This is a genomic window from Kitasatospora sp. NPDC058478 (assembly GCF_042720345.1).
In the GTDB taxonomy this organism is placed as follows: Bacteria; Actinomycetota; Actinomycetes; order Streptomycetales; family Streptomycetaceae; genus Kitasatospora.
Genome location: NZ_JBHXML010000062.1, coordinates 1 through 55,545 on the forward strand (window position 1 = coordinate 1; position 55,545 = coordinate 55,545).

General features: G+C 72.7%; 52 protein-coding genes (1 of these 52 only partly in view). 18 read left to right on the forward strand and 34 right to left on the reverse strand.

Annotated elements, in window-relative coordinates; translation table 11 throughout:
- Positions 1-101 precede the first annotated feature (101 nt).
- Positions 102-674: a hypothetical protein gene (locus ACFWPT_RS29670; protein WP_380485503.1), complete on the forward strand. Its 573-nt coding sequence runs from the start codon at positions 102-104 to the stop codon at positions 672-674.
- Positions 675-722: 48 nt separating this feature from the next.
- Here ACFWPT_RS29670 and ACFWPT_RS29675 read toward each other — a convergent pair whose 3' ends face one another.
- Positions 723-1,628: a DMT family transporter gene (locus ACFWPT_RS29675; protein WP_380485505.1), complete on the reverse strand. Its 906-nt coding sequence runs from the start codon at positions 1,626-1,628 to the stop codon at positions 723-725.
- Between ACFWPT_RS29675 and ACFWPT_RS29680 the strand changes: the two genes are divergently transcribed.
- Positions 1,627-3,081, forward strand: coding sequence for a PLP-dependent aminotransferase family protein (locus ACFWPT_RS29680; protein WP_380375433.1), 1,455 nt, complete (start codon positions 1,627-1,629; stop codon positions 3,079-3,081). The genes ACFWPT_RS29675 and ACFWPT_RS29680 overlap by 2 nt on opposite strands.
- A 44-nt stretch (positions 3,082-3,125) precedes the next feature.
- On the opposite strand, the gene htpX is transcribed toward ACFWPT_RS29680, so the two are convergent.
- The 11 genes from htpX to ACFWPT_RS29735 form a co-directional block, all read right to left on the reverse strand.
- A complete protein-coding gene (gene htpX, locus ACFWPT_RS29685; protein WP_350876984.1) occupies positions 3,126-3,989 on the reverse strand; it encodes a zinc metalloprotease HtpX in 864 nt (287 codons plus the stop codon).
- Between the two features lie 160 nt (positions 3,990-4,149).
- The gene (locus ACFWPT_RS29690; RefSeq protein WP_380485508.1) at positions 4,150-5,745 is read right to left on the reverse strand and encodes an NADH-quinone oxidoreductase subunit N; all 1,596 of its coding nucleotides are present in this window, start codon (positions 5,743-5,745) and stop codon (positions 4,150-4,152) included.
- A 56-nt stretch (positions 5,746-5,801) separates the two neighbouring features.
- Positions 5,802-7,358 (reverse strand): NuoM family protein, encoded by a 1,557-nt coding sequence (locus tag ACFWPT_RS29695; protein WP_380375437.1) that lies wholly within the window; start codon positions 7,356-7,358, stop codon positions 5,802-5,804.
- A gap of 71 nt (positions 7,359-7,429) precedes the next feature.
- On the reverse strand, positions 7,430-9,502 hold the full coding sequence (locus ACFWPT_RS29700) for an NADH-quinone oxidoreductase subunit L (protein ID WP_380485511.1): 2,073 nt from the start codon (positions 9,500-9,502) through the stop codon (positions 7,430-7,432).
- The gene (nuoK, locus tag ACFWPT_RS29705) at positions 9,499-9,870 is read right to left on the reverse strand and encodes an NADH-quinone oxidoreductase subunit NuoK (protein WP_350876976.1); all 372 of its coding nucleotides are present in this window, start codon (positions 9,868-9,870) and stop codon (positions 9,499-9,501) included. Before nuoK ends, ACFWPT_RS29700 begins: the two co-directional genes overlap by 4 nt.
- Positions 9,870-10,649 (reverse strand): NADH-quinone oxidoreductase subunit J, encoded by a 780-nt coding sequence (locus ACFWPT_RS29710; protein ID WP_380485513.1) that lies wholly within the window; start codon positions 10,647-10,649, stop codon positions 9,870-9,872. Before ACFWPT_RS29710 ends, nuoK begins: the two co-directional genes overlap by 1 nt.
- A complete protein-coding gene (locus ACFWPT_RS29715) occupies positions 10,646-11,218 on the reverse strand; it encodes an NADH-quinone oxidoreductase subunit I (protein WP_363374963.1) in 573 nt (190 codons plus the stop codon). Before ACFWPT_RS29715 ends, ACFWPT_RS29710 begins: the two co-directional genes overlap by 4 nt.
- Positions 11,215-12,174 carry an NADH-quinone oxidoreductase subunit NuoH gene (gene nuoH / locus ACFWPT_RS29720; RefSeq protein ID WP_380375444.1) on the reverse strand — a complete coding sequence of 320 codons (960 nt, stop codon included), beginning with the start codon at positions 12,172-12,174 and terminating at the stop codon, positions 11,215-11,217. The genes ACFWPT_RS29715 and nuoH overlap by 4 nt, the downstream gene beginning before the upstream one ends.
- Complete coding sequence (locus tag ACFWPT_RS29725; RefSeq protein ID WP_380485515.1) at positions 12,171-13,424, reverse strand: NADH-quinone oxidoreductase subunit C; 1,254 nt, start codon at positions 13,422-13,424, stop codon at positions 12,171-12,173. The genes nuoH and ACFWPT_RS29725 overlap by 4 nt, the downstream gene beginning before the upstream one ends.
- Positions 13,421-14,056: an NADH-quinone oxidoreductase subunit B gene (locus tag ACFWPT_RS29730; protein ID WP_063348898.1), complete on the reverse strand. Its 636-nt coding sequence runs from the start codon at positions 14,054-14,056 to the stop codon at positions 13,421-13,423. The genes ACFWPT_RS29725 and ACFWPT_RS29730 overlap by 4 nt, the downstream gene beginning before the upstream one ends.
- Positions 14,047-14,463, reverse strand: a complete 417-nt coding sequence (locus tag ACFWPT_RS29735; RefSeq protein ID WP_063351317.1) for an NADH-quinone oxidoreductase subunit A — start codon at positions 14,461-14,463, stop codon at positions 14,047-14,049. The genes ACFWPT_RS29730 and ACFWPT_RS29735 overlap by 10 nt, the downstream gene beginning before the upstream one ends.
- Before the next feature lie 354 nt (positions 14,464-14,817).
- Here ACFWPT_RS29735 and ACFWPT_RS29740 point away from each other — a divergent pair, with 354 nt between their 5' ends.
- On the forward strand, positions 14,818-15,987 hold the full coding sequence (locus ACFWPT_RS29740) for a sensor histidine kinase (RefSeq protein WP_063351316.1): 1,170 nt from the start codon (positions 14,818-14,820) through the stop codon (positions 15,985-15,987).
- 118 nt (positions 15,988-16,105) lie between these two features.
- Here ACFWPT_RS29740 and ACFWPT_RS29745 read toward each other — a convergent pair whose 3' ends face one another.
- Positions 16,106-17,269, reverse strand: a complete 1,164-nt coding sequence (locus ACFWPT_RS29745; RefSeq protein ID WP_380375448.1) for a S1C family serine protease — start codon at positions 17,267-17,269, stop codon at positions 16,106-16,108.
- A gap of 131 nt (positions 17,270-17,400) precedes the next feature.
- Between ACFWPT_RS29745 and galE the strand changes: the two genes are divergently transcribed.
- Positions 17,401-18,387, forward strand: coding sequence for a UDP-glucose 4-epimerase GalE (gene galE, locus ACFWPT_RS29750; RefSeq protein WP_063348897.1), 987 nt, complete (start codon positions 17,401-17,403; stop codon positions 18,385-18,387).
- A 49-nt stretch (positions 18,388-18,436) separates the two neighbouring features.
- Here galE and ACFWPT_RS29755 read toward each other — a convergent pair whose 3' ends face one another.
- A complete protein-coding gene (locus ACFWPT_RS29755; protein ID WP_380485517.1) occupies positions 18,437-20,848 on the reverse strand; it encodes a PQQ-binding-like beta-propeller repeat protein in 2,412 nt (803 codons plus the stop codon).
- Between the two features lie 436 nt (positions 20,849-21,284).
- Here ACFWPT_RS29755 and ACFWPT_RS29760 point away from each other — a divergent pair, with 436 nt between their 5' ends.
- Positions 21,285-21,932, forward strand: coding sequence for a TetR family transcriptional regulator (locus ACFWPT_RS29760; RefSeq protein ID WP_063348895.1), 648 nt, complete (start codon positions 21,285-21,287; stop codon positions 21,930-21,932).
- 209 nt (positions 21,933-22,141) lie between these two features.
- Here ACFWPT_RS29760 and ACFWPT_RS29765 read toward each other — a convergent pair whose 3' ends face one another.
- The 6 genes from ACFWPT_RS29765 to ACFWPT_RS29790 form a co-directional block, all read right to left on the reverse strand.
- A complete protein-coding gene (locus ACFWPT_RS29765) occupies positions 22,142-23,086 on the reverse strand; it encodes a beta-ketoacyl-ACP synthase III (protein ID WP_063348894.1) in 945 nt (314 codons plus the stop codon).
- A gap of 263 nt (positions 23,087-23,349) precedes the next feature.
- Positions 23,350-24,552, reverse strand: coding sequence for a L,D-transpeptidase family protein (locus ACFWPT_RS29770; RefSeq protein WP_380485519.1), 1,203 nt, complete (start codon positions 24,550-24,552; stop codon positions 23,350-23,352).
- A 112-nt stretch (positions 24,553-24,664) separates the two neighbouring features.
- Positions 24,665-25,828, reverse strand: coding sequence for an aminofutalosine synthase MqnE (gene mqnE, locus ACFWPT_RS29775; protein WP_063348893.1), 1,164 nt, complete (start codon positions 25,826-25,828; stop codon positions 24,665-24,667).
- A 121-nt stretch (positions 25,829-25,949) separates the two neighbouring features.
- Positions 25,950-26,957, reverse strand: coding sequence for a threonine/serine dehydratase (locus ACFWPT_RS29780; protein WP_380375455.1), 1,008 nt, complete (start codon positions 26,955-26,957; stop codon positions 25,950-25,952).
- A gap of 3 nt (positions 26,958-26,960) precedes the next feature.
- Positions 26,961-27,419: an Lrp/AsnC family transcriptional regulator gene (locus ACFWPT_RS29785; protein ID WP_063348891.1), complete on the reverse strand. Its 459-nt coding sequence runs from the start codon at positions 27,417-27,419 to the stop codon at positions 26,961-26,963.
- Positions 27,420-27,538: 119 nt separating this feature from the next.
- Positions 27,539-28,213, reverse strand: coding sequence for a UbiX family flavin prenyltransferase (locus tag ACFWPT_RS29790; protein ID WP_363374948.1), 675 nt, complete (start codon positions 28,211-28,213; stop codon positions 27,539-27,541).
- Between the two features lie 66 nt (positions 28,214-28,279).
- On the opposite strand from ACFWPT_RS29790, the gene ACFWPT_RS29795 reads away from it, so the two are divergent.
- The 3 genes from ACFWPT_RS29795 (at position 28,280) to ACFWPT_RS29805 (ending at position 32,123) form a co-directional block, all read left to right on the forward strand.
- Positions 28,280-29,023 carry a cyclase family protein gene (locus tag ACFWPT_RS29795; protein WP_063348889.1) on the forward strand — a complete coding sequence of 248 codons (744 nt, stop codon included), beginning with the start codon at positions 28,280-28,282 and terminating at the stop codon, positions 29,021-29,023.
- A 94-nt stretch (positions 29,024-29,117) separates the two neighbouring features.
- Entirely contained in the window at positions 29,118-29,828 is a 711-nt protein-coding gene (locus ACFWPT_RS29800; RefSeq protein ID WP_380375457.1) for an MOSC domain-containing protein, read from the forward strand.
- A 249-nt stretch (positions 29,829-30,077) separates the two neighbouring features.
- Entirely contained in the window at positions 30,078-32,123 is a 2,046-nt protein-coding gene (locus tag ACFWPT_RS29805; RefSeq protein WP_380485522.1) for a hypothetical protein, read from the forward strand.
- A gap of 146 nt (positions 32,124-32,269) precedes the next feature.
- Here the strand turns inward: ACFWPT_RS29805 and ACFWPT_RS29810 are convergent, their stop codons facing one another.
- Complete coding sequence (locus tag ACFWPT_RS29810; RefSeq protein WP_063351314.1) at positions 32,270-33,043, reverse strand: TetR/AcrR family transcriptional regulator; 774 nt, start codon at positions 33,041-33,043, stop codon at positions 32,270-32,272.
- A gap of 102 nt (positions 33,044-33,145) precedes the next feature.
- On the opposite strand from ACFWPT_RS29810, the gene ACFWPT_RS29815 reads away from it, so the two are divergent.
- The 3 genes from ACFWPT_RS29815 (at position 33,146) to gcvH (ending at position 35,705) form a co-directional block, all read left to right on the forward strand.
- Positions 33,146-34,372, forward strand: coding sequence for an FAD-dependent oxidoreductase (locus ACFWPT_RS29815; RefSeq protein ID WP_380485525.1), 1,227 nt, complete (start codon positions 33,146-33,148; stop codon positions 34,370-34,372).
- Positions 34,373-34,437: 65 nt separating this feature from the next.
- Positions 34,438-35,193: an alpha/beta fold hydrolase gene (locus ACFWPT_RS29820; protein ID WP_380338149.1), complete on the forward strand. Its 756-nt coding sequence runs from the start codon at positions 34,438-34,440 to the stop codon at positions 35,191-35,193.
- 116 nt (positions 35,194-35,309) lie between these two features.
- Positions 35,310-35,705, forward strand: a complete 396-nt coding sequence (gene gcvH, locus ACFWPT_RS29825; protein ID WP_063348884.1) for a glycine cleavage system protein GcvH — start codon at positions 35,310-35,312, stop codon at positions 35,703-35,705.
- Positions 35,706-35,769: 64 nt separating this feature from the next.
- Here gcvH and ACFWPT_RS29830 read toward each other — a convergent pair whose 3' ends face one another.
- The gene (locus ACFWPT_RS29830; protein WP_380485527.1) at positions 35,770-36,621 is read right to left on the reverse strand and encodes a hypothetical protein; all 852 of its coding nucleotides are present in this window, start codon (positions 36,619-36,621) and stop codon (positions 35,770-35,772) included.
- A gap of 245 nt (positions 36,622-36,866) precedes the next feature.
- Here ACFWPT_RS29830 and ACFWPT_RS29835 point away from each other — a divergent pair, with 245 nt between their 5' ends.
- Positions 36,867-37,658, forward strand: a complete 792-nt coding sequence (locus ACFWPT_RS29835) for a hypothetical protein (RefSeq protein WP_380485529.1) — start codon at positions 36,867-36,869, stop codon at positions 37,656-37,658.
- Between the two features lie 27 nt (positions 37,659-37,685).
- On the opposite strand, the gene mqnP is transcribed toward ACFWPT_RS29835, so the two are convergent.
- Positions 37,686-38,582 carry a menaquinone biosynthesis prenyltransferase MqnP gene (mqnP, locus tag ACFWPT_RS29840; protein WP_380485531.1) on the reverse strand — a complete coding sequence of 299 codons (897 nt, stop codon included), beginning with the start codon at positions 38,580-38,582 and terminating at the stop codon, positions 37,686-37,688.
- On the reverse strand, positions 38,579-40,036 hold the full coding sequence (locus ACFWPT_RS29845; RefSeq protein ID WP_380485533.1) for a menaquinone biosynthesis decarboxylase: 1,458 nt from the start codon (positions 40,034-40,036) through the stop codon (positions 38,579-38,581). Before ACFWPT_RS29845 ends, mqnP begins: the two co-directional genes overlap by 4 nt.
- Before the next feature lie 90 nt (positions 40,037-40,126).
- Between ACFWPT_RS29845 and ACFWPT_RS29850 the strand changes: the two genes are divergently transcribed.
- The 4 genes from ACFWPT_RS29850 (at position 40,127) to ACFWPT_RS29865 (ending at position 43,724) form a co-directional block, all read left to right on the forward strand.
- Positions 40,127-40,534 carry a PLD nuclease N-terminal domain-containing protein gene (locus ACFWPT_RS29850; protein ID WP_380485535.1) on the forward strand — a complete coding sequence of 136 codons (408 nt, stop codon included), beginning with the start codon at positions 40,127-40,129 and terminating at the stop codon, positions 40,532-40,534.
- Between the two features lie 451 nt (positions 40,535-40,985).
- Positions 40,986-42,587: an acyl-CoA carboxylase subunit beta gene (locus tag ACFWPT_RS29855; RefSeq protein WP_380375468.1), complete on the forward strand. Its 1,602-nt coding sequence runs from the start codon at positions 40,986-40,988 to the stop codon at positions 42,585-42,587.
- An 83-nt stretch (positions 42,588-42,670) separates the two neighbouring features.
- A complete protein-coding gene (locus ACFWPT_RS29860; protein WP_063348879.1) occupies positions 42,671-42,880 on the forward strand; it encodes an acyl-CoA carboxylase subunit epsilon in 210 nt (69 codons plus the stop codon).
- Positions 42,881-43,106: 226 nt separating this feature from the next.
- The gene (locus ACFWPT_RS29865) at positions 43,107-43,724 is read left to right on the forward strand and encodes a ScbR family autoregulator-binding transcription factor (RefSeq protein WP_063348878.1); all 618 of its coding nucleotides are present in this window, start codon (positions 43,107-43,109) and stop codon (positions 43,722-43,724) included.
- Between the two features lie 25 nt (positions 43,725-43,749).
- On the opposite strand, the gene ACFWPT_RS29870 is transcribed toward ACFWPT_RS29865, so the two are convergent.
- On the reverse strand, positions 43,750-44,376 hold the full coding sequence (locus tag ACFWPT_RS29870; RefSeq protein WP_363374920.1) for a ScbR family autoregulator-binding transcription factor: 627 nt from the start codon (positions 44,374-44,376) through the stop codon (positions 43,750-43,752).
- Positions 44,377-44,726: 350 nt separating this feature from the next.
- Here ACFWPT_RS29870 and ACFWPT_RS29875 point away from each other — a divergent pair, with 350 nt between their 5' ends.
- Complete coding sequence (locus tag ACFWPT_RS29875) at positions 44,727-45,845, forward strand: ScbA/BarX family gamma-butyrolactone biosynthesis protein (protein WP_380375471.1); 1,119 nt, start codon at positions 44,727-44,729, stop codon at positions 45,843-45,845.
- Positions 45,846-45,911: 66 nt separating this feature from the next.
- On the opposite strand, the gene ACFWPT_RS29880 is transcribed toward ACFWPT_RS29875, so the two are convergent.
- From ACFWPT_RS29880 to hemL, 7 genes are all read right to left on the reverse strand, one after another.
- On the reverse strand, positions 45,912-46,298 hold the full coding sequence (locus tag ACFWPT_RS29880; protein ID WP_380338130.1) for a hypothetical protein: 387 nt from the start codon (positions 46,296-46,298) through the stop codon (positions 45,912-45,914).
- A 140-nt stretch (positions 46,299-46,438) separates the two neighbouring features.
- Positions 46,439-47,563, reverse strand: coding sequence for a c-type cytochrome biogenesis protein CcsB (ccsB, locus tag ACFWPT_RS29885; protein WP_063348874.1), 1,125 nt, complete (start codon positions 47,561-47,563; stop codon positions 46,439-46,441).
- Between the two features lie 3 nt (positions 47,564-47,566).
- Positions 47,567-49,306 (reverse strand): cytochrome c biogenesis protein ResB, encoded by a 1,740-nt coding sequence (locus tag ACFWPT_RS29890; protein ID WP_380485538.1) that lies wholly within the window; start codon positions 49,304-49,306, stop codon positions 47,567-47,569.
- Between the two features lie 2 nt (positions 49,307-49,308).
- Entirely contained in the window at positions 49,309-50,082 is a 774-nt protein-coding gene (locus ACFWPT_RS29895) for a cytochrome c biogenesis CcdA family protein (RefSeq protein WP_063348873.1), read from the reverse strand.
- Positions 50,079-50,684 (reverse strand): TlpA disulfide reductase family protein, encoded by a 606-nt coding sequence (locus tag ACFWPT_RS29900; protein WP_244293435.1) that lies wholly within the window; start codon positions 50,682-50,684, stop codon positions 50,079-50,081. Before ACFWPT_RS29900 ends, ACFWPT_RS29895 begins: the two co-directional genes overlap by 4 nt.
- A gap of 162 nt (positions 50,685-50,846) precedes the next feature.
- Entirely contained in the window at positions 50,847-51,494 is a 648-nt protein-coding gene (locus tag ACFWPT_RS29905) for a histidine phosphatase family protein (RefSeq protein ID WP_079136296.1), read from the reverse strand.
- Positions 51,495-51,566: 72 nt separating this feature from the next.
- Positions 51,567-52,895, reverse strand: coding sequence for a glutamate-1-semialdehyde 2,1-aminomutase (gene hemL / locus ACFWPT_RS29910; protein ID WP_380375476.1), 1,329 nt, complete (start codon positions 52,893-52,895; stop codon positions 51,567-51,569).
- Positions 52,896-53,187: 292 nt separating this feature from the next.
- Between hemL and ACFWPT_RS29915 the strand changes: the two genes are divergently transcribed.
- Positions 53,188-53,817, forward strand: a complete 630-nt coding sequence (locus ACFWPT_RS29915; RefSeq protein WP_371518320.1) for a hypothetical protein — start codon at positions 53,188-53,190, stop codon at positions 53,815-53,817.
- Between the two features lie 65 nt (positions 53,818-53,882).
- Here ACFWPT_RS29915 and ACFWPT_RS29920 read toward each other — a convergent pair whose 3' ends face one another.
- A complete protein-coding gene (locus ACFWPT_RS29920; RefSeq protein WP_063348868.1) occupies positions 53,883-54,374 on the reverse strand; it encodes a MarR family winged helix-turn-helix transcriptional regulator in 492 nt (163 codons plus the stop codon).
- 63 nt (positions 54,375-54,437) lie between these two features.
- Positions 54,438-55,545: the 3' portion of a glycosyltransferase family 39 protein gene (locus ACFWPT_RS29925; protein WP_380428453.1), read on the reverse strand. Its footprint extends 185 nt past the window's final position; only the last 1,108 of its 1,293 coding nucleotides appear in the window; its start codon lies off the right edge, out of view — the gene reads right to left on this strand; it ends in the stop codon at positions 54,438-54,440.

The window sequence follows — 55,545 nt, forward strand, 5'->3', positions numbered from 1 at the left end:
CCCGGAGAGCCGGACGGCCACTCCAGGGAAGCCACGGTCGGCAAGAACCCATCAGCCACATCCGGCCCTCCCGGGCCACCTAACACCTTACGGAGGAGTCCATGAGCAGCCCGTCGCCCGACCCCGCGCAGCCGGAGCAGCCCCCGCGCACCGGCCCCGAGCAGCCCGGGCAGCCCCGGCGCACCGGCCCCGAACAGCCCGGGCAGCCCCGACGCACCGACCCCGAACAGCCCGGGCAGACCTGGCGCACCACCCCCGGCACGCCGCAGCCGACGCCGGGCAACGAGTTCCGCGACTGGGCGCCCGGCCTGGTGATGTTCGCCGGTGTGCTGATGCTGATCAACGGCATCATGGAGGCCCTCCGGGGCATCATGGCGGTCTCCAACGACGACCTCTTCGTCCACACCCCCCGCTACGTCTTCCGGTTCGACCTCACCGGCTGGGGCTGGGTCCACATCGTCGTCGGCGTGCTGGTCGCGGTGACCGGCGCGTTCCTGCTCAAGGGCGCCGCCTGGGCCCGCTACGCCGGTATCTTCCTCACCTCGCTGAGTGCCCTCGACAGCTTCCTGGTCCTGCCGTACTTCCCGCTCTGGTCGCTCGTGGTGATCGCGCTGGACGTCTTCATCATCTGTGCGCTCTGCGTCTACCGCCCCCAGGAGGGCACCACGCTCTGACGCCCCGGTGGCCCGCGCGCCCGGACCCGCCTCAGGTCCGGGCCCGCCTCAGGTCCGGGCCCGCTGGGTGACCGCGATGCAGACCAGCACCACCACCGCCGTGACGGGTGCGGCCGCCGGCAGGTCCTCGCCCAGCAGCAGCACCGACCAGACCAGCGTCAACAGCGGCTGCGCGAGCTGCAGTTGGCTGGCCCGCGGCACCCCGATCTCCGCCATCCCCCGGTACCAGAGCACGAACCCGCCGAACTGCGACACCGCCGCCGTGTACGCCAGCCCGGTCAGCGCCTTCGCCCCGAGGTGGACCGGCTCGGCGGGCAGCGCGAGGGCCGCGGTCAGCAGCGTCACCGGCAGCGCGGCCACCACCGCCCAGGCGATCACCTGGGCTCCCGGCAGGTCCCGGGAGAGCCGCCCGCCCTCCGCGTACCCGGCCGCGCAGATCGCCACCCCGACGAACAGGAGCAGGTCCGCGACGGTCGGCCGACCGTGGCTCTGCAGCAGGGTGAAGCCGAGGACGGCCGCCGCCCCCGCCACCGCCGCCGCCCAGAACGCCCGGGACGGCCGACGGCCGGTGCGCAGCGCCGCGCACACCGCGGTGGCCAGCGGCAGGACGCCGATGACCACCGCCGAGTGGGCCGTCGAGGAGGTCCGCAGGGCGAGCGTGGTCAGCAGCGGGAAACCCAGCACGCAGCCGCCCGACACCACCAGCAGGGCGGGCCAGTGCCGCCGCTTCGGCAGCGGGGCGCCGACGGCCACCAGGTAGAGCGCGGCCAGCACTCCCGCCAGGGCGCCGCGCAGCCCGGTCGCGGTCCACGGGCCGAAGCCTTCCAGGGCCCACGCGGTGGCGGGGAAGCTGAGGGAGAAGGAGGCCACCCCGAGGGCGGCCAGGGCGGTGCCGGAGGCGGGGCTTCGCGGTGCTACCGCCGACGGGTGGGTAGCGCTATCTTGTGCCGTCATGAACGAGCGTAGCAGTGTGACCGAACTCGCCGACAGGCTGCGGCGGGAGGTCGAGCGCTACCCGGAGGGGCGAAAGCTGCCCTCCAGCCGGGTGCTGGTGGAGCGCCATCAGGTCAGCCCGGTGACGGTCTCCCGGGCCATCGCGGTCCTCGCGGCCGAGGGCCTGGTGGTCTCCCGGCCGGGCGCCGGGGTGTTCCGGGCGGCGGCCTTCGCCGGGCGCCCGGCCGGCACCGCCGCGCCCGCCGCCCGTCCCGGCGACCTCTCCTGGCAGGAGGTCGCGCTCAGCGCCGACTCCGACCCCCGCGACCTGCTGGCCGCCCCGGTGTTCGCCACCCTCCGCGTGCCCCCGCCCGACGTCATCGACCTCAACAGCGGCTACCCGCACGCCTCGCTGCTGCCCGAACGCCTGCTGGCCACCGCCCTCGCCCGGGCCGGACGGCGCCCGGGCGCCTGGAACCGGCCGCCCACCGACGGCCTCACCGAGCTGCGCGGCTGGTTCGCCCGCGACATCGGCGGCACCGGCGGGCCGATCGGCGCCGGGGACGTCCTGATCACCTCCGGCGGGCAGGGCGGGCTCACCGTGGCCATGCGCTCGCTCGCCGCGCCCGGCGCGCCCGTCCTGGTGGAGTCGCCGACCTACTCGGGCATCCTGGCGGTCGTCCGCGCGGCCGGGCTGCGGCCCGTCCCCGTCCCGGTCGACGCCGACGGCGTGCGCACCGACCTGCTGGCCGACGCCTTCGAGGCCACCCGGGCGCGGGTCTTCGTCTGCCAGCCGCTGTTCCAGAACCCGACCGGCGCGGTGCTCTCACCCACCCGGCGCTCCGAGGTGCTGCGGATCGCCCGGGCGGCCGGCGCGTTCGTCGTCGAGGACGACTTCGCCCGCCTGCTCGTCCACGCGGACGCCCCCGCGCTGCCGCGCCCGCTCGCCGCCGACGACCAGGACGGGGTCGTGGTGCATCTGCGGTCGCTGACCAAGGCCGCCTCGCCCAACCTGCGGGTCGGTGCGCTCACCGCGCGCGGCCCGGCCCTGGCCCGGCTCCGGGCCACCCAGGTGGTGGACAGCTTCTTCGTGCCCCGGCCGCTCCAGGAGGCGACGCTGGAGCTGGTCGCCGACCCCGGCTGGGCCCGCCACCTGCGCGCCCTCGGGGCGGAACTGCGGACCCGCCGCACCGCCACCGTCGCCGCCCTGCACCGCGAACTCCCCGGCCTGCTCGGCGTCTACCGGCCCGGCGGCTACCACCTGTGGCTGCGGCTCCCGGACGGCGTCGACGACGCCGCCCTCACCGCCGCCGCCCTGCGCGCCGGCGTCCAGGTCACCCCCGGCCGCCCGTACCACGCCGCCGAACCCCCGGCCCCGCACCTGCGCCTCAGCTACGCCGCCGCCGAGAGCTCCGCGCACGCCGTCGAGGGGATCCACCGCCTCCGCCGGGCCTACGAGGACCTGCCGGCCTGACCTCCGGCCCCGCGCGGAGCAGGCCTCAGCGCCCGGAGCAGGCCTCAGCGCCCGTAGCCCGCCATCCGCTCCAGCCGGGCGATGCGCTCCGCCATCGGCGGGTGGGTGGAGAAGAGCCGGGCGCCGGCCTCGCCGGGGCGGAACGGGCTGGCGATCATCATGTGGCTGGCGGTCTGGATCTGCGGCTCCGGCGGGAGGGGCAGCCTGCGGGTGCCGGCGTCGAGCTTGCGCAGGGCGCCGGCCAGGGCGAGCGGGTCGCCGGTGATCCGGGCGCCGTCGGCATCGGCCTGGTACTCGCGGGAGCGGCTGACGGCCAGCTGGATGAGCCCGGCCGCCAGCGGGCCGAGGATCATGATGGCGAGCATGCCGAAGAGGCCGGGCCCGTCGTCGTCGTCGCTGCGGCCGAAGGGAATCAGCCAGGCGAAGTTCACCAGGAACATCACCACCGAGGCGAGCGCCCCGGCGACCGAGGAGATCAGGATGTCCCGGTTGTAGACGTGGCTCAGCTCGTGCCCGAGCACGCCCCGCAGCTCGCGTTCGTCCAGCAGCTGCAGGATGCCGTCGGTGCAGCAGACGGCCGCGTTGCGCGGGTTGCGGCCGGTGGCGAAGGCGTTCGGCGCGGGGGTCGGGGAGATGTAGAGGCGCGGCATCGGCTGGCGGGCCGCGGTGGAGAGCTCGCGGACGATCCGGTAGAGCCGCGGCGCCTCGATCTCGCTGACCGGCCGGGCCCGCATGGCCCGCAGCGCGAGCTTGTCGCTGTTCCAGTAGGCGTAGGCGTTGGTGCCGAGGGCGACCAGCAGGGCGATCACCAAGCCGGTTCGGCCGAAGAATCCGCCGATCACCAAGATGAGCGCCGAGAGGCCGCCGAGCAGGACGGCGGTCCTCAGTCCGTTGTGCCGGCGGTGCACGTCAGGCCCTCCAATGGTGCGGTGGGGAAGCCCTTTCTGCCTCGTCCCTCTTGCCCGGTCAACGGGTGGGGGCCCGGGCCTTGTTCCCTTGTGACCGGCGTGACACCGCCGCGGCACCCCGCCGGGCCGGACCGCGACGGCCGGCCGGGCGGGTGCGCGCTCAGAACAGGCTTCCGCCGGCGACCTGGAGGACCAGCTGCGGAGCGAAGGAGAGGACCACGGCCACCGAGGCGGTGAGCCCCAGCGTGGCGGTCAGGGTGGCCGGCAGCCGGCCTTCGGCCCCGGCCTCGCCGACCGGTGCGGCGCCCGGTGCGGCACCTTCCTCGGCACCCGGCGCCGGGGCGAACAGCCGGGTCGTCCAGAGCAGGTAGTAGTACAGCGCGACGACCACGTTGGCGGCCATCACGACGGCCAGCCAGCCCAGCCCCGCGTCGACGGCCGCGCGGAACACCACGACCTTGCCGAACAGGCCGATCACGCCCGGGGGCAGCCCGGCCAGGCAGAGCAGGAAGAAGGCGAGCGCGAGGGCCGTCCAGCGGCGCCGGGCGAACAGGCCGCGGAAGTCGTCCACGCTGGTCCCGGCCCGGCGGCCGACCGCCGCGACCACGCCGAACGCGCCGAGGTTCACCACGCCGTAGATCAGCGCGTACGCGGCGGTGGCACCGAGCGGGTCGACCCCGGTGGGCGCGTAGCCGGCGGCGGCGAGCGGCACCAGCAGGTAGCCGGCCTGGCCGACGGACGACCAGGCGAGCAGCCGCACCGCGCTGTAGCGGGTGTCGAAGCGCTGGCGCAGCGCGCCGACGTTGCCCACCGTCATGGTGACGGCGGCCAGCACGGCGAGCGCCAGGCCCCAGGTGTGCGCGTACGGGCGGAAGGCGATGGTGGTGGCGAGCGCGAGGCCGGACAGGCCGGCCGCCTTGCCGACCACCGAGAGGTAGCCGGCCACCGGCAGCGGGGCGCCGATGTAGGTGTCGGGCACCCAGAAGTGGAACGGGACGGCGGCGACCTTGAAGGCGAACCCGACCAGGGTCAGCACGGCGCCCGCCTCGGCCAGCGGCTTGAGCTGCCCGGGGGCGTGTTCCAGGCCCTGGGCGACGGCGCCGAGGTGCAGGCTGCCGCTGGCCGCGTAGACGAAGCCGACGCCGAGCAGCATCACGGCCGTGGCGGTGACGGAGGAGACGAAGAACTTGAGCGCGGCCTCGGCGCCCCGGCCGTCCCGGCGCAGCGCGACCAGGGCGAAGGCGGGCAGCGAGGCGACCTCCAGCGCGATCACCATGGTGGCGAGGTCGCGGGAGGCGGGCAGCAGCGCGGCGCCGGTGGCGCTGGAGAGCAGCAGGAACCAGTACTCGCCGCCGGGCAGCTTCTCCTCCTCGACGGTGTGCGCGGAGAGCAGGGCGGCGATCAGCGCGCCGCCGAGGGCGAGCAGCTGGAACACCAGGGCGAAGTGGTCGGCGACGTACGAGCAGCCTCCCGCGGCGGAGACGCTGGTCGCTGGAGTGTCAGACCCCCCTGCTACGTTCTGCACACAGAAGGTCGCCCGGGGTGATCCCCCGGTGAGGGGGAGGAGTGCGATGAGGGCGAGGGCGAGTCCGGCCGCGGCGAGGCGGCCGAGCCACTTCCGGTGCCGCTCGGGCAGGAACAGGTCGGTGAGCAGGACGGCGAGGGAGGCCACCGCGGCGATCAGCGGGGGCGCGATCGCCACCCAGTCCACGGACTGGATCAGGCTGCCCGGGTTGGCTACGGCGAGGGAGGTCACAGTGTGCTGCCCCGTGGAGTGAGGTCCGAGTGCGGCGATCTGGGCTCCGAGCACGGTCAGCCACCCCCGAGGAGGTGCTTGACGGCGGGGTCGGAGAGGCCGAGCAGGAGCGCGGGCCAGAGGCCGGCGAGCAGGGTGAGGGCGGCCAGCGGCGTCCAGCTGACGGCCTCGTACGGGCGCAGGTCGGCGACCTGGTCCACCGGGGCGGGCTGCTGGGGGTCGCCCATGCAGACGCGCTTGACCACGATCAGCAGGTAGGCGGCGGTGAGGAGGGTGCCGAGACCGGCCAGGACCATGTAGGTGACGAACGCGGGGCGCGACAGGCCGTCGGCCGGGTCGAACGCGCCGAACATGGCGAGCAGCTCGCCCCAGAAGCCGGCCAGGCCGGGCAGGCCGAGGCTGGCCACGGCGGCGAAGGCGAGCAGCGCGCCGATCCGCGGGGCGCGGCCGTACAGGGCGGCGCCGGTGGCACCGGAGAGGGTGTCGAGGTCCGCCGTGCCGTAGCGGTCCTTGAGGGCGCCGACGAGGAAGAACAGCAGACCGGTGATCAGACCGTGGGCGATGTTGGCGAACAGCGCGCCGTTGACGCCCACCGGAGTGAGGGAGGCGATGCCCAGCAGCACGAAGCCCATGTGGCCGACGGAGGAGTACGCGATCAGGCGCTTGAGGTCGCCCTTGGCGCCGGGGCGGGCCAGCGCCAGACAGGCCAGTGATCCGTAGACGATGCCGACGGCGGCGAACGCGCCCAGGTAGGGGGCGAGCGTCGCGGTGCCGTCGGGCACGACCGGGAGGAGGACGCGGACCAGACCGTACGTGCCCATCTTCAGCAGCACGCCGGCGAGCAGCACCGAGCCGACCGTCGGGGCGGCGGTGTGCGCGTCCGGGAGCCAGCTGTGCAGCGGCCAGGCGGGAGCCTTGACCGCGAGCCCGACCATGATCGCCAGGGCGGCGATCACCTGGGTGGTGTGGCTCAGGCCGTTGCCGTGCGCGGCGGCCAGGGCCTGCATGTCGAAGGTGCCGGCCTTGCTGCCGATCAGCAGGAAGCCGAGCAGCATCACGGCCGAGCCGAGCAGCGTGTACAGGATGAACCGGTTGGCGGCCGGGGCCTTCGCCCCGCTCCCCCAGCGGGCGATCAGGAAGTACATCGGGATCAGCACGATCTCGAAGGCCAGGAAGAAGAGCAGGAGGTCCAACACCGCGAAGGTGGCGAGCATGCCGACTTCGAGGAGGAGGAACAGCCCGACGAAGGCCTTCGCCGACGGCACGCCATCCCCGCCCGGCAGCCGCTTCTCCGAGTACAGCGCGCAGAGGAAGGTGAGCAGTGCGGTCAGCACGATCAGCGGCAGCGAGATGCCGTCCACGCCGAGGTGGAGGCGCACGTTGAGGGCCGGGATCCAGGACACGTCGGTGGTGGCCTGCATCCGGGCGGGCTCGTCGTGGTCGAAACCGGCCGCCAGGGCGACGGTGAGCAGCAGCACCGCGCCGGTGACGACGCTGTTCAGCCGCAACGCCCGCCGGTCGGCGGCGGCCGGCTCCCGGCCGAACACCGGCGCCAGGGTGAGCGCGGCGCCGAGCAGCGGCAGCACCAGGAGGGCGATGAGGACTGCGTTCATCGGGGGCTCCTACGGGCGGCGGTCGGAATCGGGGGAACCGGGGGAACCGGGGAGAGGGGGTACGGCATCCGCTACACCGCCACCAGGACGGCCAGCAGGACGACGCCGGCGAGCAACGCGCTGAGGTAGGTCTGCGCGTTTCCGGTCTGCGCGAGCCGGACGGCCCGGCCGAGCAGGTTGGCGCCGGCCCCGCTGCCACGCACGTAGGTCTCGACGACCTCGCGGTCGAGGAAGCGGACCAGCCGGGCTGCGGCGGTCACCGGGCGGACGAACAGCGCGTGGTACAGCCGGTCGACGCCGAAGCCGTGCCGGGCCGGGCCGAACAGCGGGCCGAGCAGGGTGCGCCCGGGGTCGGCGACGATCACCTCGGCGGCCGGGGCTCCGGCCTGCTCGGGCACCCGGCCGGCGTCGGCCGGGGCCGGGCGGCCGGTGGCCAGCCGCGCGGTCGCCGAGCGCCAGGCGCCGTACGCCGCGAGCACGCCGACCACGGCGAGCCCGGTGCCGATGACGGCGGTGACGGCCGAGGGGCGCAGCGAGCCGCCGTCCAGCAGCGCGGGCAGCCAGTCCGAGCGCAGGCCGGCGACGCCGAAGCCCATGGTCGGGATCGCCAGCACCCAGAGCGGCCAGCGCATCGCGGGCGGCTCGGCGGTGGCCGGGTCGGCCTCGTCGAGCTCGGGCGAGTACGGCGCGTCCGCCTCGTGCCCGGCCTCAGACGCCACGGCCTGAGACGCTCCGGCCTGAGACTGAGACGCTGCGCCAGCCTGCGCCCCGGCAGCCTGCGGGCTGTGGAAGCTGACCAGGAAGAGCCGGGTCGCGTACGCGGCGGTGAGCAGCGCGGTGAGTCCGGCGGAGATCAGCACGATCCACCCGGCGGCCTCCGGCACGGCCGAGGCCGGGCCGAGCCCGTTGGTGAGCGCCTCGCCGTTGGCGGCGTGCTCGGCGGCGGTCAGCACCGCCTCCTTGCTGAAGAAGCCGGAGAACGGCGGCAGCCCGACCAGGGCGACGAGCGCGATGCCCATCGTCCAGTAGGCGTCCGGGACGCGCTTGCGCAGCCCGGGAATCCGGGACATCGCGGAGATCGAGTTGGTGTGCGCGGCGTGGATCACCACGCCGGCGGCCAGGAACAGCAGCGCCTTGAAGGCGCCGTGGCTGACCAGGTGGAAGACGGAGGCCTCGCGGTCGCCGGTGGCCAGCGCCCCGGCCATGTAGCCGAGCTGGCCGACGGTGGAGTAGGCGAGCACCCGTTTGAGGTCGTCCTGGGCGAGCGCACAGAGCGCCGAGCCGATCATCGTCACGGCGGCCATCACGGCCAGCACGACCAGCGCCGCGCCCGACAGCAGGAACACCGGCAGCAGCCGGGCGACCAGGTAGATGCCGGCCGCGACCATGGTGGCGGCGTGGATCAGCGCGGAGACCGGCGTCGGGCCGGCCATGGCGTCCGGGAGCCAGGTGTGCAGCGGGAACTGCGCGCTCTTGCCGGCCACCCCGGCGAGCAGCAGCAGGGCGATCAGCGTCGGGTGGCCGAGCCGCCCGTCGGTCGCGGCGGCCAGCACGTCGGGGATCCGGAAGCTGCCGGCGTCCGCGCCGAGCAGGAAGATCCCGAACAGGAACGGCACGTCGCCGAGCTTGGTGACCAGGAAGGCCTTCAGCGAGGCCGAGCGGGCGTCCTCGGTCTCCCAGTGGTGGCCGATCAGGAAGTACGAGCAGATGCCCATGACCTCCCAGCCGACCAGCAGCACGATCAGGTCGCCCGAGTAGACCACCAGGAACATCGCCGCGGTGAACAGCGAGACCAGCGCGGCGTACGACGGGTAGCGCGGGTCCTTCCTGAGGTACGCGGTCGAGTAGACCTGCACGCAGGTGGCGACCAGGCCGACCAGCACGGAGATCAGCGAGCTGAAGCCGTCCAGGTGGAGGGCGAGCGCGATGTCCGGGCCACCGGTCGGAGTGAGCCGGGTGGCGGCGTCCAGCGCCTGGCCGGTGCCGAGCTGGAGGGCGACGACCAGGGCGAGCACGGCTGAGACGGCGACCGGCACGATGGCCAGCGGCCGGGCCAGGCCGGGCGCCTTCTTGCCGACGGCCAGGGTCGCGGCGGCCCCGAGTGCGGGCAGCGCGGGGACGAGGGCGGGCAGGGCGAGGTTCATGCGGCGGCCTGGCCCTTCAGCGCCTCGGCTCCGGCCGGCGTCTCCTCGGCGAGCGGCTCCGCCGGATCGCCGAGCGCGGTGGCCCGGTCGATGTCCGCGGTGCCCCGGGCCCGGAACAGCAGCAGGACGATGGCGAGCCCCAGCCCGATCTCGGCGGCGGCGACGGTGATGGTGAACAGGGTGAGCGCCTGGCCGGCGTGCAGCGAGTCGCGCAGCCAGGTGTCGAAGGCGACCAGGTTGAGGTTGACGGCGTTGAGCATCAGCTCGACGGACATCAGGACCAGGACGGCGTTGCGCCGGGCGAGCACGCCGTACACGCCGACGCTGAACAGCAGCGCGGCGAGGACGACGGGGTAGGCGAGGTGCATCAGCTCTCCTCCGGCGCGGACGGCGCGGACGGCGCAGCGGGCGCAGCCTCTGCGGCCTTCGGGGCCGCCGGGGCCTCTGCGTCCGCCGTGGCCTCAGGGGCCTCAGGGGCCGCCGGGTTCTCCGGCGCAGGCCGGGGCACGGTGGCGGCGACGGTCCCGTTCGAGCCCACCGGCCGGCCGGCGCGCAGCCGGCCCGCCCGGGGCGGCGGCACCCGCCGCGTCGACCCGCGCGACAGCACGATCGCGCCGACCAGCGCCGCCAGCAGCAGCACGGAGAGGGCCTCGAAGGGCAGCACCCAGTGGCGGAACAGGCTCGCCCCGGTGACGGCGGCCGAGCCGCCCCCCGCGCCGAGGTCGATCCAGGAGGTCCGGAAGGCGTCGACGACCAGCGTCACCAGCGTCCCGGCCGAGGCGAGCGCCACGACCAGGGCCACCCAGCGGTTCTTGGAGTCGGCGTCCGGCGAGCGCCCGATCGGCGCCTTGGTGAGCATCAGCCCGAACAGCACCAGGACGATCACCGAGCCGAGGTAGATCAGCACCTGCACCCAGGCGATGAACTCGGCGGTGAGCAGCAGGAACTCCACCGCCAGCCCGCCCAGCGCGACCACCAGCCAGAGCGCGGCGTGCACCAGTTGCTTGGTGCTGACGGCGACCACGGCCGAGCCGAGCACGGCGATGCCGACCAGCAGGAAGACGATCTCCACCCCGGTCGGGGACAGGAACGAACGGGCGGCCGGCTCCAGCGAGCCGGTCGCCGCGAGCAGGGTGGCGGCGCTCACTGGGCCTCCCCCTCGTCCGAGGCCGCCGAGGCGGCCGCTGCTGCCGCTGCGGCGGCGGCCAGCTTGTCCGCCGCCTTGCGCGCGGTGGTGATCTCCTTGGGCTCCTCGGCCGCCGGGTCCAGCGCCGGCGGCGCCGGGACGGTCCACATCCACTCGCGGAGCTTGTCCCGCTCGTGGGTCAGCTCCAGGATGTCGGTCTCGGCGTACTCGAACTCGGGCGACCAGAACAGCGCGTCGAAGGGGCACACCTCGATGCAGATCCCGCAGTACATGCAGAGCGAGAAGTCGATGGCGAACCGGTCCAGCACGTTGCGGGTGCGGGCCCGCGCGTTCGGCTCGGCGGCCGGCAGCGTCTCCTTGTGGGAGTCGATGTAGATGCACCAGTCCGGGCACTCGCGCGCGCAGAGCATGCACACCGTGCAGTTCTCCTCCAGCAGCGCGATGACGCCGCGCGAACGCGGCGGCAGCACCGGCTGCACGTCGGGGTACTGCGCGGTGACGGTCTTCTTCGTCATCGTCCGCAGGGTCACGGCCAGGCCCTTGGCCAGGCCGGCACCGGGAAAACTCATGAGATCGCCACCTTGATGACGCCGGTCAGGGCCAGCTGGACGAGGGCGAGCGGAATCAGCACGGTCCACGCGAAGCGCATCAGCTGGTCCTCGCGCAGACGCGGGTAGGTGACCCGCAGCCAGATGACCACGAAGGCCAGCGCGAAGGTCTTCAGGATCATCCAGAGCCAGCCGAGCTGGTCCGCCAGCGGGCCGTGCCAGCCGCCCAGGAAGAGCACCGCGGTCAGCGCCGACACCACCAGGATGCCCGCGTACTCCGACAGCAGGAAGAACCCGAAGCGCAGGCCCGTGTACTCGGTGTACGCGCCGAAGATGATCTCCGAGTCGGCGACCGGCATGTCGAACGGCGGGCGCTGGAGCTCGGCCAGGCCGGCCGTGAAGAACACGAACGCGCCGATGAGCTGCCAGGGCAGCCAGTACCACTCCCAGGCGTCCACGATCCCGGGCAGCGAGAGCGTGCCGGCGGCCATCGCCACCGAGGCCGCCGCCAGCACCATCGGCAGCTCGTACGACATCAGCTGCGCGGCCGTGCGCAGGCCGCCGAGCAGCGAGAACTTGTTCGCCGAGGCCCAGCCGGCCATCAGCTTGCCGATCACGCCGACGCCCATCACGGCCAGCACGAAGAACAGGCCGGCGTCGATCGCCTGGCCGACGAAGCCGTTCGGGCCGACCGGGATCGCCAGCAGCACGAAGAGGTACGGCAGCAGCGAGACGGCGGGCGCCAGCTGGAAGATCCGGCGGTCCGCCCCGGCCGGGACGATGTCCTCCTTCTGCGCGAACTTCACGCCGTCCGCGACGAGCTGCGCCCAGCCGTGGAAGCCGCCCGCGTACATCGGGCCGAGCCGGCCCTGCATGTGCGCCATGACCTTGTGCTCGGTCTGGCCGATGACCAGCGGGAGGGTGAGGAAGACGACCAGGGTGGCGACGCAGCGCAGCACCGTGTCGAGCAGGTTCACGCGCCGTCTCCGTCCTGGCCGGCCGGTCCGGCCGACGTCTCGTCCTGCTCACCCGCGGGCGCGGCGGGCTTCGCCGGCTCGACGGGCGACTGCTCCTCGGCAGACTCCTCCGCAGGCTTCTCCACAGGCTTCGCGGGCTCGGCCGGTGTCTGCGCCTCGGCCGGTGCCTTCGCCTCGGCGAGCTTCGCGGGCTCGTCGTGCGCGGGCACCGGGTTGTGCCAGGGCGCGTCCGAGGACCGGGTCCGCGGCGACGCCGAGCCCTCGGCCTTCGGCTCGGCAGGCGCAGCGGCCTCGGCAGCCTCGGCGGGCGCCGCCTCCGCAGCCTGACTGACCGATCCGTCGGACACCGACCTGACCCGGCGCGGCCGGTCCGCCCGCACCACGGGCGCCGCCTCGCCAGCGGCCGAAGCAGCGGCCGAACCAGCGGTCGGAGCAGCAGCCTCACCAGCAGCCGAAGCAGCGTCCGGAGCAACGGCACCAGCCGCCTCGGCCCCCGCCTGACTCGCCGACCCCTCCGCCACCGTCCTGGTCCGCCGCGGCCGGTCCGCCCGCACCGCCGCCGCACCCTCGGCGCCGGCAGCAGCACCAGCAGCAGCGCCGGCAGCACCAGCAGCCCGGGGCGTCCGCCCGGCCGCGCCCGCCGCCCGCGCACCACGCGCGGGCCGCTCGGCGACCGGTGGCAGGGTGCCCTTCAGCGGCCCCCACTCGTTCGGGTCCGGCACCCCGGCCGGCTGCATCTTGCGCCGGGCGGGCCCGTCGCCGTGGTCCGACTCGCCCGGCTCCTTGGCTCCCGGCCAGGCCTTGGCGACCCGGGCCGCGAGCACGAACTCCTTGCGCAGCGGGTACCCCTCGAAGCCGTCCGGCAGCAGCAGGGTGGCGAGGTAGGGGTGTCCGGGGAAGTCGATGCCGAACATCTCGTGGGTCTCACGCTCGTGCCAGGCGGCGCCCGCGTAGACCGGGACGGCGGTGGGCAGCGCGGCCTTGTCCCGCGGCACCCGGGTGCGCAGCGCCAGGTGGCGCAGCACGCCCGGGGCGTCGGCGGAGGCGAGGTGGGCGACCACGGAGAAGCCCTCGGCCAGTTCGTCGACGGCGCTCAGCCAGTCGAAGTAGCCCAGGCCGAGCGTGTCGCGGGCGTTGGTGAGCGCCTCGATCCAGTGCTCGGCGGGGACGTCGACGGTGACCAGCCCGTAAGCCTCGGCGCCGGTCGCCCACTCCCCGACCGACGCCGCGTACTGCTCGGCGGAAGTCATGAGGCCCCTCCCTCGGTCGAAGGCCCCGTCACCAGCGGGCGGCGCAGCGCCGCCGCGGGCGCGGCGTAGCGGTCGGGCAGCGACTCGGCGGCGATCTTCTCCTGGAGCTTGAGGATGCCCTGGAGCAGCGCCTCGGGCCGGGGCGGGCAGCCGGGCACGTAGACGTCGACCGGGATGATCTGGTCCACGCCCTTGGTCACCGAGTAGGAGTCCCAGTACGGGCCGCCGGAGTTGGAGCAGGCGCCGAAGGAGATGACGTACTTCGGCTCGGGCATCTGCTCGTAGAGGCGCTTGACGGCGGGCGCCATCTTGTCGGTCACCGTCCCCGAGACGATCATCAGGTCGGCCTGACGGGGTCCGGGCGCGAACGGAATGACACCCATCCGGATGAAGTCGTGTTTGGCCATGGACGCGGCGATGAACTCGATCGCGCAGCAGGCCAGGCCGAAGTTGAAGCACCAGAGGCTGTAGCGGCGGCCCCAGTTGAGCACGACCTTGACCGGGTCGGGCGCGAGCCGGGCCAGCGGGCCGATGCCACGGCGCTCGACGGCGCCGGGGCGCGACGGGTCCGGGAGGCCGAGTGGGACCGGCCCGCCCTGGGCGCCGTGCGAGTGGGTGTGCGTCACGTCCATTCCAGAACGCCCTTCTTCCAGGCGTAGAGCAGGCCGACCGCGAGGAAGCCGATGAAGAGGAACATCTCGATCAGCGTTCCGGCGCCGTACCCGGCGGTGGCGAAGACCGTCGCCCACGGGAACAGGTAGATCGCGTCGACCGCGAAGATCACGTACAGGAAGGCGTACACGTAGTAGCGGATCTGGGTGTGCGCCCAGTCCTCGCCCACCGGGTCCACCCCGCACTCGTAGGCGAGGAGTTTCTCGGGCGAGTACACCACCGGCCGCAGCAGGCGGTTGGCCGTGAACGCCGCGGCGACGAAGAGCACCCCGACGACGGCCAGCAGGCCCATCGCGGCGTACGCGTCGAAGTAGCCGCCGCCGACCGCCGGGTCGGCCGCGACGGCAGCCGCATGCTGCCCCTCCATGCCTTCGCCCTCCACCTCGGCCGTGAACAACCCCTCAAGGCAGTTCTACGACGTTTCCTCGCACGGTCATAACCATGGCCAATGCGTGAGTCTAAGGGGACGGCTCCGCTCCGCCCGAACCCTGCCCGCTCCGCAAGACGTCCGGTGGACACTCCCGCGAGCACCGGGCAGTGGCCCGACGACCAGGACGGGGGTAGGGATAACCCCCGTCCCGGAAGATGTATCACCCCCATGGCATCTCCCGCCCCGGGTTCGGGAAGCTTGCTCCACCAGCTCGACCAAGAGGGACGGTAGATCCAGATGAAGCCGCTGCACCGCCGCACCGTGGATGCCATCAAGGAGCAGGACGCTCAGATGGTCCGCTCGCCGCTGTACGGCGCGCAGATGTGGCGGCAGGTCGGCCAGCTGCTGCTCAACCTGCCGCTCGGCGTCGCCGGCTTCACGCTCACCGCCATCACGCTCACGGCCGGCCTGGGGATGTCGATCACCGTGGTCGGCCTGCCGCTGCTGGCCGGCGGGCTGGCCGTCTCCCGCGCCCTGGGCGGGCTGGGCCGCTGGCGGGCCCGGGCGGCGTACGACTCCGCGATCCACGAGCCGGAGCCGGTGCAGCAGCGCCGGCCGGGGGTGGTGGGCTTCACCATCGCCCACCTGACCGACCTGCTGAACTGGCGCTCGGCGCTCTACAACGTGCTGATGCTGCCCTGGGGCATCCTGAGCTTCACGGTGGCCCTGGTCGCGGTCACCGTGATGTGGCCGGTGCTGCCCTGGGTGATCCGGGCGCTGGCGGCGGTCGACCGGATCCTGGTCGAGTCGCTGCTCTTCCCGGGCGCCCTGGCCGAGCGGGTGCGCGAGCTGGAGGACGACCGCGGCACGGTGGTCGACACCGCCGCCGCCGACCTGCGCCGGATCGAGCGCGACCTGCACGACGGCGCCCAGGCCCGCCTGGTCGCGCTGGCCATGGACCTGGGCATGGCCAAGGAGCGGCTGCGCGAGGTCGAGACCGAGGACGACGTGGTGGCCGCCACGAAGATGGTCGACAACGCGCACGGCGAGGTGAAGCTGGCCCTCCAGGAGCTGCGCGACCTGGCCCGGGGCATCCACCCGGCGGTGCTCACCGACCGCGGCCTGGACGCGGCCCTGTCCTCGGTCGCCGCCCGCTGCACCGTCCCCGGCGGGGTCAAGGTGAACGTCGACCTGAAGGGGCCGGACGGCCAGGCCGAGCGCCCGGACTCGGCGGTCGAGGGCATCGCGTACTTCACCGTCAGCGAGCTGCTGACCAACGTCTCCAAGCACGCCGGCGCCCGCACCGCCTCGGTCGACGTCTGGCGCTCCGACAACCAGCTGATGGTGCTGGTCCAGGACGACGGCAAGGGCGGCGCCGCCCCCTACCCGGGCAGCGGCCTGGCCGGGCTGACCGAGCGGATCCGCGCGGTGGACGGGGTGCTCCTGGTGCAGAGTCCGGAGGGCGGCCCGAGCAGCATCACCGTCGAACTGCCCTGGCGCACCCGCACCGCCCGCCGCTGAACCGGGGCGCGGCACGGCGCCGGGACCTCGTCGAGGAAGTGACGAGGTCCCGGCGCCGCTCCGGCAGGGCGGCCGGTCCGCGGAACCCTTGCGCGGTGCCGGGGTCCGGAGCCGGGTCCTACGGGCTCTCCAGGGCGCCGAGGGTGACGTCGGCGGTCCGGCTGTTGCCGTCCCTGGTGTAGGCGACGGTGGCCTTGTCTCCCGGGGTGAGCGAGGCGAGCGCGGTGGTGAGCGCGTTCAGCGAGTCGACCGTAGCGTCCCCGATCTTGGTGATCACGTCGCCGGCCTGCATCCCCGCCGAGGCGGCCGGGCCGCCCGAGGTGACCGCCACGATGACCGCGCCGGCGGGCTTGAACTGCTGGTTGAAGCTGGTCCGGGCGGTGATGCCGAGCGCGGCCCGGCCGGAGTTGGTGACCTTGCCCTGCTTGATCAGCTGGTCGGTGATGTTGGTGATGGTGGACGCCGGGATGGCGAAGCCGATGCCGGGCGCGGCCGCGCCGTTGGCCTCGGGCTCCGTCGCCGCGAGCGTGTTGATGCCGATCACCTGGCTGTCGAGGTTGACCAGCGCGCCGCCGCTGTTGCCCGGGTTGATCGCGGCCGAGGTCTGCACCATGTTGCCGATGGTGGCGCCGGGCGAGCCGCCGCCCCTGGGTTCGGAGACGGTCCGTCCGGTGGCCGAGACGATGCCCTGGGTGACGCTGCTGGAGAGGCCGAGCGGGCTGCCCATGGCGAGGGTGATCTGGCCGAGCTGGACCTTGCCGGAGTCGCCGAAGGCGGCCGGCTTGAGGCCGCTCGGCGGGCTGCTCAGCTTGATCACCGCGAGGTCGGTGTCGGGGTAGCTGCCGACCAGGGTGGCGTCCAGCGACTTGGTGCTGTTGGCGAGGGTGACGGTGAAGGTGGTCGCGGTGCCCACCACGTGGGCGTTGGTGACGATGTCGCCCTTGTCGTCGTAGACGATCCCGGAGCCGAGGCTGTCGCCGGTGGTGATCTGCACCACCGAGGGCAGCACGTCGGCGATGACCCGCTGGTAGTCGTCCTGCAACTGGTTCCCGTCGGCCGACCGCGCGGGGGCCGACGAGGCCGGCCGGGCCGAGCCGGAGCTCGACGGGGAGCCCGCGGCCTGCGAGGCGGACGAGGAGGAGCCGCTGCTGCACCCGGCCAGCGCCAGCGCGGTCAGTACGGCCAGCGCGCCGGGCACGAGCAACCGGCCGTGGGCCGTCCTGGGGCCGGTCGGCCGGGGCCCGGCCGGCAGGGGGCGGGCGTGTTCCTTCTTTCGGCTCACCTGACTGCCTCCGATTCGTCACCACGCTGAGAGCACGGAAATCTTTGTCAGCATTTCACCGATTTGTCCGATTTGACGGCTCGACTCGCCCGGCACTCACCACGGAAACCCGAACACCCTAGAATCGGCCCATGACTTGGTTGATCACCGGCGGTGCCGGATACATCGGCGGGCACGTCGTCCGCCAGCTGCTCGACGCCGGTGAGCGCGTCGCCGTCCTGGACGACCTCAGCACCGGCGACGCCTCCCGCCTGCCGGAGGGCGTCGCCCTGGTCGAGGGCTCCACCCTGGACCGGGCCGCCCTGGACGCCGCCATCCGCGAGCACGCGATCGAGGGCATCCTGCACTTCGCCGCCAAGAAGCAGGTCGGCGAGTCCGTCGAGCAGCCGTTCTTCTACTACCGGGAGAACATGATCGGCCTGCAGACCGTCCTGGAGGCCGCCGCCGAGGGCGGGGTCAAGCGCTTCCTCTTCTCCTCCTCCGCCGCCGTCTACGGCATGCCGGACGTCGACCTGGTCACCGAGTCGACCCCGTGCGCCCCGATGAGCCCGTACGGCGAGACCAAGCTGGCCGGCGAGTGGCTGGTCGCCGCGGCCGGGAAGGCCCACGGCATCTCCACCGTGGCGCTGCGCTACTTCAACGTGGCCGGTGCCGCCTCCCCCGAGCTGTCCGACACCGGGGTCTTCAACCTGATCCCGATGGTCTTCGAGCGGCTCACCGCCGGCGAGGCCCCGCGGGTCTTCGGCGACGACTACCCCACCCAGGACGGCAGCTGCGTCCGCGACTTCATCCACGTCTCCGACATCGCCTCGGCCCACGTCGCGGCCGCCAAGCGGCTGGCCGCCGACCCGGCCGGCGAGACCTCGCTGGTGCTCAACATCGGCCGCGGCGAGGGCGTCAGCGTCAAGGAGATGCTGGAGGTGATCGGCAAGGTCACCGGTTACGACACCACCCCCGAGGTGACCCCGCGCCGCGCCGGCGACCCCGCGCGGGTGGTGGCCTCGGCCGACCTGATCCGCCGCGAGCTGGGCTGGGGCGCCCGCCACGACGTGGCGGAGATGGTGGCCTCCGCGTGGGACGGCTGGTGCAGCCGCCACCCCGGGGCCCGCAAGGCCTGATCGGACGCGTCCGACGGCGGCGGGGCGCCCGCCCCGCCGCCGCGCCGGTTCAGCGCGCCGGGACGGCCGTGCCGTAGAAGGCGTCCAGCGCGTACACGCAGCGGTCCTTGGAGCCGACGAAGACCCGGCCGCCGACCGCGACCGGCGAGCCGGTCAGCTCGCCCTTGGTGCCGAGCTCCCAGCGCAGCTGACCGCTCGCCAGGTCCAGGGTGTGCAGCGAGTGGTCCCGGCTGCCCAGGTGCACCAGGCCGTCGGCCACCGCCGGGGAGCCGACGATCTCGCCGCGCGCCGTGTAGCGCCAGCGCTCCCGGCCGCTCGCCGCCTCGAAGGCGTACAGCACCCCGCCGCTGCCGACCAGCACCATGCCGTCCCCGACCACCACCGGCTCGGCGCCCTGGCGGTTGCCGGTGACCCCGCGCCAGCGGTCCCGGCCGGTGGCCGCGTCCAGCGCGTACACCGTCCCGAGGTAGTCGGCCACGTAGACCGCGTCGGCGTCCAGCGCGGGCGGGGTGAACAGCACCACCGGGGCCTCGAAGCGCCAGCGCTCGACCCCGCTGGCCGCGTCCAGCGCGTACACCCGGGAGCCGGCCGTCACGTACAGCACGCCGCCGCGCTCGACCGGGTGCGAGGGCACGTCCTCGCCGACCGGGAAGGACCAGCGCAGGCCGGCGCCGTGCGGGTCGATGCAGCGCAGCCGCCCGGCCCCGTAGTAGTAGGCCGCGCCGGCCACCAGGACCGGTCCGGACTGCGGGTTCTCGTAGTCCTGCTGGGCGTCGTCGGCCCGCCACAGCTCGGCGCCGTTGGCGGCCGAGCGCAGCTGGACGCCGCCGCCGCGGACGCCGCAGCACAGCACCCCGTCGGCGGCGGAGAGCGAGTAGACCCAGCCGTCCAGTGAGGTGCGCCAGCGCTCGGTGCCGTCCGCGACGTCCACGGTGTACAGGTGCGGGCCGTCGGCCGCGTGCACCCGGCCGGCGTCCACCGCGAGCGCCCAGGCGACGTCCCGGGTCTTGTAGCGCCGCTCGCCGGAGGCGATGTCCAGCGCGTGCACCTCGAAGCTGGAGACGAAGAGCGTGCCGTCGGCGACCACCGGGGTGCCCCAGACGTCGTTGGACATCCGGAACCGCCAGGGGCGCCAGCGGGCGGCCGGCGCCGGCGGCGGGGTGATCCGGCGGACCCAGTCGGTCTCGGCCGGGGCGGTGCCCGGGCCGGGCTGCTCGTGCTCGGCCCGCGGCCCGGGGCCTATCCGCACCGAGGCTCCGGACAGCCGCACCTCGACGGCCCCGCCGCCGCCCGGCGCGCGGTGCTTGTTGGGGGAGGCGATCTTCGCGGTCGGGATCTCGCCGTCGGACACCGGGCCCGGCCTCCGCCCCGTGTGCACCGGCCCGGACGGCGGCGGCGCGTGCCCCCCGCCCAGGTGGGTGCGCGGGTCGTCCAGGCCGGGACGCTGCACCGGGACCGGCTGGTGCGGCTGCGGCGGCTGGTGGGGCTGGAGCGGGCCGGCCTGCGGCGGCCCGGCCGGGGGCGGTGGCGCGCCGCCCGGCAGCTGGACGGCCCGGGGCGGCGCGCTCGGGCGGCGGCCGCGCTTGCGCTCGATCAGCTCCAGCGCGTTCACGGGGAGCCAGTCGCCGACCTCGCCGGCGGCGTCGTCCCGGGAGAACAGGTGCGGGGCCAGTTCGGCCTGGATCTGCGCCGGGGTGGGCCGGTGCTCGGGCGAGGGCCGCATGCAGGCGCGGACCAGGTCCATCAGCTCGCGCGGCATCCCGGACAGGTCCGGCTCCTCGCGCAGCAGCTGGAACACCGTCTCGACCGGGTTGGAGCCACTGAAGGGCGGGTGCCCGGTCGCGCAGAACACCATCAGCGAGCCGAGCGAGAAGACGTCGCTGGCGCCCCGGACGTTACGGCTGTCCTTGGCCTGCTCGGGGGACATGTAGGCGGGGGTGCCGACCGCGACGTTGGTCATGGTGAGCCGGGTGCTGGAGACGCCGGAGGCGATGCCGAAGTCGATCACCTTCGGGCCGTCCTCGACCACCAGCACGTTGGAGGGCTTGAGGTCCCGGTGGATCAGCCCGGCCGCGTGGATGGACTGCAGCGCCTCGGCGATGCCCGCGATCAGCCAGCGGGTGGCGTCCACCGGCAGCGGACCGCACTCCTCGACCAGGTCCTCCAGCGAGGGGGCCGGGATGTACGCGGTGGCCAGCCAGGGCACCCGGGCGTCCGCGTCGGCGTCCACCACGGCCGCGGTGTAGAAACCGCCGACCGTCTTGGCCGCCTCGATCTCGCGGGCGAAGCGGACGCGGAACAGCTCGTCCTCGGCCAGTTCCCCCCGGACGGTCTTGATGGCCACCCGCCGGCCGGAGGCGGAGCGCGCCAGGTAGACCAGCCCCATCCCACCCGCGCCGAGCCGCCCCAGCACCTCGAAGGGCCCGATCCGCCTCGGATCGTGCGCCGTCAGCTGGTCCACTCCGCTGCCACCTCCCCGTTTTCCGCACCCGCCGCGTGGTGCCGGACCCGATTCTCCAATGCCGCCCGGCCCATCTCCAACCTCCCCCGCCCAGAGCCGACGGCCGCCCCGGGAGCGCCGCCGTCCGGCCGGTGATGACGGAACGGCCGGATTCTGACGCCCGTTCCGGCCGCGGCTTGCACCCGGACGCCCGGACCCTCCCCTTCGGCGCCGATCTTCCGACGCCGCCAGTCGTCACGCTCTGTCACTCGATCACCCCTCAGCGGACTCGCCGTCACGCTGTGGGGTCAAAGGCACACGGGGGGGCTTCAACGACGCCTGCGGAGCGCGGTGAATATCCGTCCGAAGTGGTTCATGCCCCTATAGCAACCCCCCGTGCGGAGTAATAGTCGCATCACCGAATCGCGCCAAGATCGTGCCACGGTAAGCTGACGGCATGACAGGACAAGTTCGCACCGTCGACGGTCGCGTCGCCGGGCGACGCGGACAGGAAACGCGGCAGAAGCTGCTCGACTGCCTCCGCGAGATGCTCAGCACGTCGCCGTACCGGGACGTCAAGGTCATCGACGTCGCCCGTATGGCGGGTACCTCCCCCGCGACCTTCTACCAGTACTTCCCGGATGTCGAGGGCGCTGTCCTCGAAATCGCCGAGGAAATGGCCAAGGACGCCGACACCCTCAAAGAGCTGGTGGCCGGAAAGTCCTGGGCAGGGAAGTCCGGTCCGACCACTTCGGAAGAACTGGTCGACGGATTCCTCGCCTTCTGGCGCAAGAACGACGCCATTCTCCGAGTGGTCACGCTCGGTGCCGCCGAAGGGGACAAGCGGTTCTTCAAGATCCGCATGACGGTCCTCAACGCGGTCGCCAAGCCGCTCGCGGAGGCCGTCAAGGAACTCCAGGCGAAGGGCCAGGCCGACAAGTCGCTCGACCCGAACGCCGTCGCCGGGGCCCTGGTCTCGCTGCTCGCCTCGGCGGCCGAGCACCAGAAGGCCTTCACCGCCTGGGGCGTCAAGGTCAAGGACCTCAAGCCCAACCTCGCTCCCCTGGTGTACCTGGGCGTCACCGGCAAGAAGCCGCCCAAGTAGACCATCCGCTCAACCGACCATCCGCTCCGCGCGCAGCCCCGGCCTCCTGTCCGGGGTACGACGGACGGCGGCCGTGTCCTCGGGGGAGGTCCGCCGACGTACCGCACGCGCGCCAGACATGCCGGTGGGCGGGCACCCCTCACACAGGGTGCCCGCCCACCGGCATGTTCGCGTTGCGGCCCCTCAGGGGCCCTAGGTGCCCCGCGCCGTCAGGGGCAGCGGACCACCTGGCCGGCGTAGGCGAGCCCGCCGCCGAAGCCGAAGAGCAGGACCGGGTCGCCCGGGGACAGCTCGCCGCGTTCGACCAGCTTGGAGAAGGCCAGCGGGATCGAGGCGGCCGAGGTGTTGCCGGAGTCGACCACGTCCCGGGCCACCACCGCGTCGGTGAGGCCCAGCTTGGCGGCGATCGAGTCGATGATCCGCAGGTTGGCCTGGTGCGGCACGAAGCCCTTCAGCTCCGACGGGTCGATCCCGGCCTGCTCGCAGGCCCGGCGGGCCAGCGGGGCGAGCTGGGTGGTGGCCCAGCGGAACACCGACTGGCCCTGCTGGCTGATCACCGGGTCCCAGCCGGTGATCACCACGGCGTCGCCCTTCTCCGGCTCGGAGCCCCAGACCACCGGGCCGATGCCGGGCTCGGCACCGTCCTCCTGGGCCTCGACCACCGCGGCGCCGGCGCCGTCGCCGAAGATCACGCAGGTGGTGCGGTCGGTCCAGTCCAGCGTGTCGGACATCCGCTCGGCGCCGATCACCAGCGCGCGGCGCGCCGCGCCGGCCCGGATCGCGTGGTCGGCGGTGGCCAGGGCGTACGAGAAGCCGGAGCAGACCGTGTTGATGTCGTACGCGGCGGGCGCCCGGACGCCGAGCCGGGCGGCCACGGCGGCGGCGGTGTTGGGGCTGCGCTCGATCGCGGTGCAGGTGGCGACCACGATCAGGTCGATCTCGTCGGCCGTCCGGCCGCTCTTGGCGAGCGCCTTCTGCGCGGCCTCGGTGGCGAGGTCGACCAGGGTCTCGCCCTCGGCGATGTGCCGGGTTCTGACGCCCACCCGGCTACGGATCCACTCGTCGTTGGTGTCGACGAGCGCCTCCAGGTCGTCGTTGGAGAGGACCTTGGGGGGCTGGTAGTGGCCGAGTGCCACAATGCGCGAACCGCTCATAGTGCCATGGAACCGGGTTACCCACTGGTCAGCGGGGCGCGCCCGGCTACAGGATCCGCCCCCGCGATCTGTAGGAGCCCGACAAGGGGCGTTGCGGCGACTGGCCTCCGGGCGCGCCGGGATCGACGCCGATGCGGACGACGGGGCGGGCACCGCCGCCGATGACGGGGCCGGCACCGCCCGGAACACCGTTCGGACGCCACCGGAACGCCGCCGGAACGCCGCAGTCGGGCCGGGGTCAGGCCGGGGTCGGAACGCCGGGGTCAGGCGGACAGCGAGGCGGCGTCGCCCATCACGATCACCGGGTGGGCCGCCGGGTCCAGGGTGCGGATCAGCTCGGCCATCTTGTCCTCGGGGATCGAGACGCAGCCGTGGGTGGGGCCGTCGTGGTCGACGTGGATCCAGATCCCGCCGCCCTTCTTCGCCCCCATCGGGCGGCGCGGGTCCAGCGGGGAGTTTCCGGGCACCCGGTTGTAGTTGATCGCGACCACGTAGTCGAAGGAGCCGGCCAGCTGGTCGCCGAAGAAGCCCGTCCCGGAGACCACGAAGCTCGGGTCCTTGTCGTACGGGAGCTTGCTGCCCGGGTCGGCCTTGCGGCCGCCCGCGTCGGAGAGCGCGAAGACGCCGATCGGGCTGCGCAGGTCGCCCTCGTTGTGGTCGGTGGTCCAGCCGTTGTTGCCGTTGTGGCCCTGCCAGGTCTCGCCGGCCAGCCAGCGGCCCTCGGGGGTGCGGGTCCAGAGGGTGACGGTGTTCTTGTTGCCGTTCTTGTCCTGGCCGGAGGCGAGCACCACCTGGGTGGTCTCGGTGGGTATCTTCGCGACGAAGTCGGCGCCGAGGCCGGGTATCGCGGCGACCGAGCCGTCCGCACGGACCTGGCTGCGGTCGGCGGCCGGGGGCTGGGTCTGCCGGTCGGCGGCGGCCCGGGCGGCGGGAGCCGGCTGGTCGGGCGTGCTGACGCCCTCCGGGCCGGGGCCGTCGGCGGCCGCGGCGACGGGCTTGGCGTCGTCCTGGCCGACGGTGTACCAGCCGGCGGCGGCCGCGACCAGCAACGCGGTGCCGGCCATCACCGCCTTGCCGTGACGCTTCTTCTTCGCCTTCCGGCGGTGCCCCCGAGCGGCCGCCCGGGGGCCCACGGGCGCCGCCGCGGGCGGGGGCGTGGGCTGCCGGACGGGCTCCGGCTCGAACGCGTACACCGGCTCGGCGTCGTACACCGACTCGGCGGCGACGAGCGGGTCGGGCCCGACGGCGTACGGCTGGGATGGCTGGAACGGCTGGAACGGCTGCTCGTACGCCTCGAAGTACCCGTCAGGGGCCTGCGGGAGCTGCCCGTACTCGCCGTAGTGGTCCTGCCGGACGGGCTGCTGGTACGGCTCACCCGCCCCGTACGGCTGCTGCGGCACCCCGTACACCGGCTCCGCTATCGGCTCGTACGACGGGTACGTGGTGGCGCGATGAGAACCGGACATACCGCCGATCCTGCCAAACGGTGTACCGGTTGGTAAACCCGGGGCGGGTGCGGGGGCGGTGAAGAAACGCCGCCGCCCGGGCCGGGGCCCGGGCGGCGGGGGAGTTCTCCGGTCAGAGGCGCATCGCCTGCGGGGCCTCGCGGCGCCCCAGGTCCGGGCCCTCGTACTCGCGGATGATCTCGTAGCGGGTGTTGCGCTCGACCGGGCGGAAGCCGGCGTCGCGGATCAGGTCGAGCAGGTCGTCGCGGCCCAGCTTGTTCGGGGTGCCGAAGTTGTCCGCGTCGTGGGTGATCTTGTACTCGACCACCGAGCCGTCCATGTCGTCCGCGCCGTGGCTGAGCGCCAGCTGGGCGGTGGTGACGCCGTGCATCACCCAGAAGACCTTGACGTGCGGGACGTTGTCGAAGAGCAGCCGGGAGACCGCGAAGGTCTTCAGCGCCTCGGCGCCGGTGGCCATCTCCGTGCGGGCCATCAGCTTGTTGCGCACGACGCCGTCCTTGGAGTCGTGGAAGTCGTGCTGGTAGCGCAGCGGGATGAAGACCTGGAAGCCGCCGGTCTCGTCCTGCAGCTCGCGCAGCCGCAGCACGTGGTCCACCCGGTGGCGGGGCTCCTCGATGTGGCCGTACAGCATGGTGGCCGGCGTCTTGAGGCCCTTGCTGTGGGCGAGGCGGTGGATCCGCGACCAGTCCTCCCAGTGGGTGTCGTGGTCGACGATGTGCTGGCGGACCTCCCAGTCGAAGATCTCCGCGCCGCCGCCGGTCAGCGACTCCAGGCCGGCGTCGATCAGCTCGTCCAGGATCTCGTCGGCGGGCAGGCCGCTGATCTTCTCGAACCAGTGGATCTCGGTGGCGGTGAAGGCCTTCAGCGAGACGTTCGGCAGGGCCGCCTTCAGCTCCCGCAGCGAGCGCGGGTAGTAGCGCCAGGGCAGGGTCGGGTGCAGGCCGTTGACGATGTGCAGCTCGGTGAGGGAGTCGACCTCCATCGCCTTGGCGAGCCGGACGGCCTCCTCGATGCGCATCGTGTAGGCGTCCTTCTCGCCCGGCTTGCGCTGGAACGAGCAGTACGCGCAGGACGCGCTGCACACGTTGGTCATGTTGAGGTGGCGGTTGACGTTGAAGTGGACGACGTCGCCGTTCTTCCGCGTCCGCACGTGGTGGGCCAGACCGCCCAGCCAGGCCAGGTCGTCGCTCTCGTAGAGCGCGATCCCGTCCTCGCGGGTCAGCCGCTCACCCGCGTAGACCTTCGCCTCCAGCTCGCGCTTCAGCCCTGCGTCCATGCGGTGCCCCGCCTCCTCCGACTTCGATTCCTTGCCGGACCGAGCGTACGTCACTCGTCCGCTCGCCTCCGGGCCGCTCCGACCCGGTGCCGACGCTCCTCGCTCCGGCGCTCCTCCGTCGCTAGTCGCTCGTCACTTTCGGCACCGGCGCGCCCTTCGGCTCGGGACGGTCCGACAGCAGCTCAGCGAGCAGTGCGGGGTCGATGTTGCCACCACTGACCACGGCCGCGACCGTCCGGCCCCCGGTCTCGGCGGCGCGGTGGAAGTAGGCCGCCGGGGCGACCGCGCCGGAGGGCTCGGCGACCAGCCGGCCGCGGCGGGCCAGCAGGGCGACGGTGGCGCGGATCTCGTCCTCGGTGACGGTGACGATGTCGTCCACGTACGCGGTCAGGTGCTCGAAGGGCAGCTCGCCGACCGACGGGGTGCGCAGGCCGTCCGCGATGGTCCGGTAGGTGTCGGCGACCGGCCAGGCCAGCCGGCGGCCGGCCCGGAAGCTGGCCTGCGCGTCGGCGGCCAGCTCCGGTTCCACGCCGATCACCCGGATGCCCGGGCGGGTGAGCTTGAGCGCGGCCGCCGTCCCGGAGATCAGGCCGCCGCCGCTGACCGGCACCAGGACGGTGTCCAGCCCGGCCGGGGCGTCCTCGGCGATCTCCAGGCCGACCGTGCCCTGGCCCGCGATGATGAACGGGTCGTCGTACGGCGGCACCCAGACGTAGCCGTGCCGCTCGGCCAGTTCGGCGGGCAGGGTGTCCCGCTCCTCCGGCGACACCAGGACCACCTCGGCGCCGAACCCCCGGGTGGACTCCACCTTCACCGCCGGCGAGGTGTCCGGCATCACGATCACGGCCTTGATGCCGAGCAGCGCCGCCGCGTACGCCACCGCCTGCGCGTGGTTGCCGCTCGACTGGGCGACCACGCCGCGGGCCCGCTCGCCCTCGGTGAGCGCGGCCAGCCGGTTGTACGCACCACGGGTCTTGAAGGCCCCGGTCGGCTGGAGGTTCTCGGGCTTCAGCCAGAGCCGGCGCTCCCCCTCGTCCGCCCACGGGGCGGGAACCAGCGGGGTGCGCACGGCCACCCCCGCGATCCGCTGCCGAGCGGCGCGCAGCTCCTCCAGACCGACCAGTGCCATCCGTCACTCTCCTTCGGGAGGGAGTTCGCTCACCCGGTTCTCCCACTTCGTGGAGAGTACGACGGTGGTGCGGGTGCGGGCCACGCCTTTCGTGCCCGAGATCCGCTTGACCACCGACTCCAGGCCAGCCACGTCGGCCACCCTGACCTTGAGCATGTAGGAGTCGTCACCCGCGATGAACCAGCAGTCCTCGACCTCGTTGAGGTCCTTGAGCCGGTGCGCGACGTCCTCGTGATCGGCGGCGTCGGTCAGCTGAAGGCCGATCAGGGCCGTGACGCCGAAGCCGAGCGAGGCCGGATTGACCGTCGCGCGGTAGCCGGTGATGACACCGGCCTGCTCCAGCCGGTTGATCCGGTCCGTGACGCTCGGGCCGGAGAGCCCGACCAGCCGGCCCAGCTCGGCGTAGGACGCGCGGCCGTTCTCCCGGAGCGCCTGGATGAGCTGTCTGTCCACCGTGTCCATATACCGTCCGCGTCCTTCCGAACCTCACCAGACCCACAGATCATTATCCGGATTCCAAGGCGCCATGCGCGGAACAACCCGGATATCGCAGAGAAGATACTCTCCCGCCCCCGGCCTCCTCACTCCCCCTCAGCCGACACGCTGCCGTTCTCGTCGGCCCGGCGGGCCGCCGCCCCCAACTCCCCTTCCCAGCGCAGGTACAGGGAATGCGGGACGCCGACCGCGTCCAGCACCCGGCCGGCCACGAAGTCGACGAGTTCCCGCACGGTCGAGCCGCCGGCGTAGAACCCGGGAGAGGCGGGGAGGACGACGGCGCCCTGTGCGTCGAGCTCCACCAGGTGCTTCAACGTCACCCCGTTGAGTGGCGCCTCGCGCACGCACACGACCAGCGGGCGGCGCTCCTTGAGGGTGACGCTGGCCACCCGCTGCAGCAGGTCCTTGCTCAGGCCGAGCGCGATCCCGGCCACCGCGCCGGTGGTCGCGGGCACCACCAGCATGCCCTTGGCCGGGTACGAGCCGCTGGACGGGCCGGCCGCGAAGTCCCCGGCGGGCCAGTAGCGGACGTCGTCCAGGCCCTCGTCGGAGCCCAGCCAGGCGGCCAGGTCGGCGCGCCAGTGGGCGTCCCGGAAGGAGATGCCGGTCTCGTCGAGGATGGTGAGCCGGGCGGCTCGGCTGACGATCAGGTCCACCGGCTCCCCGGCGGCGAGCAGCGCCCGGATCACCGAGGCGGCGTACGGCGTCCCCGACGCACCAGAGACCCCGACCACCCACGGCTGACGCTTGACTGTTCCCATGTCCCATTTCTATCCGGACTCACCCGGTCGGGCCTCATCCGCGGGCTCCCCTGGAAGGATGGGGGCATGGCAGCGACCCTCGTCGACCTCACCCATCAGGTGACCACCGCGATGCCGGTCTACCCCGGCGATCCGGCCGTCCTGTTGGAGCCCGCGCTCACCACCGCCACCGCCGGGGTGAACGTGCTGGCCCTGCACCTCGGCTCGCAGTCCGGGACGCACGTGGACGCGCCCTACCACGTGGACGTCACCTGGCCGACCCTGGACGGGCTGCCGCTGGAGCGGTTCACCGGCCCCGCGGTGCTCGCCGACCTGCGCGGACTGGAGCCCCGGGCCGCCGTCACCCCCGAGCTGCTCGCGCCCGCCCTGGCGCGCGTCGGCGAGGGGTCCGTCCTGCTGCTCGCCACCGGCTGGGCCCGGCACTGGGGCACCGACGCCTACCTCGCGCACCCCAGCCTGACCGCGGCCGCCGCCGAGGCGATCGTCGCCGCCGGGGTGCGGACCGTCGGGGTGGACGCGCTGAGCGTCGACCCCACCCCCGACCCGGGCCCGGGCGACCCGGCGGTCGCCGCGCTGCTCGCGGACCTCACCGACGAGCACGACCAGCCCGGCGCCGACGAGCCGACCCTCGCCGCGCACCGGGTGCTGCTGGGGGCGCCCGGCGGCGGGGTGATCGCCGAGAACCTGACCGATCTGCGGGCGCTGCTGGACGCCCAGGAGGCCGGGCGGCCGGTCGAGGTGTCGCTGTTCCCGCTGCGGCTGGCGGCGGCGGACGGTGCGCCGGTCCGGGCGGTGGCACGGCTGGGCTAGGGAGTTCGAAGACCCGCCCCGGGGCGTTCCGGCCAGTCGCCGCACGGGACTTGGTCTAGACCATCCCCCGGCGCCGCCGCTACGCTGTCCGCCCATGGCAGAGATCATCGGAGTGATCGAGCGACTCTGGCGCTACCCCGTGAAATCCACCGGCGGCGAGCGGCTCGACTCCGTCGAGGTGGACGAGCGCGGCCTGGCCGGCGACCGCCTCTACGCCGTCCGCGACGCGGACGGCAAGCTCGGCTCGGGCAAGAACACCCGCCGCTTCCGCCGGATGGACGGCCTGCTCCGCCTCTCCGCCCGCCTCGGCCACCGGATCGACGGCCCCGAACTGTTCGACCCGCTCGGCCGCCCGGTCGCCGACCCGGGCGCCTTCCTGCGCGCCTACCTCCAGCGCGAGGACGTCGAACTCGCCCGCGAGGACGCCGCCTCCCACTTCGACCAGCTGCCGGTCAGCGTGCTCACCACCGCCACCCTGGACTGGGTCCGCGAGGCCGCCCCCTTCACGGTGGTCGACGAGCGCCGGTTCCGCCCCAACATCCTGCTGCGGACGCCCCCGGGCACCCCGCCCTTCGTCGAGGACGGCTGGTTCGGCCGGGAGGGGCACGGCGGCACCGGCGCCCGCCTCGCCTTCGTCCGCTCCAGCGAGCGCTGCGCGATGACCGGCGCCCCGCAGCCGGGGCTGCCGCACGCCCCCGAGATCCTCAAGGCGATCGTGCACGCCCACGACGGCCGGCTCGACGCCCTCGCCGAGGTCGCCGCCCCCGGGCGGCTGAGCGTGGGCGACGAGCTCGCGCTGCACTGAGCCCGGCGAGCACCTGGAGAGCGGAACCGCAGGTCAGGGCGGTCTCAGAGGTTTTCGAAAAAACTTTTGGATCACCTGCAACCCCGGCGGCCGCCACACGTCTATGCCAGTGAGAGGCGGGGAAACCCGCCGAACCCGGACCGCGAGAGGCGCTGGGGGCGACGCCCTCGAACTTCGGGTCCGACTCCAAGCACACGTACCGGCCGACGGCTGAAATACCGACGGCAGAACACCCTGGGGGGTATTTCCATGCCTGCTGTCCGCGCCCGTCGCTCCCGCTCCACCGTCCTCACCGCCGCCACCCTCGGCGTGCTGCTGGCCACCGGCGCGGTGCTGTCCTCCCCGGCCGCGTACGCCGCCGAGGCACCGGCGGCCGCCACCGCCCCCGCCGCGTCGGCCGCCGAGGCCACGGCCGACAAGCCGTCGCTGAAGGTCAACGCGCCGGCGACGGTCGGCCGCGGCGGACAACCGGTCGAGTTCACCGAGACCATCACGAACCCCGGCACCACCGAGGCCTCGTTCACGCTGAGGATCGGCACGAGCGGCACGAACTCCGTCTCGGCATACGCCATCAAGGTCGACTACCGCGACGCGGACGGCACCTGGAAGCCCGTCGCCGACACCGTCCCCGGCCTGACCGTCGCCGCCGGTGCCACCAGGACCGTCCAGCTGCGCCTCACCACCGAGCTCGCCGCCTACTGGTCCAACCAGGACTCGACCGTCACGCTCAGCTCCGCCGTCCTCGACGCGACTGGCACCACCGTCCTCGCCGAGAGCACCGACCAGGTCGCGGCCAAGGCCATCACCGTGCAGGTCAAGGACGCGCCGACCACCGCCGTCGCCGGCGGCGCCCCGGTCGAGTTCGACGTCACCGTGAACAACCCCAGCGCCTCCCGCTACACCACCGTCGACAAGGTCGTGGAGGCGGACAAGCACAGCACGCTCCAGGTGCGGAAGGCCGACGGCACCTGGGAGAACATCACCGGCACCACCAGCAGCCAGCCGGGCTCCGACCGGGTCACGTACCACCTCACCGACGACAGGACCATCGCCGCCGGCAGCAGCGACACCCGGCACGTCCGCTTCGCGTTCACCGCCGACGCCCCGCTCGGCACGGCCTACATCCACCCGTGGGCGATGCTCGACCAGGGCGCCGGGGCCATGCAGGCGATCGTCGGCCCCCAGTTCGTCGCGATCGACGTCACCGCAGCCCCGGTCACCGCCAAGCCTGCGCTGACCATCCAGGAGCCGTCCTCGATCGGGTTCGGCGGCGAGCCCGTCGAGTTCTCCGAGACCGTCACCAACCCGGGCACCGCCGAGGCCCCGTTCACCCTGAAGCTCAACGTGAGCAACGTGCACGCCCGGGTGCACGACGCGTTCGCCATCGAGTACCGCGACGCCGACGGCACCTGGAAGCCGGTCGAGCTGACCTTCAAGCAGAGCGACAGGACCTTCAACTTCAGCGGCAAGGTCACCGGCCTGACCGTCCCCGCCGGCGCCACCAAGACCTTCCAGCTGCGGCTCGCCGCCGTGGGCAACAACGACGCGGGCGGCTACAACCAGCCGACCAAGCTCTACTCCGCCGTCGTCGACCCGGCGGCCGAGGACACCGTGCTCGCCGAGGCCGCCAAGGACGTCACGGTGAAGTCGCTGGCCGTCGAGCTCAAGAACGCGCCGGCCACCGCCGTCGTCGGCGGCGCCCCGGTCGAGTTCGACGTCACCGTCAACAACCCCAGCACCTCCCGGTTCGGCAAGCTCGCCACCATCCTGTGGATCGACCCGCACAGCGTCCTGGAGATGCAGAAGGCCGACGGCGCCTGGGAGACCGTGCCCGGCACCCCGGGCCCCCAGTCCGGCGGCCCCGCCCGCTACCTCATCAGCGACGACGCCCTCGCGGCAGGCGCGACCATCACCAAGCACGTCCGCCTCGCCTACACCGCCGAGGCCCAGGTCGGCCAGACCGCCGTCAGCCCGTTCGCCCACATCAACGAGGGCACCGCCCACGCCGCCATCGCGGGCCCGCAGGGCACCGCGATCCAGCTCACCGCCGCGACCGTCGACACCTCCGGCGCCGGCACCGGCCCCGTCATCCGGACCACCTACACCACCGGCACCGCCGACGAGACCGACACCACCGGCACCACGGGCACCACCGGCACCACCACCCAGCTGGCGGGCGGCGAGCTCGCCCACACCGGGTCGGACGGCGTCATCAAGACCGCGGCGGGCGCCGCCGCCCTGCTCGTCAGCGGCATCGGCGCGCTCTTCGTCGCGCGCCGCCGCCGCAGCGCCTGACCGCCCCCGTCCGAGCCCCGGCTCCCCGGCTTCGCCCGGCGGGCCGGGGCTCGGCGTTTCCCGGGAGAGCTCGGTGTTTTCCGGGAGAGCTCGACGTTTTCCGGCAGACACGCCCCAGGAACGGATCAGGCGGTCTCCCGGCCCCGCTACGGCAGGGCGACCGCCCGCAGGTAGGCCTCGGCGAAGAGGTCGATGGACTCCTCCAGCGAGGGCAGTCCGGCGCCGAGCGCCGGTTCGAGGACCGGCCGCAGCAGGATGTGGTTGATCAGCGGGCCGAACAGCAGTTGGACCAGCACCGGGAGCGGCAGCGGACGCAGCCGTCCGGCCTCGATGTACGGCAGCAGCAGCCGGCCGAGGCCGTCGAACAGTCGCGGCAGGTGGGCCGCCATCATCCGGGAGGCGGGGCCGTCCGGTCGGGCGAACAGGTCGGCGAAGACCGCCGGCATGACCCGGGGCTGGCGGTCGAAGGCCGCGGCGAAGGCGCGGTGGAGCGCCCGGACGGTGTCCTCCAGGCGTTCCGGCGGGTTCGCGGCGAGCGCTTCCAGGTCCGGCAGCGGGCCGTACTGGAGGAAGACGGCGGTGAGCAGGCCGTCCCGGCCCTCGAAGACGGTGTGCAGGCTGGGCAGCGAGCACTCGGCGCGGTCCGCCACGGCGTCCAGGGTGACCCCGCCCAGGCCGCGTTCGGCCACCAGCCCGGCCGCCGCCGCGATCGCGCGCTCCCGTACCGGCGGCCGTCCGCCCGGGTCGACGCCCGCCTGCCGGACCGCCTCGTCCAGCGGTGCCCGGCAGCCGCCGAGCCTGCGCAGCAGGGTGCTGCGGGAGATGCCGGCCGTCGCGGCGATCGCCGTCAGCGGGACGTCCGCGACGTCCTGGCCCCGGTCCTTCGCCGCCGTGAGGGCGGCCGCCACCAGATCCTTCATGTGGAGCAGCATACTACTTGACACCTGAGACAGTTCCAGAGACTCTGTAAATGCAAGTTCCACACGGAAGGTGATCAACCGAGCACAGCAAGGGAGAGAGCCATGAGCGTCGTGATCTCCGGGGGCGGACCGGCCGGAATGATGTTGGGCCTGCTGCTGGCCCGGGCGGGTGTCGAGGTGACCGTGCTGGAGAAGCACGGGGACTTCCTGCGGGACTTCCGCGGCGACACCGTCCACGCCTCCACCGTGCGGCTGATGGACGAACTCGGCCTCGGCCGGAAGTTCGCCGCGCTGCCGCAGAGCCGGCTCGGCAACCTGGTGGTGCCGGTGCCCGGCGTCGGCCAAGTCCCGCTGAGCGCCTACGACCGGCTGCCCGCGCCGTACAACTACATCGCGATGATGCCGCAGTGGGACCTGCTCAACTTCCTCGTCGAGGAAGCCCGGCAGGAGCCCACCTTCACCCTGCGGATGAACACCGAGGCCACCGGGCTGATCCGGGAGGGCGGCCGGGTGGCCGGCGTGCGCTACCGCACCCGGGACGGCGAGCATGGCGAGCTCCGCGCCGACCTCACCGTCGGCACCGACGGCCGGCACTCCACCCTGCGCAAGGCGGCCGGGCTGGTGGCCGAGGAGTACCCGGTGCCCTTCGACGTCTGGTGGTTCCGCCTGCCCCGGCACGCGGAGGAGCAGGCCGCGCCGCCCAGCCTCGTCGCCGGCTTCGGTGACGGCGAGCTGGCCCTCAGCATCGCCCGCGACAGCTACTTCCAGATCGCCTACTTCAAGCCGAAGGGCTCCGACCCGCAGCTGCGCGCCGAAGGCGTGGAGCGCTTCCGCGAGCGGATCGCCCGGCTGCTGCCCCAGTACGCCGACCGCGTCGACCAGTTGGCGGGCATGGACGACGTCCACATGCTCGACGCCCGGCTCAACCGGCTGGACCGCTGGTACACCGACGGGCTGCTGCTGATCGGCGACGCCGCCCACGCGATGTCCCCGGCCGGCGGGGTGGGCATCAACCTCGCCATCCAGGACGCCGTCGCGGCCGCCACCCTGCTCGCCGAGCCGCTGCTGCGCGGCCGCCCGACCACCGCCGCGCTCGCCCGGGTGCAACGGCGGCGCCAGATGCCGACGGTGGTCATCCAACGGCTGCAGCGGATCCTGCACGGCGTGATGTTCGTCCCGGCGCTCACCGGCCGGCGGTCCGGCCCGCCGATGGGATTCGCCGCGCTCGTCCGCCACGTCCCGGCGGTCCGGCTGGGCATCTCCCGCCTGATCGCCTTCGGCCCCCGCCCCGAGCACGCCCCGGACTTCGCCCGACGGCCCATGGCGTAGCCGCCGGCCGCACGGGCCGGCGACCGGCCGTTCGGGCGGGAGGCTTCCGGGGAAGGACCGAGGACATGACGATCCCTCACCGCTCGACCGGCACCGGCGACCACCACGTCCTGGTCCTGCACGACTGGTTCGGCACCAGCGCGGGCTGGGGCCCCTTCCTCGACTACCTCGACGGCAGGGCCTTCAGCTACGCGTTCCTCGACTACCGGGGCTACGGAGAACGCAAGGACGTCACCGGCTCCTACACGCTCGCCGAGATCGCCGCCGACGCGCTCGCCCTGGCCGACCAACTCGGCTGGGACCGCTTCTCGCTGATCGGCCACTCGATGGGCGGCAAGGCCGCGCAGCAGGTGCTGGCCGAGGCACCGCTGCGGGTGCGCAAGCTCGTCGGCCTGGCACCCGTCCCCGCCGGGGCCTACCCGCTGGACGCCGACGGCGAGGCGCTGTTCTACGGCGCCGCCGAGGACCGCGAGAAGCGGTACGCGATCCTCGACCTGGTCACCGGGCAGCGGGCGGGCCGGGTCTGGCTGGACCGCATGGTCGACCAGTCGCTCCGGCTCTCCACGCCCGAGGCCTTCGGCGGGTACGTGCGGGACTGGGCGACGGCCGACCTGGAACGCCGCATCAACGGGAACCCCGTCCCCGTCAAAGTGATCGTGGGCGCACACGACCTCGCCCTGACCGCCGACGTGATGCGCGGCACCTGGCTCGCCCACTACCCCAACGCCGAACTGGAGGAGCTCGACGGCAGCGGCCACTACCCGATGTACGAGACGCCGGTGGCGCTGGCCACCTCGCTGGAGTCCTTCCTGCACAACTGACACCCGCCTTCACCCGACCGGGTGCGCTTCGCGGCGAGGGGCGGGGACCTGTAGCAGGCTCCTCCGCATGACTGACGATCCGTCAGTGCAGTCGCCTCGACCTCGCGGAGATCCCCATGGCCAACGTCCCGAAAGACCTCAAGTACACCAAGGACCACGAGTGGGTGCGGACCACCGGCAAGGACAAGGCCCGTGTGGGCATCACCGACTTCGCGCAGAAGCAGCTCGGTGACGTCGTCTTCGCCGACATCCCCACCATGGGGAAGCAGCTCGAATCCGGCGAAGCGTTCGGCACGGTGGAGTCCGTCAAGGCGGTGAGCGAGATCTTCATGCCGCTCACCGGAACGGTCACCGCGGTGAACGAGGGCCTGAACGACGAACCCGAGCTGATCAACACGGACCCGTACGGCGACGGCTGGATCATCGAACTCACCGTCGCCAAGCCTGACGAGCTGAAGCAGCTGCTCACGGCCGCCCAGTACGAGGCCTTCATCTCCAGCCGTTCGGAGTAGCCACCCCGGGCCGAGCGCACAGGAAGTCGGACTCGCCGACTTCCTGTGCGCAGCCGGCACCCGATCAGGTGACAGGGGCCAGGGCGAGTCCGCGGGCGGCGAGGAGAACGCCGCGGGCTCGGGCGGCGCCGGTACGGGCGGTGGCCGGGTCCGGGGCGACTCGCCGGGGGACGAGGCCGGCACAGGAGCGGCAGATGCCGGGGCGGGGCACCGGATCGCGGCACTCCGCGCATTCGGAGCGGGCAGGTGCGGCGACGGCGGGTTCACGCGGCGGTGGGAGCTTGCGCTGCAAGCGGTTGCGGAGCAGGCCGACCGGCGAGTGCAGGGGCCGCGGCAGGTCGGGGAGCAGGGCGTGGGCGAGGTCGGCGTCCGTGTGGCCCCTCGCCAGCCATTCGTCGACGAGGGGTGCGAGGGCGACGGCCTCGGCCTCGCCGAGGCGCAGGCGGGGCTCCCGGCGGATCACCCGGTGGAGTATGGCCACCGCCTCCCGGACGTGTGGATCGGTCTCGGTCAACGCGGCCGGGAGGGTGGGTACTTCTTCCGGGTTCTTTACGGGAGGGGCGCCAGAGGGGCCGGTATCAGGCTCACCGGGGGCCGGGGGTGGGTCACTCGGCGGCCCCGGGCGCTGAGGAGTGTCGTACACGTGCACCTCGGTCCGGATCGTGCCGTCGGGCATCCGGACCTTCTCGACCCGGTAATACCCGGCGTCCTTCAGCTCGTTGAGCGTCCGGCGGATCGTGCCACGCCCCTGCGGGCTGCTGTCGGCCATGCCCCTGCCGTCCTCACGCCAGCCGTCCGGACGGGAGAGGAGGTCCACGAGGAGTCCTCGGGCGGTGTAGCTGAGGCGACGGTCCTGGAGGAGTCCGTTCGGAAGGACGGAGAAAAAGCGCGAGTGCGCGCTACGATGAATCTGCATGGGGAGGGTTTGCTCCTGGTGCCAGACCCCGGGGTGTTGGTAGCACCGCTGGGGTCTTCTCTTTTCTGCTTGCGCCACGGAACGTAACACGCCGGTAGCAGCTCGTGTTAACCGGATTGACGATCAATCAGCGCGCGAAGCACTCGGGGGCGCACGCGAGTTGGCGCGCGCCTGGTAGACGATGGCGCATGAACCGGAGACCCGCACGCATGGGGCGTCTCATACTTCTCGCCTACGTTCGAGGCATGACAGAGAAGCGAGTTGACGACACGTCATCCGTGCTGGCGGTCGGCGTCCCCGGAGCGGTCGAGCAACACGTCGGACTGCAGCTCGCCGCCGCCGGGGTACGGGTGCGGACGCTGACGCGGCGGGCCCTGCTCGACCCGGCATCGCTGGAGGCGGCGGTCCAGGGGGCGGGCGCGGTACTGCTGAGGTGGCCGTTCCCCACGGCGGACGAGGCGGCGGACGCGGTGGGGGTGCTGGCCCGGGAGGTCGGGCGGGTGGTGCTCCTCTCCTCGACGGCCGTCCGGGCCGAGGGCGAGGTGGAGGCGCTGCTCGCCGGGAGCGGGGTCCGGCACACGGTGCTGCGGGCGCACGGGTTCACCGCCGCACTCCAGTGGGCGCAGGAGATCCGCTCCGGGGGCTCCGTGCAGGGCTACGGCGGCGCGGCCGGACTGAACCCGGTGGACGAGCGGGACATCGCGGCGGTCGCCGTCCGCGCCCTCACCGAGGACGGCCACGACGGCGCGCACTATCTGCTCACCGGCCCGGAGTGCCCCACCCAGGCGGAACAGGTGGACATCATCGGCGAGGCCGCCGGCCGCCCGGTGAAGTGGCAGGAGATCCCCCGCGAGGCGGCCCGCCGCCGCATGTCCGCCACCGGCCGGCCCGGAGCGGCCGTCGACAGCGCACTGGACTTCATCCACGCCCGCATCACCACCCCGAACCCGGCCACCACAACGGTCCAGGACCTCACCGGCCACCCACCCCGCAACTTCCGCACCTGGGCCACGGATCACGCGTCCCTGTTCCGTTAGGGCGTGCCCGGCCGGCGGCCGGGCCGCTCAGATCCCCAGGCCCCGGATGATCAGGTCCAGCAGGGCGAAGACGAACAGCGAGATGCCCACGAAGCCGTTGGTCTGGAAGAACGCCCGGTTCAGCTTGGAGAGGTCGTTCGGCTTGACGATGGTGTGCTCGTAGACGAACGCCCCCGCGACGACGACCAGGCCGACCCAGAACGCCGCACCGGCGTGGGTCAGGAGCGCGAACCACCCCAGCAGGAACGTCGTGACGACGTGGCACACCCGTGCGCCCCAGATGGCCGCCGGGATGCCGAAGCGGGCCGGTACCGACCGCACCTTGCCGTGCCGGTCGGACTCGACGTCCTGGCAGGCGTAGATGAGGTCGAAGCCGCCGATCCACACGCCGACCGCGACGCCCAGTACGAGGGCGTCCCACGACCAGGTGCCGGTCACCGCGAGCCAGGCGCCGACCGGGCCCATGGCCTGGGCGAGGCCCAGGATGGCCTGCGGGAAGTCGGTGAAGCGCTTGCCGTACGGGTAGACCACCATCGGCACGACGGCGACCGGCGCGAGCGCCAGGCAGAGCGGGTTGAGCATCGCCGCCGCGCCGAGGAAGACGATCAGCGCCACGGCCGAGCCGGCGTACGCCGTCTTCAGCGACACCGCGCCCGTGACGAGTTCGCGCGAGGCCGTGCGCGGGTTCCGGGCGTCGATCTCGCGGTCGATGATCCGGTTGGCGGCCATGGCGAAGGTGCGCAGGCCGACCATGCAGACGGTGACGATGAACAGCTCGCCCCAGTGCACCCGCTCGTCGGCGAGGAACATGGCCGTCAGTGCGGCGGTGTAGGCGAAGGGCAGGGCGAAGACCGAGTGCTCGATCATCACCAGGCGCAGGAAGGCCTTCGTGCGCCCCGGGGTTTCGACGGCAGCCGTGCTCACAGCCCGTACTCCTTCCAGCGGCGGGACACCAGGGCGGCCGTGGCCGGGTCCGACTCGACCATCTCGGGCCACCCGCCGTCGCGGGTGTACCCCTCCTCGGGGAGCTTGCGGGTCGCGTCGATGCCGGCCTTGCCGCCCCAGAATTGCTGGTAGGAGGCGTGGTCGAGGTGGTCGACCGGGCCCTCGACGACGGTGAGGTCGCGGCTGTAGTCGACGTTGCCGAAGGCCCGCCAGGCGACCTCCTGGTAGTCGTGCACGTCGCAGTCGGAGTCCACCACGATGATCAGCTTGGTCAGCGACATCATGTGGGCGCCCCAGATGGCGTGCATCGTCTTCTGGGCGTGCTTGGGGTACTTCTTGTCGATCGAGACGATCACGCAGTTGTGGAAGCCGCCGGCCTCGGGCAGGTCGTAGTCGACGATGTCCGGGATGATGATCTTCAGCAGCGGCAGGAAGAACCGCTCGGTGAACTTGCCCAGCGGGCCGTCCTCGGTCGGCGGGCGGCCGACCACGATGGACTGGAGGATCGGGCGGCGGCGCATCGTCACGCAGTCGATCTTCAGCGCCGGGAACGGCTCCTGCGGGGTGTAGAAGCCGGTGTGGTCGCCGAACGGGCCCTCGGGGAGCATCTCGCCGGGCTCCAACCAGCCCTCCAGCACCACCTCGGCGTCGGCCGGGACCTGGAGCGGGACGGTCTTGCAGTCGACCATCTTCACCCGCTCCCCGGCGACGAAGCCGGCGAACAGGTACTCGTCGATGTCGCCGGGCAGCGGCGCGGTGGCCGCGTAGGTCACGGCGGGCGGGCAGCCGAAGGCGATCGCGACCGGCAGCCGCTCGCCGCGCTTCGCGGCCACCGCGTAGTGGTTGCGGCTGTCCTTGTGGATCTGCCAGTGCATGCCGATGGTGCGGCGGTCGTGCCGCTGGAGCCGGTAGAGCCCGAGGTTGCGGATGCCGCTGTCCGGGTCCTTGGTGTGGGTGAGGCCCAGGTTGAAGAAGGAGCCGCCGTCCATCGGCCAGGTGAACAGGGCGGGCAGCTCGTCCAGGTTGACGTCGTCGCCGGTGAGCACGACCTCCTGGACCGGCGCGTCACCGGACTTCACGTGCCGGGGCGGCACGTGCGCCATCGAGGCGAGCTTGCCGAAGGCGTCCCGGAAGCCGGTGAAGCCCTGCGGCAGCTCGGGCTTGAGCAGGCCGGCGATCTTCTCCGCGATGTCGTCCGGGCCCTTGAGGCCGAGCGCCTTGGCGAGGCGCCGCTCGGTGCCGAAGACGTTCATCGCGAGCGGCATCGACGAGCCCTTGACGTTCTCGAAGAGCAGTGCGGGGCCCTTGGCCTTCTGGACCCGGTCGACGATCTCGCCGATCTCCAGGTGCGGGTCCACCTCTGCCTTGATGCGCTTGAGGTCGCCCTCACGGTCGAGTGCCCGCAGGAACGAGCGGAGATCGTCGTATGCCATGTCTGTCAGTATCCGCCACCGGATAGCCTGGCTCCGTCAAGGGCCCCGGGAAGGCACCCGCCCCGACCGCCCCGCAGGGAGATCGCCGCCGTGCTGAGAATTCTTCTGACCATCGTCCTTCCGCTCGCGCTCTGGGTGTGGGCGTTCATCGACTGCCTGACCACGCCCGAGGACCAGGTGAAGCACCTGCCCAAGCCGGTGTGGGTGCTCATCGTGCTGCTGTTCCCGCCGGTGGGCCCGATCGCCTGGCTGGTGGCCGGCAAGCAGCGCGGCCTCCTGCGGACCGGGGCTCCCGACGACACCGACGGTCGTCCGGGGCAGCCGGTCCGGCGCGAGGGCCGCCCGCTCGCACCGGACGACGACCCCGAATTCCTCGCTTCGTTGAAGAGGAGCGACAACGATCACGAGGACATGCTGAAGCGGTGGGAGGCCGATTTGCGCCGCCGCGAGCAGGAGCTGCGGGGCGAGGACGAGCCCGAGGACGGCCGAAAGAGCTGATCGGAGCCACTGGGGGGATCCCCCGGACAGCCCACCCGGACGGCACCGGGTGGGCTGTGGTGTTTTTGGCGCTTCCCTACGACTCGGCGCCCTCTAGCACGGATCCGCACCGGTGCCCGACCGGACTTGAGCGGGGCTTGAGCAAGGCGCAAGAGGGCCGCCCTACATTACTGAACGAGGGCCCTGACCTGCACTTTTCTTCATGTTCAGATCATCGGGCCATCACCTGACCGACAGCCCCCGGTATTCGAACGGACACCCAGCGCTCCGGCTTCGACACCACCGCTTCTGTGCAGGCCTGACATCTAAACGGACCTGACCTTGTACGGAATCGACGCCGAAACCAACGCACGGCCCCTCGTACAGTCATAAGTGAAGAAAGTGATTCGCAGCCGGGGGCACAGCAGACGTTGGCTGTCGGACAGTTCCCTCACCCTTGGAGTGGTTCGAGATGACGGTTGTGCATGAGGCGCCAGTCGACGGCGAGGTCCCCGAGGTCGCGGCCGACGCCCGCGGGCGGGTCGCCGAGCTGCACGAACTGCGCGAGAAGGTGCGGCGCGGCCCCAGCGAGAAGGCCACCGAGGCCCAGCACGCGAAGGGCAAGCTGACCGCCCGCGAGCGCATCGACCTGCTGCTGGACGAGGGCTCCTTCCGCGAGGTCGAGCCGCTGCGCCGGCACCGCGCCCAGGGCTTCGGCCTGGAGGCGAAGAAGCCGCACACCGACGGCGTGATCGTCGGCTGGGGCACCGTGCACGGGCGGACCGTCTTCACCTACGCGCACGACTTCCGGATCTTCGGCGGCGCGCTGGGCGAGGCCCACGCGCAGAAGATCCACAAGATCATGGACATGGCCATCGCGGCCGGCGCCCCGCTGGTCTCGCTCAACGACGGCGCCGGCGCCCGCATCCAGGAGGGCGTCACCGCCCTCGCCGGCTACGGCGGCATCTTCCAACGCAACACCAAGGCCTCCGGCGTCATCCCGCAGATCTCCGTCATGCTCGGCCCCTGCGCCGGCGGCGCCGCCTACTCCCCCGCGCTGACCGACTTCGTCTTCATGGTCCGCGAGACCTCCCAGATGTTCATCACCGGACCCGACGTCGTCCAGGCCGTCACCGGCGAGAAGATCAGCCAGAACGGCCTCGGCGGCGCCGACGTCCACGCCGGCGTCTCCGGCGTCTCCCACTTCGTCTACGACGACGAGCAGTCCTGCATCGAGGAAGTCCGCTACCTCCTCTCCCTGCTCCCCCAGAACAACCGCGAGATGCCGCCCCCCGCCGTCAACGACGACCCCGTCGAGCGCCGCAACGACACCCTCCTCGACCTCGTCCCCGCCGACGGCAACCGCCCCTACGACATGCGCAAGGTCATCGAGGAGATCGTCGACCACGGCGAATACCTCGAAGTCCACGAACGCTGGGCCACCAACGTCCTGTGCGTCCTGGCCCGCATCGACGGCCACGTCACCGGCATCATCGCCAACCAGCCCCAGTCCCTCGCCGGCGTCCTCGACATCAACGCCAGCGAGAAGGCCGCCCGCTTCGTCCAGATGTGCGACGCCTTCAACATCCCCCTCGTCACCATGCTCGACGTCCCCGGCTTCCTGCCCGGCGTCGACCAGGAGCACGACGGCATCATCCGCCACGGCGCCAAGCTCCTCTACGCCTACTGCAACGCCACCGTGCCCCGCATCCAGCTCATCCTGCGCAAGGCCTACGGCGGCGCCTACATCGTCATGGACTCCCGCTCCATCGGCGCCGACCTCTCCTACGCCTGGCCCACCAACGAGATCGCCGTCATGGGCGCCGAAGGCGCCGCCAACGTCATCTTCCGCCGCGACATCAACGCCGCCGAAGACCCCGACGCCATGCGCGCCCAGAAGATCAAGGAATACAAGAACGAACTGATGCACCCGTACTACGCGGCCGAACGCGGCCTCGTCGACGACGTCATCGACCCCGCCGAGACCCGCCAGGTGATCGCCTCCGCCCTGGCCATGCTCCGCACCAAGCACGCCGACCTGCCCAGCCGCAAGCACGGCAACCCGCCGATGTAACGCCCGCGCCCACGCGCGGCCCGCAGCACGCAGTTCCGAGCGACCACCACACACCACAAGCCACCGGGGGAGAAAACCAGACCATGACTGCTTCCGCCGAACCCCTCGTCCGTATCGTCCGCGGCTCGCTCTCCGACGAGGAGCTGGCCGCCCTCACCGCCGTGCTGATGGCCCGGGCGGCCGTCGCGCAGCAGGCCGCCGCGACCGCGCAGGTCGAGCCGATCGCCAACTGGCAGCGCCTGGAGCGCCGCCCGGCCTACTACTCGCCGGTCAGCTGGCAGCAGGCCGCCTGACGGCCCCGAACCTCCCGCGACGGCCGGTCACCCCACCCGGGTGGCCGGCCTTCCGGCCTTCCCGGCGACCGGGGCCACCGGGCCCGGCCGCCCCGACCACCGGGTGTCCGTTCCGCCCCGGCGCGGCTCGGTAGAATACCTACTGGACGGTATGCGGCCCGCCGCCCCGTCGGCCCCCATAGGATCGGCCGCTGCCGATGGACCAGAACTATCCAGGGAGGCTGCGATGGCCAGGCAGGCCCGCGCGCTGGCGACCCGCCAGACGGTACTCCTCGCGGCGGCCGAGGTGTTCGACGAGCGGGGCTACGCCGCCGCCACGATGTCCGAGATCCTGGACCGGGCCGGTGTCACCAAGGGCGCGCTGTACTTCCACTTCCACTCGAAGGAAGAGCTGGCGCTCGCCGTCATCGAGGGGCAGGGCGCCTGGCTGGGCACCTGGCAGCCGTCCTCGGACAGCCCGGTGCAGACCCTGATCGACCTCGGGTACGCCTTCGCCCACGCCCTCCAGGACGACCCGCTGGTGCGCGGCAGCATCCGGCTGACGATCGAGCACGGCAGCTTCACCCAGCCGCAGATCGCCGCCTACCAGGGCTGGTCCGACGTGGCCCGCGGGCTGCTGGAACGCGCCAGGGACGCCGGGGACCTCCACCCGGGGATCGACCTGGCGGCCGCCGCCGGGGTGATCACCGGGGCCGTCACCGGGATCCAGCTGAGCTCCCAGGTGCTGACCGACCGGCGGGACCTGATCCAGCGGATGTCCGACCTGTGGACGCTGGTGCTGCCCGGCCTGGTCCAGCCGCACGCGCTCGCCCGGCTGAGCGTCGCCGAGCGCGTGCCCTCCTAGCTAGGGGCTCCCCGCCCAGGGCCGCTCAGAGCCGGTAGCCGGCGCAGTGCTCCACCGCCACCAGGGCCGGCAGCGCGGCCGCCCAGAGCCGGCCGACGGCCTCCGGACCGGGCCGGTCGGCCTCCTCGGCGGCGAGCAGCACCTGGCCGGCCGCCATCGTCGTCAGCAGTTCGGCGGCGGCGCGGCGGTCCAGCCCGGGGCGCAGCTCGCCGGCCTCGGCGGCGCGGTCCAGCAGCCGGTGGACGACGGCGGTGAGGCTGCGCCAGGCGGCGTCCGTGCCGGGCGGGCCGTCCGGGGTGTCGGCCCGGGGCGGGCCCTGGCGGCCGAGCCGGACACCGGCCCGGACCATCACGTCCTCGCGCAGCAGCCGGGCGAGTTCGTGCGAGAAGTCGATCAGGCCCTGGAGGGCCGGTCCGCCGGAGCGCAGGGCGCGCAGCGCGGCCGAGCCGATCTCGCGCCCGGCGGCGGCGCGCACGCCGTCGGCGAGGGCCTGCTTGGAGACGAAGTGGAAGTAGAGGGCGCCCTTGCTCACCCCGGCCCGGCGGCTGATGTCGACCAGGCTGGCGGCTTCGAAGCCCACGCCGGCGAACGTGTCCGCCGCGGCGAGCAGCACGGCACGCCTGGTCCGCCCCGCGCGTTCCTGCTTGACCACTGGGCCCCTCCGGACTCGGCCGGACGCGTTTCCCCCCGCCCGCCCCGCTGCTGTCAGCGCGCCGCCGTTGGGGGCGACGCCTCGCATGCGGACGGCGCCGACCGAAACCGCATGGTTGGTATCTAATCTAGCTCCTTCGCGGACCCCGCCGTCCAGTGGGGAGCACCCCCGCCCCGGGCCTGCCGCCCCCCGGGCGGCCATTACCCCAGTCCAGGGTAGGGGTAGCGTGGTCGCGTCGGGCTGCGCGGCAGGGGCCACCCCAGACGCAGAAGAGAAACCGGGTGGTCTGTATGTTTTATCTCAGGCGACCGTACCGGCCGCTCGACCGTCACCCTGGAGTAGGGCCCGTCATGCCATTGATCGTAGAGCCGGACGCCCACGGTCCGTACGCCCACCCCGGTCCCGGCTACGACTTCCACGAGCGGACCGTCTCCCGCCACCTGGTGCACCGCACCTCGGTGTCCGAGGTGTTCCTCACCGGCTGGCAGGCCACCGGTCCGTACGACTTCCTGCTCGGCGCCCAGTGGCCCCGGCTGCACGCCTTCTACCGCCTGCCCGGGGACCGCTTCCACGACCCGGTGCTGATGGCCGAGACCATCCGGCAGGCCGGGCTGCTGGTCGGCCACGCCGGCTTCGGGGTGCCGCGCGGCCACCACTTCGTCATGGAGGACCTCTCCTACGCGCTCGGCCCGGACGGGCTGCGCGGCCTGGCCGTCACCACCGGGCCGGCCTCGCTGATGCTCGCGGTCGGCTGCGAGGACGTCCGGATGCGGCACGGCCGGCTGGTCTCGCTGCGGGTGCACATCGACATATCCCGGGACGGCCACCCGATCGGCCACGGCTCCGGCCAGTTGCGGGTCGTCTCCCCCGCCTCCTACGCCCGGCTGCGCGGCCCCGAGCGGCGGGCCGCCGCCCTGCCCCGGCCGCCCGCGCCCACCGCGCCCGAGCTGGTCGGCCGCGCACAGCCCACGGACGTCGTGCTCAGCCCCACCCTGCGGCCCGACACCTGGCTGCTGCGCACCGACGCCGGGCACCCGGTGCTGTTCGACCACGAGCTGGACCACGTGCCCGGGATGCTGGTGCTGGAGGCCGCCCGGCAGGCCGCCCAGCGGCTGCGCCACCCCGAACCGGTGGTACCGGTCGAGCTGGTGACGTCCTTCGACCGCTACATCGAGCTGGACCGGCCCTGCCTCGTCCAGGCGGTCCACGAGCAGGCGCCGGACGGCCGCCGGCTGCCCGTCCGGGTGCTGCTGGTCCAGGACGGGCGGACGGCGGCCGACTGCCGGCTGCTCACCGAACCGATCGACGGACCCGCCGACGGATCGGCGGACAGGCCGGCGGACAGACGGGGTGACAGACCAGGTGACAGACCGGCCGAGCCGCCGACGGTGCCCGCCCGGCGGGAGGCCTTCGACGACCGCCCCGCCGGCCAGGGCATCGGCAGCCCCCGGCTGCCGCTGGCCAGTTGAACGGCCTCCCCTGAGCACCCCTTGAGCGCCCCTTGAACACCCCCTGAGTACCCCCTTGGCCGCCCGCTAGGCGGCGACCAGTGCCGACGGCCGACCCGCGTGCATCACGCTGAGGTTGGTGGCCAGCCGGACCGGGTCCTGGGCCAGCCAGAGCCGCAGCGCCGCGCCCAGCATCGCGCTGGCCGACTCGATCCGGACCTCGGTGACCTGCGCGATCCGCGCCGCGCCGGGCACCAGCAGGTCGGCCAGCGGGGTCGGCAGCCAGACCGTCAGCGCGCACGGCGCCGGCGCCGTCAGAGCGCCCAGCAGGCGGTAGGCGTCCCCCGGCGAGCTGAGCGTGGGGATGATGTCCAGCAGGCCGTCGGCCACCACCTCGGACACGTCGCTGCGGTGTCCCTGGGCGAGCCGGCGGAGCAACGTGCGCTCGGCGGCGGTGATTCGGACGGTCAGCATGACCTCGTCGCACTCCATTGCGCGATTTCCTCCTCGTTCCTCCCCGTGCCGGCCGGCGGCCGGCACGAACTACCCCTGTCGCACCTCGGCCCGGCTACCTTCTGCGGAGAGCCGGGCCGGTGGGTGACTGTGTGCCCCGGTCAGATCCCCGCGTAGGAGTGCTTGCCGGTGACGAAGATGTTCACGCCGTAGTAGTTGAAGAGCCAGCAGGCGAAGGCCGCCAGCGCCAGGTAGGCCGCCTTGCGGCCCTTCCAGCCGGCCGTCGCGCGGGCGTGCAGGTAGCAGGCGTAGGCGACCCAGGTGATGAACGACCAGGTCTCCTTCGGGTCCCACTCCCAGTACTTGCCCCAGGCCGCCTCGGCCCAGATCGCGCCCGCGATGATGGTGAAGGTCCAGAGCGGGAAGACCAGGGCGTTGATCCGGTAGGACAGCTTGTCGAAGGTGGACGCGGCGGGCAGCCGGCGCCAGACCGACGCCGGGGTGCCCAGCGGGCCGGTGGTCAGGCCGGCCGCGATCCGCTTGTCGAAGGAGTCCTTGCCGAGGTACAGCAGCGTGGCGATGAACGCCGCGTAGAAGGCGCCGCCGCAGAAGATCGCGGTCGAGACGTGGATCGCCAGCCACGGCGAGTGCAGCGCCGGGACGAGCTGCTCGGAGTCGGTGTAGAGCACCGTGGTGGCGATGCCGAGGGTCAGCAGCCCCGCGAGCACGACCGGCAGGCCGAGCCAGCGGACGTTCTTCTTCGAGGCCAGCAGCACCAGGTACGCCGCAGTCATGGCGAAGGCGAAGGCGCAGGAGAACTCGTACATGTTGCCCCACGGCCAGCGGGAGACCGAGAGGCCGCGGGTGACGATGCCGCCGGCGTGCAGCAGGGCACCCAGCACGGTGAGCGAGACCGCGATCCGGCCGGCCAGGTCGGCCCGGGTGCTGTTGCCGGCCGCGCCCGGGCCGTCCTCCTCGTCCGCGCCGCGCCCGCTGGTGACCACCGTCGCGCCCTCGCCCGCCAGGGCGGTGCGGGTGAGCGTGGTGGTGCCGCCGCCGGCCCCCGCCACGGTGACGGTGACCTTCTTCGCGCCCTTGGTCCCGGCGACGGTCTCGGACAGACTGCCCGACTGCTCCGTCGAGCGGACGGCGACGGCGCCCTTGCTGCCGAAGGTCCACTCGATCATGTGGGCGAACATGGCGAGTGTGTAGACCACCATCGCCGAATAGATCAGCTTGTTGGAGAGGTCGGCCAGCTGTGGGTCGACCCCCGAGGCGAGATGCACCGTCTACTCCTTGGAGTTCTGGTCGGCAGGGACTGCGGGGTCCTCGGGCGCGGGGCCTTCGGCTGTGGGGCCTTCGGGTGCGGCGTCGTCCTCGTCCTCCGACGCCGGGGCGTCGTCCTGGAGGTCCACCGCGAGTTCGGCCAGTTCCTCGGCGATCTTCGCCGACTCACTGCGGGCCAGGCCGGCCAGCTCCACCTGGGTGCCGCCGCCCGGCAGGGCGACCGCGCGCACCCAGATCCGGCGGCGCTGCACGAACAGCGAGCCGATCAGGCCGAGGATCGCCAGCACCGCACCGGTCAGGGCGATCGTGTTGCCCGGGCGGTGCGAGACGTTGAAGCTGGCCCACTGCTTGTAGCCCTCGAAGGTGACGCTGCCGTAGCCGTCCGGCAGGTCCCAGGCCTGGCCGGGCTTGAGCCGGGCCTTGGCGGGCTGGCCGTCCTGGGTCAGCTGGGTCAACTTCCGGTCGTTGAGCTGGTAGATGTTCTGCGGCAGGCCGGAGTCGGTGCCCAGGTCGCCCGCGAAGGCGTTCAGCACCAGCTCGGGGGCGGCGTCGCCGGGGTAGAGCGAGACCGGGCCGGTGCCCTCGAAGCTCAGCGGCGCGGTCGGCAGGAAGAAGCCGGAGAAGCCCATCTGGGTCGGGTTGCCGTCCGGGCCAGCGCCGTAGTCGGAGACCTTCACGACACCGGTCGAGGTCAGGTTGCTGTCCTGCGGCAGGAACGGCACGGCACCCCGGTAGACGACGTCGCCCTTGCCGTTCTTGACGGTGATGACCGGGGCGTAGCCGTGGCCGATCAGGAAGACCTTGCTGCCGCCGATCTCCAGCGGGTGGTTGACCTCGATCGTGCCCTGCTTGAGCTTCGAGGTGTCCTCGCCCGCCGTGTACTCGACGTTCGCGGTGAACTGCCGGGCGGCGCCGATCTGGTCGCCCTTGTCCTGGAACTTGGCGGTGAAGCCGTTCAGCTTCAGGTAGAAGGGGTCGAGGTCCTCGGTGCCGTAGAACCGCGTGCCGTTGAAGTCGTCGAGCTGGGTGATGGTGTTGGAGTAGCCCTCGCCCTCGACCATCAGCTTGCCGCCGGTGCCGGACGCCAGGCTGGCCCAGGCGAAGCCGCCGAGCAGCGCGAACAGCGACATGTGGAAGAGCAGGTTGCCGACCTCGCGCAGGTAGCCCTTCTCGGCGGCCACCGAGCCGCCGGCCAGGTTGGCGCGGAACCGGCGCTTGCGCAGCAGCCGGTGGGCGGCGGCGTTCACCGCGTCGGCGTCCGCCTCGGTGCGCCAGGCCGCGTAGACCGGCATCCGGGTCAGGTTGCGCGGCGCGGTCGGCGGCTGGGCCCGCAGCACGCCGACGAACTGCCAGGTGCGCGGGACGATGCAGCCGGCCAGCGAGACGAACAGCAGGATGTAGATCGCGGAGAACCAGACCGAGCTGTAGACGTCGAACAGCTGGAGCTTCTCGTAGATCGGCGCGACCGCGGTGTGGTGCGTCTTCCACGCCTCGACCTTGAGCAGGCCCTGGCCGTTCTGGTACTGCGGGATCAGCGAGCCCGGGATGGCGGCCAGCGACAGCAGGAAGAGCAGGATCAGCGCGACCCGCATCGAGGTCAGCTGGCGCCACATCCAGCGCGCCCAGCCCAGGACCCCTATGCCGGTCGGGCCCTCGGACTCGACCGGCGCGGTGCTGAGCCGCTCGGCGGCCGCGTCGTCCGGCGCCAGGGGCAGCTCGGCCTCGGTCGTGGTCTTGCTCACGGTCAGATTCCGATCGAGAAGTCGGCGGTCCAGGACTGCAGTTCACTCATCGTCGAGTCCCAGATCCCGGTGACGAGCAGCAGACCGACCGCGACGAGCATGCCGCCGCCGATCCGCATGACGAGCGGGTAGTGCCGCTTGACCCAGCCGAAGGCACCCAGTGCCCGGCGGAAGGCGAGCGCGGCCACGATGAACGGTACGCCCAGGCCGAGGCAGTAGAAGGTCATCAGCAGGGCGCCGCGCTCCGCGTCGGCCTGGTTCAGGGCCAGGTTCTGGACGGTCGCCAGGGTCGGGCCGATGCAGGGCGTCCAGCCGACGCCGAACACCATGCCGAGCAGCGGGGCGCCCCACAGGCCGACCGCCGGGCGGCGGTGGGAGCGCACCTCGCGCATGCTCAGGCCGGGGACGAGGCCCATGAAGGCGAGGCCCATCACGATGGTCAGCGCGCCGAGCACGATCGAGATGACCCGCTTGTGCGCCTGGAGGGTGTCGCCGAACTGGCCGAACAGCGCCCCGCCCGAGACGAACACCGCGGTGAAGCCGAGGATGAACAGCGTCGCCCCGAGCAGCATCCGGCCGCGCCGGGCACCGCGGGCGTCCGCGAGGTCGGCGGCGGAGAAGCCGGTCACGTACGACAGGTAGCCGGGGACGAGCGGCAGCACGCAGGGCGAGAAGAACGAGACCAGCCCGGCGGCCAGCGCGATCGGCGCGGCCACCAGCAGTGCCCCGCTCTGGAGGGTCCCGGTGTTGTCGGCGAGTTGTAGCGGCAGGCTCACTGCTTCTGCTCCGCGACCACCGGCTGGAGGATCGACTCCAGCGCGTCCTGGGTCGTGCCGCCGACGGCGCGGGCGGCCAGCTTGCCGTCGCGGTCGACGATCAGGGTGGTCGGGAGCGACTGCAGGCTGAGGCTGCCCTTGGGGAACTTGAGCAGCTGGGTGCCGGCCGGGTCGAAGATGCTCGGGTAGGTGACGCCCTGCTCCTGCTCGAAGCGGACGGCGTTGGTCTTGTCGCTGTCCCGGGTGTTGACGCCGAGGAACTGGACGCCCTGGTCCTTGTACTTCTCCGAGACGGCCTGGAGGCTCTTCGCCTCGGCCCGGCACGGCCCGCACCAGGAGCCCCAGACGTTCAGCACCACGACCTTGCCGTGGTAGTCCGAGAGCTTGGTCTGGCTGCCGTCCAGGGTCTCCCCGGAGATGTCGGGGGCGCTCCCGCGCTTGCCGGTGTCCACCTTCGACAGGTTGGTCCCCTTGACGGTGACGAAGCCGACCTGGCCTTCGCCGCTGCCCGACGAGCCCGAGGAGGAACAGCCGGTGAGGACGAGCGCAGCGGCGGCGACAGTGGCGGCGGCTGCGGCGACACGGGGACGGGGGCGCGCCATGGCAGACATGTGAAAAGTTTCGCATGGAGTTCCGGGCAGGTTCGCCGGGGTCCTCCCTAGCGCGTCGCACCCCCTCTGACCTGTGACGGAGTCGGGCCGCCAGGCTCTCGCCGGGCGGCCCGATCCCATATTTACGCGGGGTTTACCAACGGCCCCGCGGGCTCACGCGCCGAAGCTCTTGCCCACCGGCTTGTCCTTGCCGCCCTTGCCGATCAGGTGCGCGGGCAGCAGGTCGCGGGCCGGCTCGCGGTAGCCGACCGAGACGATCTTGTCGCCCTCGAAGGTGAAGCTGGTCAGCGAGGCCAGCGAGCACTGCCGGCGGCGCGGGTCGTGCCAGAGCCGGCGGCGCTCGACGAAGGAGCGGACGATCCAGATCGGCAGCTGGTGGCTGACGCAGACCGCCTCGTGCCCGCGCGCGGCGTCCCGGGCGGCGCCGAGCGCGCCCATCATCCGCACCACCTGGTCGAGGTAGGGCTCGCCCCAGGAGGGCTTGAACGGGTTGGTGAGGTACTTCCAGTAGCCCGGGTTCCGCAGCGAGCCGTCGCCGACGCCGAAGGTCTTGCCCTCGAAGATGTTGTCCGCCTCGATCAGCCGCTCGTCCGCCGCGACGTCCAGGCCGTGCGCCTTGGCGATCGGCCCGGCGGTCTCCTGGGCCCGCTCCAGCGGGGACGCCACCACGTGGGTGATGTCCCGGCCGGCCAGGTCCTCGGCGACCCGCTCGGCCATCTCCCGGCCCAGCTCGGACAGCCGGTAGCCCGGCAGGCGCCCGTACAGGATGCCCTCCGGGTTGTGCACCTCACCGTGCCGCATCAGATGGACGACGGTGATCTCTTTGGCGCTCACTTCTCAGTACTCCTGGGGCTCGCAGGGATGGATCGGGGCCTAGACCGTGGCCGCGGCGGCAGCGCGGGCGGCGGCCGGAAGGGCGGCGGCGATCCGCTCGATCGCCCGCTCGTCGTGGGCCGCCGAGACGAACCAGGACTCGAAGGCGGACGGCGGCAGGTAGACGCCCTCGGCGAGCATCGCGTGGAAGAAGGCGGTGAAACGGTACGCCTCCTGGGTCTTGGCCTCGTCGTAGTTGGTGACGGCGGCCTCGGTGAAGAACACCGAGAACATGTTCCCGGCGGTCTGCAGCCGGTGCGTCACGCCCTCCTTGGTGAGCGCCTGCGACACCAGGCCGGAGATCTCGGCGGCGACCTTGTCCACCGTCGCGTACACCTCGTCGGTGCAGCCGCGCAGTTGGGCCAGGCCGGCCGCGGTGGCGATCGGGTTACCGGACAGGGTGCCCGCCTGGTAGACCGGGCCGGCCGGGGCCAGGTGGGCCATCACGTCGGCGCGCCCGCCGAAGGCCGCGGCCGGGAAGCCGCCGCCCATGACCTTGCCGAAGGTCAGCAGGTCCGGCGCCCAGCCCTCGTTCGCCGCCTCCAGGCCGTACCAGCCGGCCTTGGAGACGCGGAAGCCGGTCATCACCTCGTCCGAGACGAACAGCGCGCCGTTCGTCCGGCAGAGCCGGGCCAGGCCCGCGTTGAAGCCGGGCAGCGGCGGGACGACGCCCATGTTGCCGGGCGAGGCCTCGGTGATCACGCAGGCGATCTCGCCCGGGTGGGCGGCGAAGGCCTGCTCGACGGCGGCCAGGTCGTTGTAGGGCAGCACGATGGTGTCGCCGGCCTGGGCGCCGGTGACGCCCGGGGTGTCCGGCAGGCCGAAGGTGGCCACGCCCGAACCGGCGGCGGCCAGCAGGGCGTCCACGTGGCCGTGGTAGCAGCCGGCGAACTTCACCACCTTCGCGCGCCCGGTGAAGCCGCGGGCCAGCCGGATCGCGGACATGGTGGCCTCGGTGCCGGAGGAGACCAGACGGACCTGCTCGACCGGGGCGACCCGGCCGACGATCTCCTCGGCCAGCTCGACCTCGCCCTGGCCGGGCGTGCCGAAGGAGGTGCCGCGGATGACCGCCTGCTGGACGGCGTCGATCACCGCGGGGTACGCGTGGCCGAGGATCATCGGGCCCCACGAGCACACCAGGTCGACGTACTCGCGGCCGTCGGCGTCGGTGAGGTAGGGGCCGGTGCCGGACACCATGAAGCGCGGCGTGCCGCCGACCGCGCGGAAGGCGCGCACCGGGGAGTTGACGCCGCCGGGCGTCACGACGGAGGCGCGGTCGAACAGCGACTGGGACTGGGGGGCTTCGTAGGGGTAGCTCACGGGAGACATGGTCTCAAATCGTGTCCTTGAGCTCTGCATGTCGGACCCGATCATCTGGAACGATGATCCGGGCACCGTTGTCTGTACGGTTGTCCGTACAGACGGGGCCGCTGACTGCTCCGGAGCACGGACCAGTCAGACTGTGCACTCAGAGTGCGCAAGTGTTCCGGTTGTGTGCAGGGGTGTGGAGAGGACTGCCGCGTACCGCGAGTGGGTACGGCGGCGCATGACGGGTAAGGAGCACGTCCGGAGGGACGCCGGACGTGCGGGGGTCTGTCGATTCCGGCGAATTCCGGTGAGGATGGTCCGAGTGTCCGAGGCGCAGGACGGCTACGACGAGGCTGCGGGGGGCTCCCGCAGGCCCGCCGAAACCGCACGCGGGGGTAAGGGAGCGGGCACGGGTCGTGGCCGCCGCGGCGGCGAGAGGCGGGGTGAGGGACGCGTGGGGGTGACGTACAAGTACTTCGGCGCACCGGATCGCGCCACCGCCGCCAGAGTCCCCACCGCCCTCGGACCCGGCGGGCTCGGCCTGGACGCCGGCGAACTCGGTTCGCTCGGGCGGCTCGGCGACCTGATGGAGACCAGCGGCTCCCCCAACGGCCACCTCTCCACCAAGATCAAGCCGGAGACCATGAGCGCCATGGTCCTCACCGGCATCCAGGGCGTCCCGCTGCACCAGGTCCCGCCGCTGGAACTCGTCGTGCTGCACCCCGACTACGCCGTCGTCCAACTCCCGCAGAACGTCGTCGAACCGCTCCGCAAGGCCGACGAGACCGAACTCGGCGCCGCCGCCTTCATCTGGTCCACCGTCCCCGACCGGCGCGGACCGCGCGACGCCTTCGTGATCTACAGCATGCTGCACGAGTGGCAGGACTTCGCCAACCGGCTGCACGAGGCCGGGCACCAGCTGTACTGCCTGGTCTGGCCGTAGGACTTCCCGGGGCCCTTCACTCCGCCCGTCGAACGGCGGCCGGGGCGAAGGGATGTGACTCCGCCTCAGTTCGTCCGGGCGCGGCGCGCCCGCCGTACCGCCCGTTCGCTCTCCACCGGCTCCGCCAGCGGCCCGTCCACCAGGCGCGTCAACGCCGACACGAACACGTCCCGCTCCGGGCCGGGCAGTGACTCCAGCACCTCCCGGTGCACCCGGTCGGCGATCGCGGTGCCCCGCTCGACGGCGCGCTCGCCCGCCTCGGTGACGGAGATGATCCTGGCCCGGCGGTCGGTCGCGGACGGGCGGCGCTCGGCCAGGCCCGCCTTCTCCAGCTCGTCCACGGTGACCACCATGGTGGTCTTGTCCAGGTCCGACAGCTCGGCCAGCTGGATCTGGGTGCGCTCGGTCTCCTGCGCGTGGAACAGCACGGAGTACGCGCGGGGGGTGATCCCGAGCTCGGTGAAGGCGGCCGCCATCCGGGTCGCCAGCACGTGGCTCGCGTGGTCCAGCAGGCCGGAGATGTCACGGATCTGGCGCACGGGCGGGGTCGTCGTCATACGTCCGAGATTAGCAACGGCCCGTCCGCTGCCGGATGATCCCGTTGGCAACCAACCCCGGGTCTACGGGATGCCCAACTCGAACAGCGCATACCCCGCGTACCAGCCCGCCGCCACCACGGGCATCGCGAGCAGGCCGACCAGCGAGGACGTCCGCACCCGGCGCAGCGCCACCGCCAGACCGATGAACAGCGGGAAGGCCGGCAGCAGGTAGCGCGAGATGTTGCCGAAGATCTGGTTGCTGCTCAGCGCGGTGGCGATGGTGAGCACCGTGTAGACCACCAGCACCAGCGGCGGCCGGGTGCGCCACAGCAGCACCAGTAGTCCGGGCAGGGCCATCAGCAGGGCGATCGCGATCAGGTCCGGGACGGGGTTGGACTGCCAGAAGTTCCAGTGCCCGGTGATCACGTCCATGATCGTGCGGACCGTGGAGGCGCCGCCGTCGAAGTAGCGGTTCCAGGCGCCCCGCTGGAGCTTGAAGTAGCCGCCCCAGTCGCCCATCCGGTAGCCGACCCAGACGACGTACCCGATCAGGCCCCACGGGGTGATCAGCATCGCGGTCAGCGGCCGGGCCACCCCGTCGGTGCGCCGGATCAGCGCCACCAGCGCGGCGATCGACACCGCGGCGATCAGCGCGGCGGCGGTCGGCCGGTTGAGGCCCGCCACCAACGCCAGCACACCGGCCGTCAGCCAGTGGCGGGTCATCACGCAGTAGCAGGCCCAGGCGGACAGCGCGACGAACAGCGAGTCCGAGTAGACCGCCCACTCCACCCCCGAACCCGGGAACAGGCCCCAGATCACCGCGGCGATCACGCCCGCCCGGAAGCCGCCGAGCCGCTCCGCGATCGCGAAGATCCCCGCCGCCGCGACGAGCGAGGCGATCACCGAGACGGCGATCCCGGAGCCGTACGGGCCGAGCCCGGTGACCGCGCCGACCAGCCGCATCAGCCACGGGTAGAGCGGGAAGAAGGCGGCCGAGTTCTCGTAGTAGGAGGCCAGCGGCCAGCCGTGCATCGGGAGCAGCTGCGGGTCGTAGCCGTTCTCGGCGATCCGCTGGTACCAGACGCCGTCCCAGGTGCCCAGCACGTCCCACGGCTGGGCGCCGCCGCCGCGGCCCGGGTTCTTCTTGAGGTAGTCCCCGGTGTGCGACAGCAGCAGCATGAAGACCGTG

Excerpts from the sequence above, each read along its gene's own strand:
- ACFWPT_RS29845 (WP_380485533.1), bottom strand. The coding sequence starts at position 40,036 with ATGGCATACGACGATCTCCGCTCGTTCCTGCGGGCACTCGACCGTGAG.
- ACFWPT_RS29730 (WP_063348898.1), bottom strand. The coding sequence starts at position 14,056 with ATGGACGTGACGCACACCCACTCGCACGGCGCCCAGGGCGGGCCGGTC.
- ACFWPT_RS29800 (WP_380375457.1), top strand. The coding sequence starts at position 29,118 with ATGGCAGAGATCATCGGAGTGATCGAGCGACTCTGGCGCTACCCCGTG.
- ACFWPT_RS29830 (WP_380485527.1), bottom strand. The coding sequence starts at position 36,621 with ATGCAGATTCATCGTAGCGCGCACTCGCGCTTTTTCTCCGTCCTTCCG.
- ACFWPT_RS29815 (WP_380485525.1), top strand. The coding sequence starts at position 33,146 with ATGAGCGTCGTGATCTCCGGGGGCGGACCGGCCGGAATGATGTTGGGC.
- galE (WP_063348897.1), top strand. The coding sequence starts at position 17,401 with ATGACTTGGTTGATCACCGGCGGTGCCGGATACATCGGCGGGCACGTC.
- ACFWPT_RS29715 (WP_363374963.1), bottom strand. The coding sequence starts at position 11,218 with ATGAGTTTTCCCGGTGCCGGCCTGGCCAAGGGCCTGGCCGTGACCCTG.
- ACFWPT_RS29680 (WP_380375433.1), top strand. The coding sequence starts at position 1,627 with ATGAACGAGCGTAGCAGTGTGACCGAACTCGCCGACAGGCTGCGGCGG.
- ACFWPT_RS29695 (WP_380375437.1), bottom strand. The coding sequence starts at position 7,358 with ATGAACGCAGTCCTCATCGCCCTCCTGGTGCTGCCGCTGCTCGGCGCC.
- ACFWPT_RS29880 (WP_380338130.1), bottom strand. The coding sequence starts at position 46,298 with ATGCTGACCGTCCGAATCACCGCCGCCGAGCGCACGTTGCTCCGCCGG.
- ACFWPT_RS29795 (WP_063348889.1), top strand. The coding sequence starts at position 28,280 with ATGGCAGCGACCCTCGTCGACCTCACCCATCAGGTGACCACCGCGATG.
- ACFWPT_RS29700 (WP_380485511.1), bottom strand. The coding sequence starts at position 9,502 with ATGAACCTCGCCCTGCCCGCCCTCGTCCCCGCGCTGCCCGCACTCGGG.
- ACFWPT_RS29875 (WP_380375471.1), top strand. The coding sequence starts at position 44,727 with ATGCCATTGATCGTAGAGCCGGACGCCCACGGTCCGTACGCCCACCCC.
- ACFWPT_RS29735 (WP_063351317.1), bottom strand. The coding sequence starts at position 14,463 with ATGGAGGGGCAGCATGCGGCTGCCGTCGCGGCCGACCCGGCGGTCGGC.
- ACFWPT_RS29725 (WP_380485515.1), bottom strand. The coding sequence starts at position 13,424 with ATGACTTCCGCCGAGCAGTACGCGGCGTCGGTCGGGGAGTGGGCGACC.
- ACFWPT_RS29920 (WP_063348868.1), bottom strand. The coding sequence starts at position 54,374 with ATGACGACGACCCCGCCCGTGCGCCAGATCCGTGACATCTCCGGCCTG.
- ACFWPT_RS29805 (WP_380485522.1), top strand. The coding sequence starts at position 30,078 with ATGCCTGCTGTCCGCGCCCGTCGCTCCCGCTCCACCGTCCTCACCGCC.
- ACFWPT_RS29765 (WP_063348894.1), bottom strand. The coding sequence starts at position 23,086 with ATGAGCGGTTCGCGCATTGTGGCACTCGGCCACTACCAGCCCCCCAAG.
- ACFWPT_RS29865 (WP_063348878.1), top strand. The coding sequence starts at position 43,107 with ATGGCCAGGCAGGCCCGCGCGCTGGCGACCCGCCAGACGGTACTCCTC.
- ACFWPT_RS29915 (WP_371518320.1), top strand. The coding sequence starts at position 53,188 with ATGGTCCGAGTGTCCGAGGCGCAGGACGGCTACGACGAGGCTGCGGGG.
- ACFWPT_RS29785 (WP_063348891.1), bottom strand. The coding sequence starts at position 27,419 with ATGGACACGGTGGACAGACAGCTCATCCAGGCGCTCCGGGAGAACGGC.
- ACFWPT_RS29740 (WP_063351316.1), top strand. The coding sequence starts at position 14,818 with ATGGTCCGCTCGCCGCTGTACGGCGCGCAGATGTGGCGGCAGGTCGGC.
- ACFWPT_RS29760 (WP_063348895.1), top strand. The coding sequence starts at position 21,285 with ATGACAGGACAAGTTCGCACCGTCGACGGTCGCGTCGCCGGGCGACGC.
- ACFWPT_RS29860 (WP_063348879.1), top strand. The coding sequence starts at position 42,671 with ATGACTGCTTCCGCCGAACCCCTCGTCCGTATCGTCCGCGGCTCGCTC.
- ACFWPT_RS29790 (WP_363374948.1), bottom strand. The coding sequence starts at position 28,213 with ATGGGAACAGTCAAGCGTCAGCCGTGGGTGGTCGGGGTCTCTGGTGCG.
- ACFWPT_RS29820 (WP_380338149.1), top strand. The coding sequence starts at position 34,438 with ATGACGATCCCTCACCGCTCGACCGGCACCGGCGACCACCACGTCCTG.
- ACFWPT_RS29900 (WP_244293435.1), bottom strand. The coding sequence starts at position 50,684 with ATGGCGCGCCCCCGTCCCCGTGTCGCCGCAGCCGCCGCCACTGTCGCC.
- ACFWPT_RS29675 (WP_380485505.1), bottom strand. The coding sequence starts at position 1,628 with ATGACGGCACAAGATAGCGCTACCCACCCGTCGGCGGTAGCACCGCGA.
- ACFWPT_RS29670 (WP_380485503.1), top strand. The coding sequence starts at position 102 with ATGAGCAGCCCGTCGCCCGACCCCGCGCAGCCGGAGCAGCCCCCGCGC.
- gcvH (WP_063348884.1), top strand. The coding sequence starts at position 35,310 with ATGGCCAACGTCCCGAAAGACCTCAAGTACACCAAGGACCACGAGTGG.
- ACFWPT_RS29770 (WP_380485519.1), bottom strand. The coding sequence starts at position 24,552 with ATGTCCGGTTCTCATCGCGCCACCACGTACCCGTCGTACGAGCCGATA.
- mqnE (WP_063348893.1), bottom strand. The coding sequence starts at position 25,828 with ATGGACGCAGGGCTGAAGCGCGAGCTGGAGGCGAAGGTCTACGCGGGT.
- hemL (WP_380375476.1), bottom strand. The coding sequence starts at position 52,895 with ATGTCTCCCGTGAGCTACCCCTACGAAGCCCCCCAGTCCCAGTCGCTG.
- ACFWPT_RS29780 (WP_380375455.1), bottom strand. The coding sequence starts at position 26,957 with ATGGCACTGGTCGGTCTGGAGGAGCTGCGCGCCGCTCGGCAGCGGATC.
- ACFWPT_RS29905 (WP_079136296.1), bottom strand. The coding sequence starts at position 51,494 with ATGCGGCACGGTGAGGTGCACAACCCGGAGGGCATCCTGTACGGGCGC.
- ACFWPT_RS29810 (WP_063351314.1), bottom strand. The coding sequence starts at position 33,043 with ATGAAGGATCTGGTGGCGGCCGCCCTCACGGCGGCGAAGGACCGGGGC.
- ACFWPT_RS29835 (WP_380485529.1), top strand. The coding sequence starts at position 36,867 with ATGACAGAGAAGCGAGTTGACGACACGTCATCCGTGCTGGCGGTCGGC.
- nuoK (WP_350876976.1), bottom strand. The coding sequence starts at position 9,870 with ATGCACCTCGCCTACCCCGTCGTCCTCGCCGCGCTGCTGTTCAGCGTC.
- ACFWPT_RS29855 (WP_380375468.1), top strand. The coding sequence starts at position 40,986 with ATGACGGTTGTGCATGAGGCGCCAGTCGACGGCGAGGTCCCCGAGGTC.